The 49,429-nt window shown below is 45.2% G+C and carries 37 protein-coding genes (1 of these 37 running past the window's edge); 12 read left to right on the forward strand and 25 right to left on the reverse strand.

The features are described from left to right. Window positions 1-995, forward strand: the 3' portion of a protein-coding gene (locus ACFPIB_RS14715; protein ID WP_378018225.1) for a gliding motility-associated C-terminal domain-containing protein. It extends 502 nt beyond the left edge of the window; only the last 995 of its 1,497 coding nucleotides appear in the window; the start codon falls outside the window, past its left edge; the stop codon is at window positions 993-995. A gap of 132 nt (window positions 996-1,127) precedes the next feature. Further along, a complete protein-coding gene (locus ACFPIB_RS14720; protein ID WP_378018226.1) occupies window positions 1,128-3,344 on the forward strand; it encodes a gliding motility-associated C-terminal domain-containing protein in 2,217 nt (738 codons plus the stop codon). 541 nt (window positions 3,345-3,885) lie between these two features. Here the strand turns inward: ACFPIB_RS14720 and ACFPIB_RS14725 are convergent. Further along, a complete protein-coding gene (locus ACFPIB_RS14725; RefSeq protein ID WP_378018227.1) occupies window positions 3,886-4,761 on the reverse strand; it encodes a DMT family transporter in 876 nt (291 codons plus the stop codon). A 270-nt stretch (window positions 4,762-5,031) separates the two neighbouring features. Here ACFPIB_RS14725 and ACFPIB_RS14730 point away from each other — a divergent pair, with 270 nt between their 5' ends. The 3 genes from ACFPIB_RS14730 (at window position 5,032) to ACFPIB_RS14740 (ending at window position 9,371) form a co-directional block, all read left to right on the forward strand. Continuing rightward, a complete protein-coding gene (locus ACFPIB_RS14730) occupies window positions 5,032-6,300 on the forward strand; it encodes a replication-associated recombination protein A (protein WP_378018228.1) in 1,269 nt (422 codons plus the stop codon). Window positions 6,301-6,581: 281 nt separating this feature from the next. Continuing rightward, window positions 6,582-8,345 carry a signal peptide peptidase SppA gene (sppA, locus tag ACFPIB_RS14735; protein ID WP_378018229.1) on the forward strand — a complete coding sequence of 588 codons (1,764 nt, stop codon included), beginning with the start codon at window positions 6,582-6,584 and terminating at the stop codon, window positions 8,343-8,345. Window positions 8,346-8,540: 195 nt separating this feature from the next. Beyond that, on the forward strand, window positions 8,541-9,371 hold the full coding sequence (locus ACFPIB_RS14740; RefSeq protein WP_378018230.1) for a purine-nucleoside phosphorylase: 831 nt from the start codon (window positions 8,541-8,543) through the stop codon (window positions 9,369-9,371). Between the two features lie 522 nt (window positions 9,372-9,893). Here the strand turns inward: ACFPIB_RS14740 and ACFPIB_RS14745 are convergent. From ACFPIB_RS14745 to ACFPIB_RS14770, 6 genes are all read right to left on the reverse strand, one after another. Continuing rightward, window positions 9,894-10,712, reverse strand: coding sequence for a DUF4249 domain-containing protein (locus ACFPIB_RS14745; protein WP_378018231.1), 819 nt, complete (start codon window positions 10,710-10,712; stop codon window positions 9,894-9,896). Then, window positions 10,712-13,033, reverse strand: coding sequence for a TonB-dependent receptor (locus tag ACFPIB_RS14750; protein WP_378018232.1), 2,322 nt, complete (start codon window positions 13,031-13,033; stop codon window positions 10,712-10,714). Before ACFPIB_RS14750 ends, ACFPIB_RS14745 begins: the two co-directional genes overlap by 1 nt. An 883-nt stretch (window positions 13,034-13,916) precedes the next feature. Beyond that, window positions 13,917-15,785, reverse strand: a complete 1,869-nt coding sequence (locus tag ACFPIB_RS14755; protein WP_378018233.1) for a M61 family metallopeptidase — start codon at window positions 15,783-15,785, stop codon at window positions 13,917-13,919. Window positions 15,786-15,893: 108 nt separating this feature from the next. Beyond that, window positions 15,894-18,296 (reverse strand): ABC transporter permease, encoded by a 2,403-nt coding sequence (locus tag ACFPIB_RS14760; protein ID WP_378018234.1) that lies wholly within the window; start codon window positions 18,294-18,296, stop codon window positions 15,894-15,896. A gap of 198 nt (window positions 18,297-18,494) precedes the next feature. Next, the gene (locus ACFPIB_RS14765) at window positions 18,495-19,196 is read right to left on the reverse strand and encodes an ABC transporter ATP-binding protein (protein ID WP_378018235.1); all 702 of its coding nucleotides are present in this window, start codon (window positions 19,194-19,196) and stop codon (window positions 18,495-18,497) included. Between the two features lie 317 nt (window positions 19,197-19,513). Then, window positions 19,514-20,767: an efflux RND transporter periplasmic adaptor subunit gene (locus ACFPIB_RS14770; RefSeq protein WP_378018236.1), complete on the reverse strand. Its 1,254-nt coding sequence runs from the start codon at window positions 20,765-20,767 to the stop codon at window positions 19,514-19,516. 433 nt (window positions 20,768-21,200) lie between these two features. Here ACFPIB_RS14770 and ACFPIB_RS14775 point away from each other — a divergent pair, with 433 nt between their 5' ends. The 3 genes from ACFPIB_RS14775 (at window position 21,201) to ACFPIB_RS14785 (ending at window position 24,902) form a co-directional block, all read left to right on the forward strand. Further along, the gene (locus tag ACFPIB_RS14775; RefSeq protein WP_378018237.1) at window positions 21,201-22,580 is read left to right on the forward strand and encodes a sigma-54-dependent transcriptional regulator; all 1,380 of its coding nucleotides are present in this window, start codon (window positions 21,201-21,203) and stop codon (window positions 22,578-22,580) included. Further along, window positions 22,570-23,940, forward strand: coding sequence for a sensor histidine kinase (locus tag ACFPIB_RS14780; RefSeq protein ID WP_378018238.1), 1,371 nt, complete (start codon window positions 22,570-22,572; stop codon window positions 23,938-23,940). Before ACFPIB_RS14775 ends, ACFPIB_RS14780 begins: the two co-directional genes overlap by 11 nt. Before the next feature lie 242 nt (window positions 23,941-24,182). After that, window positions 24,183-24,902, forward strand: a complete 720-nt coding sequence (locus tag ACFPIB_RS14785; RefSeq protein ID WP_378018239.1) for a toxin-antitoxin system YwqK family antitoxin — start codon at window positions 24,183-24,185, stop codon at window positions 24,900-24,902. 121 nt (window positions 24,903-25,023) lie between these two features. Here ACFPIB_RS14785 and trxA read toward each other — a convergent pair whose 3' ends face one another. After that, window positions 25,024-25,332 carry a thioredoxin gene (gene trxA, locus ACFPIB_RS14790; RefSeq protein WP_378018240.1) on the reverse strand — a complete coding sequence of 103 codons (309 nt, stop codon included), beginning with the start codon at window positions 25,330-25,332 and terminating at the stop codon, window positions 25,024-25,026. Window positions 25,333-25,476: 144 nt separating this feature from the next. Here trxA and ACFPIB_RS14795 point away from each other — a divergent pair, with 144 nt between their 5' ends. Continuing rightward, window positions 25,477-26,703, forward strand: a complete 1,227-nt coding sequence (locus tag ACFPIB_RS14795; RefSeq protein ID WP_378018241.1) for an alpha/beta hydrolase family protein — start codon at window positions 25,477-25,479, stop codon at window positions 26,701-26,703. A gap of 106 nt (window positions 26,704-26,809) precedes the next feature. Here ACFPIB_RS14795 and ACFPIB_RS14800 read toward each other — a convergent pair whose 3' ends face one another. Continuing rightward, on the reverse strand, window positions 26,810-27,475 hold the full coding sequence (locus ACFPIB_RS14800; RefSeq protein WP_378018242.1) for a hypothetical protein: 666 nt from the start codon (window positions 27,473-27,475) through the stop codon (window positions 26,810-26,812). 834 nt (window positions 27,476-28,309) lie between these two features. After that, window positions 28,310-29,569, reverse strand: coding sequence for an MFS transporter (locus ACFPIB_RS14805; RefSeq protein WP_378018243.1), 1,260 nt, complete (start codon window positions 29,567-29,569; stop codon window positions 28,310-28,312). A 369-nt stretch (window positions 29,570-29,938) separates the two neighbouring features. On the opposite strand from ACFPIB_RS14805, the gene ACFPIB_RS14810 reads away from it, so the two are divergent. Next, a complete protein-coding gene (locus tag ACFPIB_RS14810) occupies window positions 29,939-30,787 on the forward strand; it encodes a universal stress protein (protein WP_378018244.1) in 849 nt (282 codons plus the stop codon). 131 nt (window positions 30,788-30,918) lie between these two features. Here the strand turns inward: ACFPIB_RS14810 and ACFPIB_RS14815 are convergent, their stop codons facing one another. From ACFPIB_RS14815 to ACFPIB_RS14855, 9 genes are read right to left on the reverse strand one after another with little or no spacing between them, the layout of a single operon-like run. After that, a complete protein-coding gene (locus ACFPIB_RS14815) occupies window positions 30,919-31,626 on the reverse strand; it encodes a thermonuclease family protein (protein ID WP_378018245.1) in 708 nt (235 codons plus the stop codon). A gap of 34 nt (window positions 31,627-31,660) precedes the next feature. Beyond that, entirely contained in the window at window positions 31,661-32,188 is a 528-nt protein-coding gene (locus tag ACFPIB_RS14820; protein ID WP_378018246.1) for a DUF4385 domain-containing protein, read from the reverse strand. A 4-nt stretch (window positions 32,189-32,192) separates the two neighbouring features. Further along, on the reverse strand, window positions 32,193-32,603 hold the full coding sequence (gene mnhG, locus ACFPIB_RS14825) for a monovalent cation/H(+) antiporter subunit G (RefSeq protein ID WP_378018247.1): 411 nt from the start codon (window positions 32,601-32,603) through the stop codon (window positions 32,193-32,195). 4 nt (window positions 32,604-32,607) lie between these two features. Next, the gene (locus tag ACFPIB_RS14830; RefSeq protein WP_378018248.1) at window positions 32,608-32,877 is read right to left on the reverse strand and encodes an MrpF/PhaF family protein; all 270 of its coding nucleotides are present in this window, start codon (window positions 32,875-32,877) and stop codon (window positions 32,608-32,610) included. Then, the gene (locus ACFPIB_RS14835; protein ID WP_378018249.1) at window positions 32,874-33,371 is read right to left on the reverse strand and encodes a Na+/H+ antiporter subunit E; all 498 of its coding nucleotides are present in this window, start codon (window positions 33,369-33,371) and stop codon (window positions 32,874-32,876) included. The genes ACFPIB_RS14830 and ACFPIB_RS14835 overlap by 4 nt, the downstream gene beginning before the upstream one ends. Before the next feature lies 1 nt (window position 33,372). Continuing rightward, on the reverse strand, window positions 33,373-34,890 hold the full coding sequence (locus tag ACFPIB_RS14840) for a proton-conducting transporter transmembrane domain-containing protein (protein WP_378018250.1): 1,518 nt from the start codon (window positions 34,888-34,890) through the stop codon (window positions 33,373-33,375). Window positions 34,891-34,911: 21 nt separating this feature from the next. Next, window positions 34,912-35,265, reverse strand: coding sequence for a Na+/H+ antiporter subunit C (locus ACFPIB_RS14845; protein WP_378018251.1), 354 nt, complete (start codon window positions 35,263-35,265; stop codon window positions 34,912-34,914). A gap of 56 nt (window positions 35,266-35,321) precedes the next feature. Continuing rightward, entirely contained in the window at window positions 35,322-35,867 is a 546-nt protein-coding gene (locus ACFPIB_RS14850) for an MnhB domain-containing protein (protein WP_378018252.1), read from the reverse strand. Next, window positions 35,864-38,179, reverse strand: a complete 2,316-nt coding sequence (locus tag ACFPIB_RS14855) for a putative monovalent cation/H+ antiporter subunit A (RefSeq protein ID WP_378018253.1) — start codon at window positions 38,177-38,179, stop codon at window positions 35,864-35,866. Before ACFPIB_RS14855 ends, ACFPIB_RS14850 begins: the two co-directional genes overlap by 4 nt. Before the next feature lie 142 nt (window positions 38,180-38,321). Between ACFPIB_RS14855 and ACFPIB_RS14860 the strand changes: the two genes are divergently transcribed. Further along, window positions 38,322-39,242 carry a universal stress protein gene (locus tag ACFPIB_RS14860; protein WP_378018254.1) on the forward strand — a complete coding sequence of 307 codons (921 nt, stop codon included), beginning with the start codon at window positions 38,322-38,324 and terminating at the stop codon, window positions 39,240-39,242. Window positions 39,243-39,533: 291 nt separating this feature from the next. On the opposite strand, the gene ACFPIB_RS14865 is transcribed toward ACFPIB_RS14860, so the two are convergent. The 6 genes from ACFPIB_RS14865 to ACFPIB_RS14890 all read right to left on the reverse strand — a co-directional run bounded on the left by ACFPIB_RS14865 (window position 39,534) and on the right by ACFPIB_RS14890 (window position 46,993). Then, entirely contained in the window at window positions 39,534-40,157 is a 624-nt protein-coding gene (locus ACFPIB_RS14865; RefSeq protein ID WP_378018255.1) for a class I SAM-dependent methyltransferase, read from the reverse strand. Between the two features lie 73 nt (window positions 40,158-40,230). After that, complete coding sequence (locus tag ACFPIB_RS14870) at window positions 40,231-40,677, reverse strand: hypothetical protein (protein WP_378018256.1); 447 nt, start codon at window positions 40,675-40,677, stop codon at window positions 40,231-40,233. Beyond that, entirely contained in the window at window positions 40,678-40,911 is a 234-nt protein-coding gene (locus ACFPIB_RS14875) for a hypothetical protein (protein ID WP_378018257.1), read from the reverse strand. A 3-nt stretch (window positions 40,912-40,914) separates the two neighbouring features. Further along, window positions 40,915-44,598 (reverse strand): AAA family ATPase, encoded by a 3,684-nt coding sequence (locus ACFPIB_RS14880; protein WP_378018258.1) that lies wholly within the window; start codon window positions 44,596-44,598, stop codon window positions 40,915-40,917. 10 nt (window positions 44,599-44,608) lie between these two features. Then, complete coding sequence (locus tag ACFPIB_RS14885; RefSeq protein WP_378018259.1) at window positions 44,609-45,832, reverse strand: exonuclease SbcCD subunit D C-terminal domain-containing protein; 1,224 nt, start codon at window positions 45,830-45,832, stop codon at window positions 44,609-44,611. Window positions 45,833-46,162: 330 nt separating this feature from the next. Next, the gene (locus ACFPIB_RS14890) at window positions 46,163-46,993 is read right to left on the reverse strand and encodes a sulfite exporter TauE/SafE family protein (protein WP_378018260.1); all 831 of its coding nucleotides are present in this window, start codon (window positions 46,991-46,993) and stop codon (window positions 46,163-46,165) included. 221 nt (window positions 46,994-47,214) lie between these two features. On the opposite strand from ACFPIB_RS14890, the gene ACFPIB_RS14895 reads away from it, so the two are divergent. Continuing rightward, window positions 47,215-48,684, forward strand: coding sequence for an amino acid permease (locus ACFPIB_RS14895; protein ID WP_378018261.1), 1,470 nt, complete (start codon window positions 47,215-47,217; stop codon window positions 48,682-48,684). Window positions 48,685-49,429: the final 745 nt, after the last annotated feature.

Raw genomic sequence — 49,429 nt, forward strand, 5'->3', positions numbered from 1 at the left:
ATAAGAAAACTGCTGTAAGAAATGCTGCAAAAGCAAACCATACAGCAACTGCCAATTGGGCCTGGCCAACAGTTGCCGCTAACCGGTCAGGCGCCAATATGGGCAACCAGGGTATGTCAGCTGGTCAACCGGTAGCAATTGCGCCACCTTGCAACCAGACTTTTAAACCTGAAATTGCTACCGTTTTAATCGGAAAAGATACTTTACAAGGTAACCGGTTCGTGCTTTCGAGCTGCCAGATGCTGGAAGCCCGGTTATTTACTAAAAGTAACGAAGCCGGTAAAATTAACCTGACCAGCAATGTAGCCAAAGCACTTCCGGGCGCGCAGCTTATTACAGAAGCCGGAACCAACGCCACATTATTACAATGGCAGCCAAGCCCGGACATGGCCCGTCAGGAACCTTATAATTTTACGGTTTGGGTTGCCGACGGAAGCTGCGCCAATGCTACTCCTCAGGCATATCATTTTGCGGTACAGGTTACCCCGGCTTTTACGGCTGCTTTCAATGGGCTTACCCGCATTAGCAAAGGGCAGGAAACTACCCTGGAAGTAAAAGGTGCACCGCTTGGCTCTACTTACCAATGGGTAACAGGCAATAAGATCGTTGCTGAAAATGAAACCGGCCGCCTGGTAACGGCTCCTGCTAAAACCACTACTTACCGGTTATTGGTTACTGCTCCAACCGGCTGCGTGTTTATCGATAGTCTGCGGGTAGAAGTAGCTCCTGGCGATATGCTCGCAACTGCTAAAGCTATTCCGAACATCTTTACTCCAAATAACGACGGCCTGAACGATTATTTTGAAGTGCAGTTGCCGGAAGAAGGACCATATGACCTCGAAGTTTTTGACCGCGACGGTAAAAAGGTTTTCTCTCAGAAGCAATACGATAATAGATGGAAAGCTGCAAAACTGGCATCCGGAACTTATTACTATATAATAACCACCCCGCGCGAAAATAAAACTTATAAAGGCTGGGTTGAAATTCTGCGCTGATTTTCTGAATAATGTTATAAGTTATTGATAATGAGTGTTTTGCCTTTATTAATTTATTTTAAATAAATTTTCGAAACTGTTTTATATAATTTAAAAAATTAATAATTTCACAACTTCAACAATTACTACACAATGAAAAAACTCCTACGATTAAGCAGTTTGCTGGTAACCGCGGTGTTACTTGCATTCTCCTCGCAAAAGAGCTACGCAACCCACATGCAAGGTGGAGATATGACGTATGCTTGTATCGCGCCAAACACTTTCGTTGTAACAATGAAGCTGTACAGCGACTGTTCTGGTGTTACCCCGCCTTCATCAGCTTCGCTGAACGCGAAATCTACGGGCTGTAACCCGGGCCGTAATATTCCGATGACCAAGATCGGTGCGACCAGAATTGGTGACCCATATTGCCCAAGCATTCCGAAGACCTGTGCTTCCAACCAGTTAGTAAACTATCAGGAAGTAGTTTTCAAAGCTACTGTTACTTTTTCTGCTGTTGAAGCACAATGCGCTGACTGGATCTTCAGCTGGAGCGAATGCTGCCGTCCGTCTACCGCTAACTTAAACGGTCAGGGTACCCTTTACCTGGAAGCTTACGTGAAATTATTCTCTCCGAACTTACCAAATGCAACTCCTGCTACTATTGTACACAACAACAGCTCTCCTGAATTCAACACCCTGAACATTCCAATTCCGTTCGTGTGCTACAACCAGGAAGTAAGATACAGTATGAACGCCCTTGAATTTGATGGTGACTCTTTATCTTATGAGTTAGATTCATCTATGGAAAGCGCGACCTTGCCAGCTACTTATAACCCGATCGGCGGCGGCGGCGGCGGCGGATTTATTATTAATCCGAACCCACAGGCTCCTTTCGATACAGTAAATAATCCGCAGGTTGCTATCTTCATGAATGGCACAACAAATTATTCACCAACTTATCCGCTTTCTTCCTTTAACGTAACCTGGACTCCAGGTCAGCAGGTTGTATTTGCCCAGCCATATTTCTTCCTCGATCCACAAACAGGTGAAATCGCTTTCCGTCCATCTGAGTATTATAAAAACACTGCTTCAAACTTGGGTAAAAACAAATACGCTGTAGTTGTTAAGATCAAAGAATGGCGCAAGGTGAACGACTCGATGGTAAACGTTGGTTACATCCGTCGCGATATCATGTTCATTATTGAAGACTGCGGTGGAAATACACCTCCAGGTACCAACCCACGTCCGGTTCCGCCAATTTTCGGTGCTAACTTAAACGATACTGTTTACCAGGTTCAGACTTGTACTTCTACTAAGATCACTGTTGATTTCCAGGACCAAAATCTTTCTGACAGTGTAACGGTATTCTTCAACCAGGGTGCTGGTTCTACAATTCCAAACGGCGGCTTCCAGGTATTCGATAACGGTACTTCTAAAGCAAGAGCGGTTATTACTATTACTCCGCTTCCATCTGATATTGGTAGAGTATTCCAGATCCCGGTTCGTTTAGAAGACAATTCTTGCCCGCTGAAAGGGGTTTCCAACGAAGTTATCAAGATCCAGGTTATTTCTAATAACCGCGTAGATATTCTCGATACTGTAAAAACTGTTTGTTTAGGCGAATCATTAGAGATTGAAGCTAACTTAATGCGTCCTGACTCAATTCTGGGTGGTTTAGCAGATTACAGATACCAGTGGGAATCAGCTCCAGGCTTAAATCCTGCCGAGCAGACCAATAAGAAAATTACTGTAACACCTACTCAGGATACCTGGTACAGAGTTACTGTTAGAAATGCTTCCCTGAACGGTTGCTTCGATTATGACTCGATCCTGGTTAGAGTAAATCCGATCCCGGTTATCAACGATATTAAAGTTGCTTACAGACCAAACAAGGAAAATAAACAACACATCGTTTACGGCCGTTCTGCACAGATCAACGTAAACCTTGCAAAAGTTGATACTGGCTTCACATATAGCTGGTCGCCTGGCAGAGACTTAAGCGATTCTACTATCCTGAACCCGATCGCTTCTCCGCTGAAAACTACTAAATACACCTTGACAGTTAAATCTGCAAATGGTGAGTGCGTTGCCAGCAAATCTGTAGATGTAATTGTTGGTCCGTTCTTCTTACCTAACGTAATTACTCCAAACGGCGATAAGCTGAACGATGTATTCGAATATGTAGGCATTCAGCCAAACACTTCCCTGAAGATCTTCAGCCGTTGGGGTGTGCTGATCAAAGAATACAGCAGCTACGATAACAGCTTCGGTGGCGAAGGCGTGAGCGATGGTACTTATTACTACATCATGCAAGAGCCAAATGGTGGTAAATCTTACAAAGGCTGGTTCGAAATTGTTCGCGACTAACTTTAAGAAATAACCCCCAATTAAAAAGCCCTCCGTATTTACGGAGGGCTTTTTTTGTTTTTAGCAGAAGTAAGAATGGTAGCTTTTCTAAGTTTAAAACAAACTTCAAGCGAAACTGCTCATGACTTTTTCAACCTTAAACCATAGCGTTTTTAGTTTAGATTTTTAAGCGTTAAGAAACATGGTGAGCATTGCTTAAAGGGAAAGTGTTCAGAAAAAGGTATTGCAAGCGCCTTTAAAGATTGATATTCAAGCTTTAGTTTTTAAGGGTAAAAGCATAGCGTTTTTTATTTCAGCGATAGGAATAGAAAGCTATGCAAACTGGAATTATGCTCATAGAAAGCAGCATTGGCTAGCCGAATAAGATTTGTGAATTTAATTTGAAGCTGTCTCATAAATACACCTGCCATCCTGTGCATAATTGAGCGCGGGAGAGCAAAAATTGCGAGCGTAGCTCTGAAGGACCTTGTCGGCGAATTGTTGAAAAGCCAGAAATAAGGTGACTACCTGCCTCTGTAAAGTTGTTTCGCAGTCGCGCAATTTACTTTCTGCTTACCAGGAAAACGCCGATGAAGATCAGGGAAGCATATAAACCTTTTTCAAGCGTGAAAATATCCTGACCCATAAAAACAGCAATAAGAATAGCGAGTACCGGTTGCAAGTAAATGTAAACGCCCAGCAAACTCGGATTTGCAAAACGCAACGCCCAGGCATTAAACAAATAGGTAAGAAACGTTACGGCCACCACCATAAAAATGATAGCCAGCCAGACCTGCCTCGGTAAATGTTGCCAGTCTGCGGCTAAAACCTGATCGTAACCAAAAGGTACTACAATTACGGCTCCAACTAAAAAAATGCGGCTTACTACCGTAATGGCTTTGTATTTTTGCATAAGCGGCGCTACCAGCACGAGGTAAATTCCGTAAGAAACTGCATTCAGTAAGATGTAAATATCACCGATCACGCTGCTGCCACTGGCTTCTTTTCCGCTGCCAGCAATAAGCAGCATAGCGCCGGCACCAGCAACAAAAATACCCAGAGAGCTCAGCCAGCGGATCGGAGTTTTTAAAAGCAGCGCCGACATCAGCAACACTATTACCGGCGTAATAACCATAATAAGCGAAGCATGAATAGGAGAGGTGAGGTTCAGTCCGCCGAAAAAGAAAAGCTGGTTTACTGCAATGCCCGCAATACCGCATAAAACAGAACGGATATTATCGGCGCGGCCGGTTATTTTTTCTTTCACCATAAACCGCGAAAGCAGGCCAAAAAATAAAGCTGCCGAAACTACTCTTATCACGATCAGGCCGAAGGGTTTTACAAATTCCGGCATTACGGTTTTGGCAATGCTGTAATTGGCAGCGTAAATTAGCGCTACGCTGAAAAGCGCCAGGTGTACTTTTATTTGCTGGTTCATGAGCTTCGGAAGAAAGGCCGCAAAGATAGGTTTTTAATGAGAGAATGATTGAATGAGAGAATTTGAGAATGTTTAATCAGGATTTGTGGAAATGGTAGAGACAAGGTATTGCCCTGTCTCTACGTTATTGTTTTTCATATTTCATGTTTCCGCATTCAAGCGTTCTCTAATTCAACCATTCACTCATTCATCATTATATTTATTCCGATATTTGTATTCCTGCAAAAAGGCTTAAAAACGGTATAGTTTTCAGGCCACAAACTCAAGCTTATGAATCAACCTAAAATACCATTAGCCGAACGCATGCGTCCGCACAACCTCGATCAGTTTGCCGGGCAGCAGCATTTGGTGGGCGAAAATGGCGTTTTGCGTCGCTATATCCAATCGGGCATGATTCCGAGTATAATTCTATGGGGACCACCGGGCGTGGGTAAAACTACCCTGGCCAACATCATTGCTTCCCAACTTAAACTGCCTTTTACCGCGCTCAGCGCTATAAATGCCGGCGTAAAAGATATCCGGGAAGTTATTGAAAAAGCCAAAAGCCGACCTGGAACCATTCTTTTCATCGACGAAATTCACCGTTTCAGCAAATCGCAGCAGGATGCGTTGCTGAACGCCGTGGAAAAAGGCATTGTAACCTTAATTGGCGCTACTACCGAGAATCCTTCGTTTGAAGTTATTTCCGCTTTGCTTTCGCGCAGCCAGGTATACGTGCTCAAGCATTTAACCAAAGAAGAACTGATCGCGCTGGTAGAGAATGCGCTGGCTACCGATGTATATCTGAAAAAGAAAAACGTGGTGGTGCAGGAATACGAAGCACTGCTCAATATTTCGGGAGGCGATGCGCGTAAATTGCTCAATCTGCTGGAAATTGTGGTAGAAGGTACCAATACGGAAGACGTAATTATTACAGATGAATGGGTGAAGCAGATCGCGCAGCAAAACGTGGTACTTTACGACAAAAGCGGCGAAATGCACTACGATATCATTTCGGCTTTTATAAAGTCCATTCGCGGCTCCGATCCCAATGCGGCCGTTTACTGGCTGGCCCGCATGATAGAAGGCGGCGAAGACGTAAAATTTATTGCCCGGCGTTTACTCATTTTAGCTTCCGAAGATATTGGCAACGCCAACCCAACCGCTATGGTCATGGCCAACGATTGTTTCCAGGCGGTTTCCGTAATTGGTTACCCCGAAAGCGATATTTTACTTTCGCAAACCACTATTTACCTCGCTTCATCGCCTAAAAGCAACGCCGCTTATATGGCAATCCGGAACGCCCAGCGCCTGGTGCGCGAACAAGGAAATTTACCGGTGCCCATGCATTTGCGCAACGCGCCATCCAAACTTATGAAAGAACAGGGTTACGGCCAGAACTACAAATATTCGCACGATTACGACGGCAATTTTGTGGTCCAGGAATTTCTGCCCGATGCCATAAAAAATACCGTTTTATTTGACCCCGGAAATAACCCGCGCGAAAACGAAATGCGTAAAAACCTGCGCAACATGTGGGGCGAAAAGTACGGGTATTAATGGTTAAGGATTAATGAATAATGATTAATATTGTTATTCGTTAATTTTTCAGGCCGAAATGTAACGTTTAGTACTAAAAGAAACCTTGGCGTAGCCCATAAACCAAAGCAATAAAGTTTTAAAAGCAAAATGCTATGGTTTCGGCCGCAAAAAGTCATGAACCTTGGTCTGTGGCGCACCGGCCAAAGCTGAAAACCAGAAACGCTATACTTTTAGCCCTGAAAAGTCATTAATTTCAGGTTATTAATCATTAAAAATTAATCATTAGTCATTAAATAAATATGTGGCAATTTTTTAAATACGTGCTTGCAACCATCGTCGGGCTGCTTTTATTCTTTTTCATCGGCTTCATTTTGCTTATTGGCATCGCTTCGGTAGCCAGTTCCGATAAAGAAGTTTCTATCGACGAAAATTCGGTGCTGGAACTGAAACTTGATAAACCGATCGCTGAACGCAATGCAAACGATCCTTTTACTGACCTGGGAATTCCGATGATCGGGGTGCGCAACGACCTGGGTTTGCAGGAAATTAAAGATGCGATCCGCAAGGCTAAAACCGACAAAAATATCAAAGGTATTTACCTGAACGTGAGTCGGGTGCAGGCGGGCATGGCCACACTCGAAGAGATCCGGAACGAGTTACTGAACTTCAAAAAGTCGGGCAAATTCATTGTTTCTTACAACGATCTGTGCTCCGAAAAATCGTATTACCTCAATTCCGTAGCCGATAAAATTTACCTAAACCCGGCCGGAACCCTGGAATTCAACGGATTAAGCTCGGAAGTAGTGTTTTTTAAAGGTATGCTCGAAAAACTTGATGTTCAGCCGTATATCTTTAAAGTAGGCGAATTTAAAAGTGCCGTAGAGCCGTTTTTCCTCGATAAAATGAGCGAACCAAGCCGTTTGCAAACCACCGCTTTCCTGAATTCCCTCAACAAGTTCTCGATCGAAAATATTGCAAAGTCCCGCAAACTTCCGGTAGAAAAAATAAAGGCCGTTTCCGATTCAATGCTGGTGCACAACGCTGACGATGCTTTAAAATACGGTCTGGTTACCAACCTGGGCTATTTTGATGAAGCGCTGGATTTCATGAAAAAGAAAACCGGCACAGAAGCTAAAAAAGAACTGAACCTGGTGAGCCTGAAAAAATACGAAAAAGTAAAAGGTGAAGATGAAGAATCCGGCCGCAACCGCATTGCCGTAATTTACGCTTCCGGCGACATTGTGGACGGCGACGGCGACGAAGACAACATTGGCGGCAATAAATACGCCGAAGCGATCCGGAAAGCCCGTTTAGACGATAAAGTGAAAGCTGTGGTGCTGCGCATTAATTCTGGTGGCGGCAGCGCCCTGGCCAGCGATGTAATGTGGCGCGAAGTGATGCTCACCAAAAAAGTGAAACCGATCATTGCTTCAATGGGCGATGTAGCAGCTTCCGGCGGTTATTACATGGCGATGGCCTGCGATACCATTGTGGCGCACCCAAACACCATTACCGGCAGCATCGGCGTTTTTGGGGTGTTGGCTAACTTCGAAGATTTCCTGAGAAATAAACTTGGCGTAACCGTAGACCGCGTTAAAACCGGCAAATTCTCCGATGTGCCAACCGTAACCCGCGACATGACCGATTACGAAAAACAAACCATTCAGCACGAAGTAGAACGCATTTATGCCGATTTTACCACCAAAGCAGCGCAAGGCCGGAACATGCCGGTTGCTGAGTTACAGAAAATAGCTTCCGGCCGCGTTTGGTCAGGCACAGAAGCAAAAGAATGCGGTTTAGTTGATGTTTTTGGTGGTCTGGACGATGCCGTAAGACTTGCTGCCACCGCTGCGAAACTGAAAGAAGGCGAGTACCGTGTACGCCGTTTGCCAGCTCAGAAAGGTTTTATGGAGCAGCTCATGAGCGGGTTCCAGGATCAGGCCCGCACGTCTATGCTTGAAACTGAACTAGGCGAAAACTACCGCTATCTGCAAATGATTCAGAAACTGAAAACCCTGAACGGGATCCAGGCGCGTATGCCGTTCGAAATGCAGATTCAGTAAACAAAACGGTAGCCTTTTCAGCATAAAAACCCGAAACCAATTTTAAAAACGGTAGGGAAAAAGCTTCCAAAACTCCTCCCAAAAATAAAAACCTCACAGGAAAAGAAACCTGTGAGGTTTGTTTGTTATAAAAGCGATAAAAAAACATTTAAATTTTGGAGCAAGGTTTTACCTTCGCATAAAAAGAGAGATACAATGCAGCAATATTTTGAAACAGTAGCTTATTTGCAGGACAGAGCCGGAAATTTTGTGCCGGAATTTGGTATTATTTTAGGAACCGGACTCGGCGCTTTGGTAAACGATCTGGTTATTTACGATGCCATTCCTTACGATGAAATTCCTTATTTCCCGGTTTCTACGGTAGAAAGTCATTCCGGAAAACTGATCTTAGGCGCACTTTCGGGTCGTAATGTAATTGTAATGCAGGGCCGTTTCCATTACTACGAAGGCTACACCATGGAACAGGTAGTTTACCCGGTGCGCATCATGAAAATGCTGGGCATTCAGAAATTATTCGTTTCTAACGCAGCCGGCGGCCTGAACCCGGAATATAATACTTCCGACCTGATGGTAATTACCGATCATATCAATCTGCAGCCCACCAACCCGCTCATTGGCAAAAATATGGACGACCTCGGCCCGCGTTTTCCGGACATGAGCGAACCATTTGATGAAGAAATGATCAATCTGGCAAAGGTTATTGGAAAGGAAGAAGAAATTGATCTGCAGTATGGCGTGTACGTAAGCGTGCCCGGCCCGATGCTCGAAACCAAAGCCGAATACCGTTATTTAAGCCTGATCGGCGCCGATGCCGTGGGCATGAGCACCGTGCCGGAAATTATTGCGGCCCGCCACATGGGCTTGCCTTGCTTTGCCGTTTCCGTAATTACCGATATGTGCGTGCCCGGAAAAATTAAAAAAGTAATTCTGCTCGATATTCTGGAAGCTGCTGCCAAAGCCGAGCCCCGCATGACATTGCTGATAAAATCCCTCATCGAACGCCAGCCAAAAACAATCAGCGAATAGGAATTTAAACATCGAAAAAACAGAAAGCCCGAAATAAAACTTGTTTCGGGCTTTCTGTTTTTTCGCAGCGTTAACACACTTTCCCTTTAAAGAAAGGATTTAACCACCCCTGCCCCTCCTTGAAAAGGAGGGGCAGGGGTGGTTAAATCCTTTGCACAATATCGCCAGCGCAGCGTCGCTTGAAAACCAAGTCATTTGAAAAACTAAACTAAAAGAAGCTGACTACGGAGGGAAATGATACCAGTTTCTGTGAGAGCGGCCTCCAAGCTTACCGGTGGCTTTAGCCAGCCTGGAAGGGCAGGTAAGATTGCAGCCGCGAACGCAGAAACGCTGCCCGCCCGGCAGAAGAGGGCGTAAGCTAACTATAGAAGCTAAAAGTTATGAGTTAAGGATTAAAAGTTGGCTATAAAAACGGTATCCTTTTCAAGTGAAAAACTCCATAGCAAACTTTACTACCAACTCGAAGAGATCTCTCCTATCGTCGAGATGACGAAAAAAAACGCTATGCTTTAACACAAAAACTCATTTCAAAACCACCCTCTTCCTATCAAAAGAAAGCGTTGTAAAAACCCCAATCCCGCCCTGAACCGTAGATTTCAAAGCAATAGGCTGCGCAAACGGGTTGCCGTTCGCATCCTGCGCATCATCCATCGTATTCAGAAATTCATAATACTGCGGCTCCAGGTGGTATAACGTTACAAAAACGGTGTCGTCTGGTGAGAAGCGGTAAGAAGTGCCAAAAGCATATTTCTGACCATTATAAAGCCGGTCGTTGCTATAAAAATCGTGCGTGCGTTTCTGGTCCGAAAGACTGTCCTGGTGCACGGTGAAGCGGTAAAAATCTGCCTCGCTGCCATTATCAGTAAATTTAGCCAGTAAAGAAATGGAGCGTTCTTCGTTACTGGTCCATTCTATAGAATCTAACGGAACAACCGGAAGAAATCTGGTAAAACCGGTAACCCGCCGCCCACGCGAATCAAAAACTTCCAGAGAATACGTTTCCCCTGGATTTCCCTGCACCACGGTTTCTGAAAAATGCGTGTAAATTTTGCGCACCTCGCGGTCGTAACCTGGTTTAAATTGCAGCGTGTCGGCTTTGCCGTTGTGCGTAATAATTACGGTAGCATCGGGCACTAAAATAGGTTCCGGCCGGCCGAAATAACTGGTACTTTCCGTAATGGTGGCGCGGTAAGGTTTTCCCGGTTCCAGGTAGCATTCCACGGTTATCTGGCTTTCAAATTCCGGCAGGTTCAGGTCAATTTCCTTATCCATATCACAGCCTGAAAACGCCACAGAAAACGCTATCAAAATGAAGGTAAAAAGTCGGTTCAGGCGCAGCATCAGAATTTAAAATTATAAGTTACAGACGGAATGATCGGGAACAGCGAAACCTGTTTCGCCCGGAAACCCAGAATTCTGGTTTCTTCGCCGTTTTCAATGGCTTCGATGTAAATAAAATACGGATTCTTGCGGTTATAAACGTTGTAAATGCTGAACGTAAGGTCCGATTCGCCGCGTTTTGGTTTCAGTTTATAAACCATGCCCAAGTCTAAGCGGTGGTAAGCCACCATGCGGTAATTATTCCGTTCCTGCGGATAAAGCGGCACGTATTGCGGATCGGCGTAAGCAATATCCTGGAAAACGGTTTTACCCAGCGGCACCGAATACGAACTACCCGTGCCATAAACCCAGCTGCTGGTCAGGTTTATGCGTTTGTTGAGCTGGTGCAGAACCACAAACGTAATGTCGTGGCGGCGATCGAAACGGGTAGGGAAAATTTTGCCCTGGTTAATATCGGGGAATTTGCGGTTGGTCCAGGAAAGTGTGTAGCCCAGCCAGCCGGTAGTTTTACCGGTTTTCTTCTCGAAATAAAATTCGCTGCCGTAGCTGTAGCCTTTACCAAAAATAAATTCCTGGTCCAGGTTCGGGTTCACAAAAAGCTGCGCGCCGTCGCGGAAATCGATCTGGCGGTTCATCCATTTGTAATAAATTTCGTTGCTGAATAAAAATCTGTCCTGCCCGAAAAGTTTGGTTACACCCACCGCTACCTGGTTGGAAAGCTGCGATTTCACAATATTGTTAGAGGGGTACCACACATCGGTTGGCAAGCTCGCGCCCGAATTGGTAACCAGATGCACATATTGCACCATGCGTGTATAACTGCCTTTCAGACTAAGCGATTCGGTAAGGTTATAGCGGGCTGAAAACCGTGGTTCCAGGCCAAAGAATACGCTGGTATCTTTTGCAAAACCCGAAAGCCGCACGCCATAATTCAACGCCAGACGGCTGTTAACATTAAAATCATCGGAAATATAAACCCCGAATTCTGTGCCCGTATGCGCCACTTCCGAATTGAAAGAAACCGTACCATCGGAAGTTCCGCCGCTCAAACGCCCAACGCCAAAATCATGATGGGTAACAGCCGCGCCAAATCTAAGGGTATGCGCACTGTCCAGCAAAATATCGGAATCGTTGCGCAGGTTATAATCGCGGATGCTGGAGCCTAAATTGAAACTGCGGTTGGCAACTTTATTGGTAATGGAGTACTGATAGTCGGAAACTGAAACGGTGGTATTGGTGAAGAATTTCGGCGAAAACTGGTGATTCCAGCGCAAGGCGCCAACTTTATTGCCCCACTTAAAATCGAAATTAAAACCCGAAGGGCTCTGAAACCCGAAAACATCGTTGCCGAAATAACCCGTAAAGAAGAGCTTGTCTTTTTCCCCGATCTCGAAATTAGCTTTGCCGTTAAAATCGTAGAAATAATAATCCGGGATCGGGTCGAAATCTTTTTTACCTTCGTTTATTGCGTTGTATTTACGCGTGAAAACATCGAAATAAGTGCGGCGCCCGGAAAGCAAAAATGATGATCGGTTTTTCTGGATCGGGCCTTCCACGGTAACCCGCGAAGCGATCAGGCCGATTCCGCCACTGGTAACGTAATGCTGCTGATTGCCTTCGCGCATTTTAATATCTACCACGCTCGAAAGCCGGCCGCCGTATTGCGCCGGAAATCCGCCTTTGTAAAGGTCCACGCTATGCACTGCATCGGGGTTAAAAATGCTGAAAAAGCCAAACAAATGCGAGGCATTGTAAACTGTTGCGCCATCCACTAAAAACAGGTTCTGATCGGCCCCGCCGCCGCGCACGTACAGGCCGCTGGTACCTTCGCCGCCACTTTGCACGCCGGGTTTTAATTGCAGCACTTTTATCAGGTCTACTTCGCCAAATAAAGCCGGTAAAAGTTTTGCTTCGCGGGTGGTAAGATTCTCAACACTCATTTGCGTGGTGCGCAGTTTTTCGTTCAGGCTACCAGCTTCAATTACCACTTCCTGCAACTGGCTTTCGGAGGTTGGCAACGCAATGTTCAGTTTCAGATCTTTATCAACCGTAATTTCGCGGGTAATAGTTTGGTAGCCTAAATATGAAAATTGAATGGTGTACGAGCCAGCCGGAACCGAAAAAGCATAATTGCCCTGAAGATCTGTGGTAGCGCCTTTGTTCAATGCTGCGATCATGGCAGTAGCTCCGATCAGTGGTTCTTTCGTAGATGCATCGCGCAACGTACCACTTAAAGTATATAATGTTTGTGCCGGCGCAGAAGACCAGAAAAGCAGCAAAATCAGGCCGCAGAAGTAAAATTGTAAGCGTTTAAAAGCCATGAAATAAAGGCATGTGCCTTTTTTATTTTTTGAAACCCGACCCCACATTGCGGCGCTTTCTTTGAGCAAACGAAGGAAAGCCCGGCTTATTTTAAACTCCGAATCTGGCTTTTAGGTTTAGGTTTTTCCGTTTTGCTTTTCAGATATAGCAGACTTTAAATATACAGTTTATGGTTCGGGTCTGCAAGCAGCGCCATGTTAATAAAGAACAGAAAAACGGTATGGTTGCAGACTGAAAAAGTAAAACCTCAAGGTTTAAACGCTAAAGTTTTATGACCCCACCTAAATCCTTCCCTAAAAACAGGGGAGAACTTTTGATCTGCAAATGTACCGTCAGCTAAAGCATACGACAATGAAATTAGTTTGAACTGTGATTTATTTGATTCTTTTGATTCCCTAAACTATTATTTCACGTATTCCGCCAGCGCAGCGTCGCCTGAAAATCAGGTTATCAAGAAAGCTAAACTAAAAAGAAGCTGACTACGAAGGTGAATAACACCAGTTTCTGCGTGCGCGGCCTCCGTACTTTCCGGGTTCGTCAGAAAAGCCGCAATGCGGCTAGGAAAGGGTGAGACGCGAACGCAGAAACGAAGCCACCCGGCTTGAGGGAGAAAATTGCCGATAAAAGTTAAAAGCCAGCTGTTTAGCAGAAAAGGTGTTTCAAAAACGCTAGCACTTTTAGTAGAAAAACTGCTGCCCGCCGACAAGGTCCTTCAGAGCTACGCTCGCAATCTTCGCGCTCCCGCGCTCAATTGTGCTCAGGATGACAGAAATGGTATGCTTTTAGGCCTAAAAAGTCAATAGCAAACGAAACTACCAACCCAAAGAGATCTCTCCTCACGTCGAGATGACGGATAAAACGGTATGCTTTAGAGTTAAAAAACTACAAACTACTAAACAACCAGGCATCCCGCAATTTCTTTTGTTGCGGCGTTGGGGTCGGGTTCAGGCTTAGTTGGTTTTCAGTTTTCTCCAAGGTCTTCATCAGTTTGCCTTTCAGCTTCACCTGTTGCATTTTGCCGGCGGCATTTTTCCGGTTTACCAATACTGTAATGCGGCTGCCTTCCGGCGCATTTTTTACGTTTTTCTCCAGCACTTCAGTAGCCGTTTCCGGACTCAGGTCCTGGCCGTTTATAGCTAAAAGCTGGTCGTCTTTTTTAAAGCCCATCTTTTTGCCGAACGCGTTCATGTTTTCAGTGTCAGCAACGATCAGGCGGCGCGCTTTCGGGTCGAAACCGATGGTGAAACGGCCCAAGGTCTGGCGGCGTTCGGTGCCTTCGGTAGCATAAATTACGCCCACTTTTTTAAACGTTTCTTCCAAAGGCAAAGGCTCCGTGCCTTCCACATATTTCCGGAAAAATTCACGGATCTCCGGGTATGTAAGCTGCGCGATTTTATCGAAGAGCTCTTCATCTTTAAAAGCTTTATTTTTGCCGTATTCCTTGGCCAGATCGTTCATCAGGTTCCGGATGCCGTATTTGCCATCCGATAATTCCCGCAAACGGATATCGAGCATCATCCCGATCAAAGCGCCTTTCTGATACACATTGCCGTATTCTTTTTTGTGCTTATCAAGCGCGCCTTTGCTCATTTCGGTAAAGGGGAGCGAATCGTTAAAAGCATTGGCGCCCGCCACATATTCCTTTATTTTATCAAGGTATTCTTCTTCGTCTATCAGTTTCTGATTGACCTGCACGTGCGTGGCAAAATATTCGGTTACGCCCTCATAAAGCCACAAATGCTGCGACATTTTCGGGTTCATGAAATCGAAATTCCCGATCTCTTCCGAATGAATATTGAGCGGCGTTACAATGTGAAAAAATTCGTGCGCCGCAATGTTCCTTACCTGTTCGGCCATCATTTGTTCGGGCATATCAGGGAAATAATAAACCGACGAATACGAATGTTCCAGCGCGCCATAAGCACCCGTGCGGTTCGGTTTTTCGGCCACATAGATCAGGAACGCATATTTTTCTACCGGCAGGTTGCCGCCCAGATAATTTTTCTGGGCTTCGAGCACTTTTTCGAGCTCTTCGGCTACCGTTTTGGAAGTTACTTTTTTAGAAGGCGAATAAACCGAAACCAGCACATCGGCATTGCCAACTTTCAGAACCGTAGTATCGGGTTTGTTATACATCAGCGGCGAATCTACCAGCTCTATGTATGACGGGATCACATAGGTATCGGAAGTAGCCGTAGCGGTAGAAGCTACCAAAGGTGTAGCGCCATAAAAAGTTTCGGGTTTGGTAATGGTAAGTTCGTAAGGCACCTGCTTCATTTCATCAAAGTATCCTACAAAACCGTGCGTGTTTATCAGGAAGTTTTCGTTGGCTTCTATGTTGGTGCCGCCTGGTTCAAAAACAATGTCTTCTTTATTTGGCGTGTCCCAGGTGTCGTTTACCCAATACGTAATTTTATCGAGTTTTTTGGCGTCCTCAATTTTCCAGCGGTTCAGGTCCAGGCGTTCGGTTTCCAGCTCGCGCCCTTTTTTATCGAAAGCCTTAAATTCGTTCAGAAACTTACCAAAATCGTAAACGGAATACGTTCCGGGCACAATTTTGGGCAGGTTATAAACAATTTCCTTTTCCTTTATTTCGGGCACTTTTATCGTAACAGGCACTTTATCGTCCTGCACTTTGGTGAGGTCTATGTTAACTTTATAGCGTTCGCCGGAAGGCAGATCGGTGGCAGAAGCTGCTATAAAAGTGCTGCTGAAAGCCAGCAATAGCATTGCTTTAGAAAGAATATGCATGCGTTTGGAGTTTAGAATTTGGAAGTAGAAAAGGAAACGCCGTGACGGAAAAATGCAATGCGCTACTTTTTATCTTTCAGAACATACTGATTTTGCAAAGGTTTGGTTTTATTCGGCGCGCAATGCTTTTATCGGGTTTAACCGGGCTGCTTTGGCCGCCTGAAAACTAACTGTAAGCATGGCAATAATTAAAGCCGCCAAACCCGATAAAACAAAGATCCACCAGTGTATTTCGGTGCGGTAGGCAAAATCCTGGAGCCAGCGGTTCATGCCGTACCAGGCAATGGGTGCCGCCAGCACAATGGAAATGAGTACCAGCCAGGCAAAATCTTTGCTCAGCAGCAGCATAATTTCTGAAACCGAACTGCCCAAAACCTTCCGGATACCGATTTCTTTGGTGCGCTGTTCGGCCGTAAAACTTGCTAAACCAAATAAGCCCAGGCAGGCAATTAAAATAGTAAGCGCGGCGAAATATCCAAAAACGGTCAGCATTTTTTCTTCGGCGCGGTACTGTTTGTTGAAATTCTCATACAGGAAAAAATATTCCATCGGGTGCTTTTTATCGAAGGTCTGCCATTTTTCTTCAATGAAGCTGAGTGTGGCCGGTAAATTTTGCGGCGCAACGCGAACCATTAAAAATCCCTGACTTTTCGGGGCCAGCATCAGCGCGAGCGGTTCAATTTTATTATGCAGCGAAGCAAAATGAAAATCTTTCACCACGCCTACCACTTTACCTTTCGCACCCAAACCATTTTCCAGGTTCTTGCCGATCGGGTCTTGCCAGCCGAGCCATTTTGCCGCAGTTTCGTTTATGATAAAAGCCATGGAATCGTCGGTTTTTATATCGCGCGAAAAGTTGCGGCCGGCCTTTAATTTTATTTCCATCATATCGAGGAAATCGTAATCTACGAAAAGTGTGCTCAGGGTTTTTTCTTCCATCTGGCCACCGTTTGCGCCTTCCGCCAGATACAATAAACGGCCGGTACGTTCGCCGGGAATTGAAGCCGCATTCGATACTTTTTTGATGTTCGGGTTGCTCAGGAATTCCTGCCGGATCACGGGCAAACGGTTTACCAGCGTAGTATCGCCGTTCGGAATATCAATTACCACCACCTGTTCTTTATTAAAACCCAGGTCGTTGTTTTTCAGGAATTGCATCTGGCTGAAAACCACGATGGTGCCAATGATGAGAATGAGTGAAATAGTGAATTGCGTAACGACCAGAATTCTGCGCAGAAAAGCATTCGAGCCGCGCGGATTTTTATCGCTTTTCAGAACATCTACGGGCTTAAATGCCGAAAGGAAAAATGCCGGATATGAACCCCCAACCAAACCCACAAAAGCCACGATCAGCGCCATTACCAGCAAAAAAGGTCCGTTAAAGAAATTGGCAAGCGAGAAGTTCTTTTCTGTGAGAGCATTGAAAAAAGGCAGCAATAATTCTACCAGCGCAAGCGCCACCAGAATTGCTAATATGGTAATGAAAACCGATTCGCCTACAAACTGCCGGATAAGTTGCGAACGATGCGCGCCGATCACTTTCCGCAAACCAACTTCCTTCGATCGTTTGGCAGAGCGCGCCGTGGAAAGATTCATGTAGTTAATGCAGGCAATGAGCAGAATAAATAAAGCTACAAATCCAAAAATATACACGTAAGCCTTATTGCCGGCCGGCGAAATATCGTAAGAAAACTCATTATTCAAATGAATATCAGGGAGGGGTTGCATATGGTATTGCATGCTGGCATTCAGCTTGTTCTCTCTCATCCAGGGCACAACCGTTTTGGCGTAAAAAGTTGCCAGGTTGGCTTCAAATTCAGCTTTTTTATCGGCATCGGGTAGCAAAACGTAAGTGTACAGGCTCATCCGGAACCAGTCGCCGCTAAACTGATTTTTCAGGGTTTCATCGAACGTATTAACCGAAAGCAGTGCGTTGAGTTTAAAATGCGAATGTCCCGGATCGTGAAAGACGCCGGTAATTTTATGCGGATTTTTGCTGAATTTCAGCGTTTGGCCCATCGCGTTTTCAACGCTTCCGAAGTATTTTTTCGCTAGTTCATCGGTAATTACCACAGTTTTAGGTGCATCTAAAGCTGTACTTGGATCTCCATACAGAAAAGGATAATTGAAAATGCGGAAAAACGTGCTGTCGGCAAAGTAGAAATTCTCTTCACTAAAGACCTTGTCTTCGAGCCAGACCGTTTGCTTGCCGATCGGCATTACGCGCGTTACAGCCTGCACCACCGGAAAATCCTTTTTTAAAGCATCGGCCAACGGAAACGGCGTGAGCGCAAATTTGTCGGTTTGGCCTTGCAAATTGATATCGTTTGTAACCCGGAAAATGCGGTCAGCTTTGTCGAAATGTTCCTCGTAAGTCATCTCGTCTCGCACAAACAAAAAGATCAGGATGCAAGCCGAAATCCCAATGGCCAGCCCCAGAATATTGATCGCCGAATAAACCTTGTTCCGAACCAGGTTCCGCCACGCAATTTTTATGTAGTTCTTTAACATTTAGTTGTTCGTTGCTGGTTGTTAGTTGTTGGTTTTTAGCTCGGATTTTAATTGGGGCTTGACTTTTTCACCTTAACAGGATATCGTTTTTGCGTTGTTAGTTGAAGGAAATATTGGTTGCAGACTTTTCATGCACAAAACGATATTGTTTTAGTAAGGAAAAGTCCAACAACTAATAACTAACAACCAACAACCAAACTAAAGCATTTCCTTTGCGAAGCTTCTGGCGTTGATGTTTTCGGTTACAATTTCGCCGTCGAACAAGCGGATGATGCGGTGCGCGTATTCGGCATCGGAAGGGGAGTGGGTTACCATTACAATGGTGGTGCCGGCTTCGTTTAGTTCGGTGAGCAGATTCATCACTTCCTGGCCGTGCGCAGAATCGAGGTTACCGGTTGGCTCATCGGCCAGAATCAGTTTCGGTTTGCTGATCACGGCGCGGGCAATGGCAACGCGCTGCTGCTGTCCGCCGGAAAGCTGCTGCGGAAAGTGGTTACGGCGGTGTGCGATCTGCATTTGTTCCATCACTTCATCCACGCGTTTTTTAATTTCCGCCGCCGGCATTTTCAGATAGATCAACGGCAATTCAATATTTTCCGCCACCGTCAACTCATCGATCAGATTAAAACTCTGGAACACGAAACCGATGTTTTCCTTTCTCAGATCCGCACGCTGCCGTTCCGAATATTTAGAAACTTCCTTATCCAGAAAGTAAAATTCACCGCCGGAAGGGTTATCCAAAAGGCCGATAATATTGAGCAACGTAGATTTTCCGCAGCCGGATGGACCCATAATAGCTACAAATTCGCCCTGCTTTATTTCGAAGCTCACGCGGTTCAAAGCGGTGGTTTCCACTTCGTCGGTAGTATATTTTTTCTCGAGGTTTACAGTTCTGAGCATGATATTTTTCGGTTAGATTTAAGTAAAAAACGGTAGGGTTTTAAGGCAAAAAAGTCAGGTTAAATTGCTTGATGGTTGAATTGTTAAATGGTTGTTATGGATACCTTAGTTTTCACGTTTTGTCATCCTGAACGTTAGTGAAGGACCTCATGAGCGGTTAGTAGAAACTTACATTCCTTGCAGTACTTTTTCAGTAAAAAATTATAGCGTTTTTCCTTTGTATTTTACTTCACAACTGTCTGCTAACAAGGTCCTTCGCTATCGCTCAGGATGACAGCTTTTAGTAAAATTTTATGCTAAAACCCAACAACCTACAACTATTCCAGATTCAGCTTTTCAATATCACCATAACCATCGTAGCTGGAAACAATTACTTTTTCGCCGGGTTTTAAACCAGCCAGTACTTCGTAGTATTGCGGATTCTGGCGGCCTAATTTTATGGTGCGTTTTTCGGCGAATTTTCCGGATTGATCTACTACAAAAGCCCACGCGCCGCCGGTGCTTTGGTAAAAACCGCCGCGCGGAATCAATACTGCTTTGTCGCCACCGGAAAGGTGTAAACGGATCTGCAACGTTTGTCCGCGACGAATACCTTCCGGCGTTTTGCCTTCCGGAAATTCCAGATCTACCTGAAACTGACCATTCTGCACTTCCGGGAAAACTTTGGCAACCGAAACGCTATGGGTTTGGCCGTTAAAATCGAACGCTGCTTGAAGGCCCGGATACACTTTGGAAATGTAGTGCTCGTCGATGTTCGCTTTCACTTTAAAACCATTTAGATCGTCTATCTGGCCAATATTTTCGCCCGCCGTTTTGCTTTCGCCCACTTCCGCTTTTAAGGTAGAAAGTTGTCCGCTAATCGGGGCGGTAATGTAAAGGTTGCTCAGCGTGCTGCGCGCAATGTTGATGTTTGCCTGCATGCGGTTTATACTCTGGTCGAGCTGACGGAGGCGTTTGGTCATCAATTCTGCATCTTGTTTCAGCGAGCGTTCGGCCAGTTCTTTGCGGCGTTTGAGGTACATAAATTCGTCTTCGGTTTGCTCATACTCGGCTAGCGGAATTACTTTTTCAGCGTACAGGTTTTTGCTGCGTTTGTATTTGTTTTCGGTTTGTTTCAGGTTGTATTCAATTTCGGCCAAAGCGTTTAAAGCTTTGATCTGGTCCTGCTTCATGGTAATTTCTGAATTCTGACGCTCGTTCATCAGGTCGAAAAGCTGCGTTTCGCGGTTCAGAAAATCGATTTGCAGGGTAGAATTCGAGATCTTCAGAATGGTATCGCCGGCGTTTATTTTGCGGCCATCGTCGGTGTAGAGTTTTTCTACGCGGCCGCCTTCCACCATGTCCAGATAAATGGTTTTGAGCGGTTCCACGTTGCCGTCAATCGCAATAAATTCCTGGAAATTGCCGGTAATAGTTTTTCCAATGGTAATGCGCTCGTTATTTACATTCAAAGAAGCTTTGTGGTCGGCAAAAACCAAGGTATAAAACAGGAAAACCGCTAAAATAACGCTCCCGGAGATCAGCGTGATCTTCTTAGGCGTCCAGGTTTTCTTTTCAATAATGCGGTCCATAATCGGAATATTTTTCAGAAATTCTAAATACGGCTTTTCAAGGAATATGCCACAAAGCAAAATCAAGGTTTTTGAAGCGTGAAAGCGGTTTTTCTTGGAAATGTAAGCAGAAATTCTGTGCGTTACTGAACAATGAAGTGTACGTTTCCGGACATTATTTTGTATCTTCGTGAAAGGCGCAGAAAAGCTAAAATTGTGAATTCAGGCTGCATTGCCCGTTTTCGGACATTGCGCCGGAAAATGGCATATATGTTGAAACGTTAAATTGTTAAATGGCTGAATTGTTTAGTGGTTGAAAAAGCACGCATTATTGAAAAAACAATTTAACCATTAAACAATTCAGCCATTAAACCATTTAACAATTCAGGCCCGACTTTTTCGGCCCGAAACCATACTGTTTTTCCGCATAGTTACCAAAATACCGTTTGAAAAGATGAGCAAGATAGACTGCAAGATCCTGATCGTGGACGATGAAGAAGATGTTTTAACGGCCGGCCGCATCTTTCTGAAACAACATTTTTCACTGGTCCGTACCGAGCCCAATCCTGAGAAAATTCCGGCTTTGCTGCAAGCCGATACCTACGATGTAATTTTGCTCGATCTGAATTATTCGGCCGGCGCTACTTCTAGCCAGGAAGGATTTTCTATGCTCAAACGCATTCTTCGTTTCGACCCGAACGCCATTGTGATTCTGATAACGGCTTACGGCGATATTGAACTGGCGGTGCGGGCTTTAAAAGAAGGCGCTACCGATTTTGTAACCAAGCCGTGGCAAAACGAAAAACTACTGGCAACGCTCATGAGTGCCTGCAAACTGCGCCGCTCAAACCAGGAAGTAAAAGAACTGCAAACCAAACAGCAGCACTTAAACCAGGTTATGGATCGCCATTACGGGGAATTCATCGGTACTTCGCCGGCTATGCAAAGGGTATATCAAACCATCGAAAAAGTGGGTGCTACCGATGCGAACGTTTTAATTTTGGGCGAAAATGGTACGGGAAAGGAACTTGCAGCCCGTGCCCTGCACCGGAAATCGCAACGCGCTTCGGAAGTTTTTATAAATGTAGATCTGGGCGCAGTAAGCGAAACCTTGTTCGAAAGTGAATTATTTGGAAGCATGAAAGGTGCTTTTACCGATGCCAAAGAAGACCGGGCCGGGCGGTTCGAAATTGCTTCCGGCGGTACGCTTTTCCTTGATGAAATCGGGAATTTAAGTCTGCCGCTGCAATCGAAATTACTGACGGCGCTGCAAAGCCGCATGATCACGCGTTTGGGTTCTAACAAACCGAAGCCGATCGACATCCGGCTGATCTGTGCGACGAACATGCCTTTGTACGACATGGTGGCCGAAGGAAAATTCCGGCAGGATCTTTTGTACCGCATCAATACCGTAGAAATTAACCTGCCGCCGTTGCGCGAACGTCGCGAAGACATCAGGCTTTTAGTGGAGCATTTTCTGCAGAATTTCCGGCGCAAGTACCAGAAACCGAACTTAGGCATTGCGGCCAAAACACTTCAGAAATTGACAGAATACAGCTGGCCGGGCAACATTCGGGAGTTGGAACATGCAGTGGAACGCGCGGTAATTCTCTGCGACCAAAGTGCCTTGCAGCCCGAAGACTTTTACTTCGGTTCGGCGGCGCCTGCTAAAACGGCGGTGTTGCCAGATTCGGAAGTTACGCTGGAAGCATTGGAAAAAATGATGGTGCAGAAAACGCTGAGTAAACATTCCGGTAATATTACGCACGCTGCCCGCGACCTGGGCATTACGCGCACTGCTTTGTACCGCAGAATTGAGAAACATGGCTTATAATCGTTTCCGGGCTGGTGTAGTATTGCGCGTGGCGCTGATCTCGGTGGCTGCCATGTTACTGGTGCTTGCCCTTGTTGTGAAGAGCTGGTTCGTTACCGGTATTTGTCTGGGTCTGGTTATTGTGGCGCTGATCTACGATCTTATTTTTTTCGTGGAACGCACCAACCGGGAGCTTTCCCGCTTTTTTACGGCTATCCGGCATTCCGATTTTACGCAACGTTTCACGGAGAACGCGCAAAGCAGTTCATTCCGTGAGCTGCACGGCCACCTGAACGAAATGATGAATGCGTTTCAGAAAATAAAGTCTGAAAAAGAAGCGCATTATCATTATTTGCAGGCTATTGTAGAGCATATTCGCATTGGTGTGCTGACTTTTGATGGGGAAGGCGAAGTGCAGCTTTTCAATAAAGTGGCCAAAGAAGTATTGCAGGTGCCGTTCGTGAAAAACGTGAAAGCGCTGGAACGGATCAGTCCGGAACTGGTGCAGGCAGCGCAGCATCTGGAGAACGGGCAAAACAAGCTCATAAAAATTGACCGTGAAAAAGACCAGTTGATGTTGCTGGTTTCGGTGGCCGGGTTTTATTCCCAAAACAAGCGCATTCGCATTGTTTCGTTGCAGAATATCCGGTCGGAAATGGAAGCGCAGGAACTGGCGGCCTGGCAAAAATTGATCAGTGTACTGACGCACGAGATCATGAATTCTGTTACGCCCATTATTTCCCTCACTTCTACCATTAAAGGTTTGGTAGATGAACGGGTGGCCACCTTGTATTCGGCGGAAGAAATTGCGGAAGACGAAAACCTGGACGATATCCGGACGGGTTTGCAGACCATAGAAAAACGCAGCACCGGCATGTTGCATTTCGTGCAGAATTACCGCCGCTTAACCCGTGTGCCGCCGCCGCACCTGGAAACCGTAATTGTAAACGACTTGCTTAAACAAGTGGCGCGCCTGCTGCAAAACGATCCGGCTTACCAACGGGCCGACCTGCGTTTATTTCTCCCGGAACCGCCTTTAAAAATTACTGCCGATCCGGAACTGATAGAACAAGTATTGCTGAATCTGGTGAAAAATGCGGTAGAAGCCTGCGAACACGTTGCCGAACCGGTAATTGAACTCGCTGCTTTTACCGATGAAAAACATCCGGAACTGGTGCGCATTGAAGTGAAAGACAATGGCCCGGGCGTGCCCGAAGAAATTCTGGATAAGATCTTTGTGCCGTTTTACACCACCAAAAAACAAGGTTCCGGCATTGGTTTAAGCCTTTCGCGGCAGATCATGAAACTGCACCACGGCAGCCTGCAAATGCGCCCCGCCGAGCCGAAGGGTACGGTTTTCAGTCTGCTGTTTTATAAGTGAGTTTTTAAGCGGAAAATGGTAACGTTTTGAAGGGAAAAAGTCTGTTCCGGAAAGGGGGCAGGCTTTTTTTGTTTTCAAGCTTTGGGAGAAGTTCTATTTCATTAAATTTAATTTTTGTGGCTAGTATTAATAAAATTCGACTGTATAGACTTACAATGAAACATATTGTCTTATTCTTCATGCCCCTTTTTAGTTATAAAGTGTTTTCATCTACTTGTTCCGGAACTGCTGAGCATTCTAATATGGAAAGAACTATTGAATGGTATAATAATTATGACATTGTTTTTCAAGCCACTTTAGATAGTGTGCATACTTATAGTCCCTTTTCTCAAACCGCATTTTTTTCAACAAAGACTGTTTACAAAGGTAGGGTACCTGCCACTTTAAATATTTCTCCGCCGAACTTTGGTACTTCTTGCAGCTTTAATCTTGCTGGTAAAGAAGGAAATACTTATATAATTTATGGGTACTTAACAGAAAAAGGTAAAATTCAGACTCATTTTTGTAATGGAACAATGAGATTGTTCACCAATGAGCAACTTGATACATTAAAAATTTCTGAATTTCAAAAGAATACATTTCGTCAGGAAGTTAAGTTTTTAAATGCTATTGCTGGTATTAGAGAAGGAGAAGTTAAGGTAAACTACTCAAATGGTATTCGTCAGAGTAAAGGGAAATTTGTGAATGGAATTCCTGATCATTACTGGATTTATTTCAATTTTTATGGCAAGAAGATATCAGAAGGAAATTATGTAAATGGGAGAAAGGAAGGTAAATGGAGAGAATATGAATACGAAGTTTCGTTAAATAAGATTACACGGAAGAGGAAAGTTAAGCTACACAGTTATTCTGAAGGAAAATATGTGGATGGGAAGAAAGAAGGTGATTGGAGAATTTTTAGACCTTCAAAAGAATTTTGGTTTTCTGAAAGCTATAAAAATGGAGAGTACGTTACGGACTGAAATTTCTTGCCCTTGTTGGTGTTTTCACCAACGACCAAAAAGCAGCAAATATAAGTTGTTGGTGAAAACACCAACAACGGCAGTTTTCTTCTCAAAAACGCTATCCTTTCCGCCCCAAAAACTATTGAATATGCTGCTTCAGCACCTGGCTTAACTGTTGTGCCGGCATCGCCCCGGATTGTCGCCAGACGGTTTTGCCTTGGTGGAACAGAATTAACGTAGGCACGCCCTGCACCCGGAATTGCTGCGCCGCGGCCGGGTTTTTATCTACATCCACTTTTATCACTTTCACCTTGCCGGCATGTTCGGCGGCTATTTGTTGCAGCACCGGCGCCATGGCTTTGCAGGGGCCGCACCACTCGGCAAAAAAGTCTACTAAAACCGGCATGCCCGGCGCGTTGATCAGTTCGTTAAAAGATTTCTTAGCCATGTTTCAGATTACGTTTAGGAGCTTGTTTTCATACGGTTGCAGGTGCGGCAGGTTCTGAAGGCAAAATTGTAGCATTGGTTTCCGGAACTTAAAAACCGGATTTTACCTTTATTATTTGCATCCTTTATTATCAGAATTATGCAAATGAAAAGAAATTTCCGATCAGTTTTATATACCGGGGTTTTACTGCTTTCCCTGTTCGCGGGAGGTGCCTGCAAGAAAGAAGCCGAAGCCGTTACACCCGGCACCGAGGCTATTCAGAACGAAAAAAGCAACCTCGTTTCGTTCAAATTTGTGGGTATTATTCCAGTAGATGCTATCCGGACGCTGGCTTCCAAAAACGGTTATCCGCAATTCAACAATGAGTTCAAATACGATATTACGGTTTTCAGTGTAGTTTATAATACCACCTATCAGGGCAAAGAAACGCAGGCTTCCGGCTTAATGGTTTTCCCGCGCAACATGGAAACGCCGCCGACAATTTTAAGCGCGCAGCACGGTACGTTGTTTGCCCATAAAGATGCGCCAAGCAATTTCCCGGCTTCTTTCAACGGTCCTGAACTTTTTGCCTCTGCCGGTTACGCTACTTTTATTCCCGATTATTTAGGTTACGGCGCTTCGAAGCAGATTTTGCACCCGTATTACAACGAGCAATATTCGGCTGCTACCGTGCGCGACATTATCCGGGCTGGTCGTTTTTTCTGTAAAGATCAGGATATTCCGCTGGGCAATAAATTGTTCCTGGCCGGTTATTCCGAAGGTGGTTACGTAACGCTGGCCGCACAAAAAAGCCTCGAAGCAAACCCGTTGCCCGGCCTGACTTTAGCTGGCGTTGCAGCCGGCGCCGGCGGTTACGATCTCACTGCCATGATCAGCAATATTGCTTCCGGACAGGAATACAACCATCCGTCTTACCTCGCTTTATTAACGCAGGGCTACAATACGGCCAACGGCTGGAATCGTCCGCTTAATCAGATCTTTAAAGAGCCTTATGCTTCCAGAATTCCGGGTTTGCTCGATGGCTCTAAAACCGGCGGACAGGTAAATTCTGAATTACCAAAATTGCCAAGCCAGTTGTTTACCGATGCTTTCTATAACGGCTTGAAAACCGGAACCGAAAAGCAATTTGTAACTGCCCTGGCCGAAAACAGTCTCACCGATTGGGCCCCACAAGCGCCAACCCGCCTATACCACGGCACCGCCGACGATGTAGTTCCTTACCAGAATTCGGAAATAACCTACACCAAACTCAAAAAGAACGGTGCCAAACAATTAGACCTTTACCCGATCCCGGGCGGTACGCACGGCACCACGTTCCAGCCCATGATCATGGAGCTTATTCCGTGGTTTGCTTCGCTGGATAAAAATTAAGAAACGCTATCGATTTTGCATAAAAAAGTCCCGTCAGATCATTCCGGCGGGACTTTTTGTTATGGTTTGAAATATATTCTAGCAGAATTCGTGCTGGTGCTTTAACTTAATCTAATTGTATTGGCGCATTTCTTACCGGTGCAATTTCCGGCGATTTTACGTTGAGTTGCGGGGTAGGAATTTCCGGATGTTTCTTTGAATACTGAATAATGTATTCGGTAAGGTGCTTTTTCTTGAAGCTTTGTTTTTTAAAGGCAGCAGCCAGCTCGGCATCATCGGCAATTAGTTTGGCCACTTTTTCCTGAGTAAGCGCAATGAATTGGCCCATGCCCATATCTAAGGCATATTTTGCTTTATCTGTAGCAGTAAAAGTGCCGCCGTTCAGGCCTGGCCTTACGTAAGTATATTGGCTTTTGCTTTTATAAGTAGCATAGCGGCCTAAATAACTGATCTTGTTGAATGTAACAGGCTTTTTACTTACATCGGCTAACCGGGGATTTACATAAATATTTTTGCCATCGCAAAAACCAAAGACCTCCGTTTTTTCAAGCGGGCGTCTTCTAAAAACTGCTTTGCTGCTTACGTATTTCGGACCTGATTTGCTGATCTTATGATTAGCCGGCAGAGCAAGGGATGGTTTATTGTATTTGAATTCAGAGAAATTTTTGTAAATGCCGGGCTTTAATACCACGTTTGCATCTGTAATTAGCTGGGCGTGAGCCGCAGTGAAGAAAAATAGAGCAATGAAAAATGCGTAAAATGTTTTGTTCATAAAAAGTAAGCAGGGAATTGAAAGGAAATTAATGTTGAAAGTTTATAGCCAGGAAAATTGAAGGTGCAAAAGTACCGAAAAAAGCACGGTAACCATCATGCAGTTGGTATTCCATTTTATTTGAAAGCATCTTTTTTATATATAGTAGAAATGGTTTCTGAACAGGATTTATAGCATTTTTGGGATGGGGAGGATTGTGAAAAGACCCCACCTAAACCCTGTCCTAAAAACCGGGGAGGACTTTTTACGCAGAATTTATTATTGTCTGAATTGGGATTCGCCAGATTTAGGGATTAATGGATTTAACCACCCCCAACCCCTTTTTGAAAAGGAGGGGAGCTTTGCTTTACTACGATTTCACGCCTATCGCCAGCGCAGCGTCTGTTGAAAATCACGTTAGCTAGAAAACTAAACTAAAAAGAAGCTGACTACGAAGGTGAATGATACCAGTTTCTGTGAGAGCGGCCTCCAAGCTTACCGGTGGCTTTAGCCAGCCCGGAAGGGCAGGTAAGGTTGCAGCCGCGAACGCAGAAACGAAGCCTCCCGGCTTGAGGGAATAAATTGCCGATGAAAGTGAGAAGTCAGATGTTTAGCAGAAAAGGTATTTCAAAAAAGCTGGCACTTTTAGTTGAAAAACTGCTGCCCGCCGACAAGGTCCTTCAGAGCTACGCTCGCAATCTTCGCGCTCCCGCGCTCAATTGTGCTCAGGATGACAGAAATGGTAGGCTATTGGGCTAAAAAACTCAATAGTAAACATCAAATACCAACCCGATGAGATCTCTCTTCACGTCGAGATGACAAAAAAGACTTTTTCAATCTAAAACGATACCATTTCTAACTCACCTGCTTCAACTTTAGAATTGCAAAAATAGAAACCACCGTAGCTACCGAAGCCAGAATCCCGACGGTACCAAAATGCAACAACTCCCCATTAGAAGCTTTCTGCACAATTAAACCGGAAAGGAACGCCGCCATACCCGAAGCTGCCTGTTGCACCGACGAATTAATGCTCATGAAACTGCCGCGTTGTTTAGGCTCTACACTGGAAGTAATTAAAGACATGGCCGGTACAAATCGCGCCCCGAAAACGATGAAGAAAATGGTAGTAACGATGAAAACCAGGTAGTGCTCCATGCGTGGCAGGTGCGTAATGGCCAGAATTGGGATAATAGAGAACAACGCCGAAATAATATAAACGCGTTTCTTTCCGTATTTATCGGCCAGCCGGCCCGCCAATTGTGAGGTAACCACCGTAGCCAAACCGCCAAATAAATAAATGTAGCTTAGTTCAGCTTCTTCAAAACCAATGTTGGCCACCATATACGGACTCACAAAAGGCACTACTGTAAAACCAGCAAGTTGCAGAATTACCACCATCAGTAAGGCCCAGAGCAGGTTTTTATTCCGGAGAATGTTCAGCAGCACTTTGTGTGGTTTTTCGTGCGGCGCATTGGTTAAATGGCCTTTCAGTTCCGGAAGAAATTTCATGGCTAAACCTAAAACCAACAAACTCATGCCGGCCAGCAGATAAAATGGCGCGTGCCAGCTGGTTTTACTGGCCAGGTACAGACCCACCGGAATACCCGCAATAGAAGCAATAGAAAACGATGCCATCACTTTGCCGGTAGCCGCGCCGCGTCGTTCTTCGGGTATGGCATCGCCGATAATGGCTAAAACCAACGCGCCTAAAACGCCGCCAAACAAACCGGCCACTACGCGTGCCGCCACCAGTAACTCAAACGTTGGAGCCAGGGCGCATAGCGCGGTGCCAATTGCAAAACCTAAATATAAACCCAGTAATGCTTTTTTACGATCCAGCCGGTCTATGTAAAAAGCCGAACAGAAACCCGAAACCGCCGCGCTGAACGTATAAGCCGAAACCACCAAACCAAACTGGCTCGGATTAATGTCGAAAACACGCATGAGCTGCGGGCCAAGTGGCATCATGATCACAAAGTCCATGACGTTGGTAAACTGAATGGCGGCCAGAATAAATAAGAGCAAACCTTCGCGGATCACTACTTTAGGTACCAGTTGCTCGGCGCCAAGGCTGGTGACAGAAGTAAGCGGCGAACGTTCCTGAAAATCGGACATAAATAGAAATGATTGAATTAGTAAACGGCAACTGTTTACGTAAAACCAGCAAACCGGGCGACAAAAGTACACAAATAATTACTGGTATCGTGGTTTTAGGAAATGGCTGAATTTCGGATTTCTGAAACCAATCAGTTTGAAATGGCGGGAATTAAGCAACAGGAAATTCATTTATTAGGCACTTATTTTACCGCAAACCCGGTTCAAATTTCTGCTGAAAGATTCAGGCGCGAAAACGGTATGTTTTTATAGCTGAAAAGTAAGGTGTTGCCGTAAACTCTAATATTAAAAAATTGTTATCTTTAAGCAGACAAACGCAGGAGAATAGCATAACCGTTATTTTCGGGCGTTTTTACCAGCAATAAAACTATGAAAAAAATACTTTGCCCTACCGATTTTTCGAAGACCGCAACCCGCGCCATGGAGTATGCCGCTTTTCTGGCCAGCCAGGCGCATGGTCAGCTTACCTTACTTCACGTTACCCATTTACCATTAGCCGAAACCGCCGAAACCGCTTTGGTTGCTACTGAAGTGGTTGGTGAAATGAACCGAGATGCTACCGATAAACTGGCTTCGGCCTGCAAATACCTGCAGGAGCAATATGGTTCGGGTTGGGAATGCGACTACGAAGTAAAAACAGCTTTCCTGGCCGATGCCGTGCGTAATTACGTGGTGCACGAAGGCTACGACCTGGTTGTAGTCGGTTCAACGGGCGGAGGTAATACGCTGGAAGAAATTCTGATCGGCAGCAATACGCTGGCTATTATTGAAGATGTTTCTTGCCCGGTACTTTCCATTCCGACGAATGCCCACAAACCACGCATTCAGAAGATCGCTTACGCTTCGGATCTGCAAGATGTCGATACCCAGGCTTTGAAGCAGGTAATGGGACTTGCCGCACTTACCGGGGCGCATGTAGAAGTAGTGCACATCGAAAAGAAAAACGATACCGAAGGACAGCAGAAAGCGGCAGAATTTGGTCGGAAAATAGAGGAAATGTTTGCGGCGCAGAACGTGCATTTTTCTGAAATTATTCACCCGGACGAAGAGGTTGGCCTGAAAGACTATCTGACCAAAACCAATACAGATTTGCTCGTGATCCTGAAAAGGCACCGCAGTTTTTTCAGTAACCTGTTCCACAGCAGCCTCACCGAAAAACTGACTTACCACTCTAAATTCCCGATGCTGGTACTCGACGAAAAAGCCCAGCTGGCTTAGTTTATTGAAAATTTCAGCAAAGTAAAAACAAAAAAGCAGCGCAACCTTTAACGGTGCGCTGCTTTTTGTTTTAATGTTCTAAACGCTACCGGTCTTATTCTGACTTTTGCACCCTGAAAGGATACCGTTTTTTAGCGTTTTTTGCTGCAAACTTTGCAGGCGGTTCTTCTTAAATTCATTACGGCGTGGCCGCGCGTTACGGCTTCTATCTGGCCTTTGCAACGGTTCAAAACATAGCAATCAGGTTTCACGTGGTAAGTTCCGGCGCTGCCGGTAGGGCAGATAAATACTTCGCGGTCCGCATCGGCGGGTTTGGCAATAGGTTTCTTGCTGGCAGCTTTGCTTTTTTCCCGTTTGTTTTTCCGGAAATCCCAAGGGGCTTGCGGGTTGGGCTGGCTCCATAAACCGCGTTCCAGTCTTCGGGCATCATTCTCCAAATAACCTAATTGCGGATCGTTGGCATAAGCTTTATAATACCAGGCAAAACCGTTGGCCACCAGTTCTTTATTCAGCGATTTTCCGTCGGGGAGCATAATTTCGCCAATGGTTCTGCCGTAGCGGTCTTTGCCTTTATCATGCAGTTTTACATATTTCCCGAAAGCCAATTCAGAAGCAAAATTCTTGGCCTGCGTACCGTATGGCTGCTTTTTCTCGGGAGCATCCACGCCGTAAAGCCGTACCGTAACTGGTTTATTGTCTACCAGAATTTCAATAGTATCGCCGTCTTTCACCCCGATCACTTTATAGCCTTCCTGGGTTTTTCCCTGGCAGGCATTTAAAAGGAGCAGCAGGAAAAACCAGCAGAGTAAATTGCGTAAATAGGTCGGTTTCCGTTGCATGCGTTTAGTTTTTAATGCTGAAAAGCTAGTGTTTTTATTCGTAATATTTTTCCCGGAAAGCCGCTTTTTGTTGCAGGTATTCGGGGTGGTCTTTGGCTTTGAACCAATATTCCTTAAAAACAGCAGCTGCTTTGGCTTTTTCGTTGGTCAATGCATCGTTTTCCTGTTTTAAAACCGCATTGCCTTTGTTTTTGCTGCCCGCTGAATATGGATATTCCAGCCCTTCGGTTTTGTCTTCTTCGCCAGGTTTATACTTCCTTCCGGATTTATGATTGGCATATCTGCGGGCGCGGGTAAAGCCCATTTGCAGGAATTTCCGGGCCATGTCGGCGCCTGGAAAATCTTTTTCCTTCAGGTAATTCTCAAATAATTCGTAGATCTTTTCAGCGGAAGCTTGCGCAATTTCTTCGGTCTTAAATTTCCAGTACGGTAGAATTTCGGCTTTGTAAGGTTGCACCAGCAGTACGCCTTGTTCGCCAACGCCAATGCGGTATAATTCAGGGTGTTTCCGGAAATCAGTTTTGTCGAAATCTAAGTGATATGGGAATTTATTTTTTGCCATAAGTTCAGTTGCCGGTTTCCGATTTTTTTTCTTCGTCGGTCAGGTTTTCGCATGGTTCGCAGTTTGCCTGGTATTCGCGGAATTCCCGGAGGTCGGTTTTTTTCCAGAACGGAATTTTAAGATGCACAGCGGTGCGGGTAATAACGTGGCCGGCCACAGGAGCAGTAATAAACGAGAAACAGATAATTACAACAACTTTCAGCAGCATATCGGGTTGGTTAAAATAAACGGCCATGCCGGTTAGAATCAGGCCCAGGCCCAGCGTACCGCCTTTAGTAATGGCTGACATCCGGATGTAAAAATCGGGTAGGCGAAGCAACCCAATGCTGGCAATAAGCATAAAACCCGAACCGGCCAGAATAAAAAATGAACTGATAAGCTCGCGCCAGAGGATGGCATTCCAGATGTTTTCCATGGCTTTACCGGATAGATTTCATAAGATAATACGCAAACGAAATGGAGCCCAGGAAACCGAAAAGCGATAGAATGATGGCTACATCTATAAAATCTTCGTTGCCGGTAAGCTCCGTAAAAACGGTAATTATCCCGATCATGTTCGCCACAAAAAGGTCGAAGGAGGTGATGCGGTCGGGCAGGCTGGGACCCATGGCAAAGCGGATGGCCACCATAATGAGGCAGGCGCTTAGCGTAAAAATGGCTATATAAAGGCTTAAGGCAAAAATACTCATGCGGTAAGTTCCATCAGGCGGCGTTCGAAGCCGTGTTTTAAAACGTGTTTAATTTGCTCCAGGTCGTTGTTTTTTATATACAGTGCGTGCACATAAAGTACTTTCCGGTCTTCGCGCACATCTACGCTTAGCGTGCCGGGTGTAAGCGTTATCAGAATGGCAAGCAGCGTAATTTCTCCGTCAGTTTTTATGTCTAAGGGCAGGGCAATTATAGCGGGGCTTAAAATATAGCGCGGCGTGAGAATGTCGTAGGCAATTTTGAGGTTCGCTTTTATTAATTCTTTCAGGAAAAAAAGGGCCAACGTTATGGCTTTGGGAAGTTTGCGGAAATAAGCACGCCGGTAAAAAAAACTACTTGCCCAAAGCACCGCAAAAAGCGCCAGAAAAACTACCACCGCCCAAAATGCATTATAAGGCAACGCCAGTACATCGTTTTTCATGATCAGGAAATCGGCCACAAAAGCCAATAAAAAATGGAGCGCGAAGGTTTTCATCTTATGGGTTTAATACGGCGTTTATGTACGTTTCGGTGTGCAGCAATTGTCCGGCGGCCCGCATAGCCAGCGAAACCAAAGCTTCGGCATACAAGCCCATGAATAAAATAACGCACGTAAGCAACACTACCGGCACATACAACCATTTATCGGGTTTCTGCGCAGCTATTACCGTCTCGGTTTTTTCTGCCGGATAAATAACTACCGGCGGTTTGTCTTTCCAGAAAACCTCGTTCCAGATCTTGGTCATAGAAAACGTGGTAAGCAAACTTACAATTAGCGAGGTAATTACAATTCCGGTATTTCCGGCTTCAAAACCAGCTTTAGCCAGCATAAATTTTCCCCAGAAGCCCGATAAAGGCGGAATACCGGCCAGTGAAAATGCCGCGATCACAAAAAGCAAAGCCAGCAACGGCCGTTGTAAATAAACCCCGCCGAGTTTTTTAAGGGAAAAGCTACCGTTTTGCTGTTCCACAATGCCGCTTATCAAAAACAGGTTGGTTTTAACGAAGATGTTATGCAAAATAAAAAATACGCTGCCCGCTATAGCCAAAGGCGTAAAAATGGCCAGACCCATGAGCATATACCCGATCTGGCTCACTATATGAAAAGACAATATCTTCCGGAAATCGGTTTGAGAGGCGGCCCCCAAAACCCCGATAACCATGGTGAAACCGGCCATTACCAGCAAAATGGTGTGAATGTAATCGGCGTTCATAATAAAAACCAGCGTGAATAACCGGATGAGTGCATACATACCAACCTTGGTAAGCATACCGGCAATAAAAGCTGAAATGGCAATAGGAGGGGTATGGTAAGAAGCCGGCAACCAGAAAAATAAGGGGAACAAACCGGCTTTTATGCCCAGCGCCACCAGGAAAAACATAGAAGCCATGGTAATCAGGCCGGCATTAACATTTTCGGTCTGAACCAGTTTTCCTAATTCGGCCAGGTTTAGCGTGCCGGTAATGCCGTAAATGATGCCAATGCCCATCAGTAGAAATCCGGAAGCCAGGAAATTGATGGTAACGTATTTAATGGAACCTTCGAGCTGGGCTTTGGTACTACCGAAAGAAATGAGCACAAAGCAGCAGATCAGCAGCACTTCGAACCAAACGAACAGGTTAAAAAGATCGCCGGTAAGGCAGGCGCCGTTTATGCCAAACTGCAGCAGCAACAGCAACGGATAATAGCCATAACCCTGGCGTTTGCGGTTCAGGCCGGTAAAAGAATAAAGCAAAATAGCCAAACCCGTTACAGAACCGGCAACCAGCATCAGTCCACTGAAAAGATCTGCCACTAGGCTTATGCCAAACGGCGCCGGCCAGTTGCCAAGTTGTGTAACCTGGATGCCCTCAGAATCTACGGTGCTTAAAAGCCGGAAGGCGGCAAAAACTAACCCCAACTGCGCTGTCAGCCCGATCACTTTTTGCACCGTTACCATTCGTAAGCAGAAATAGCAGAAAATGGCCCCGAAAAGTGGTATGAGTAAAGGCAGTAAAAGTAACAGATGGTTCATGAAGCTGTTTTGGGTAGCGGTTTATTTTATCTGGTCTGTCTTTTTCATATCATCCAGATCGGTGGTGCCGAATGCCTGGTAAACCCGCCTGATGAGTACAATGGCAAAGGCCTGAATTCCGAAACCGATTACGATGGCCGTTAAAAGCAAAGCCTGCGGCACCGGATCGGCAAATGGTTCCTGGGCTTTTTCGGCTTGCTGCGAAATAATGGCCGAGCCGCCGCGCGTTAACCTCCCGATCACAAAAATAAAAAGGTTCGTAGCCATGCTGAAAAGCATCAGGCCCAGAATGAGTTTAAAAAAATGCCGGTGCAGGATCAGGAAAAGCCCCGCCGCAAATAAAATTCCGATTATAAAAGGTAAGATCAGTTCCATAACCTGTCAGGTAATATGTATGTAATTCAAGCCGGAAAATTCAAAATAGCCAATGGTTAATCTGCTTCGGCCAGGGCAATGGTTATTTTAAGTACAATGCCCAGCACCAGCAAATAAACGCCGGCATCGAATAAGATCGGGGTGCCCGGTTTGCCTAATACGGGAATTTCGAAATCTGACCAGAGCGCCGCCATGTAAGGTTGATTCAGAAGTAAACCCGCAACGCCGCTTATAGCCGCCAGCAACAAACCGGTAGCAATAAAATAAACTGGCTCAATACTTATCACATATTCCAGCCATTCATATTCTTCGTCAGCTTCGCGTTTCCTTTTTACCTGAATAATGAGCAGGCGGAGAAAATGCCGGGTGCGGCTGTGTTCGGGGCGGCGCGGAAAATGGTATAGGATCAGGGTGAAAAAGTCGGAAGTGGTTTTTTGCGGGCCATGCACCATCAGGTGAAAAATAAACGCAATGGAACAGATAAGCCCGCCAATAAAACCGCCGCCCGGATGGTTATGCCCCCGGAATAAAATGTAAAGCGAAAAAATAATGAACACCGGAATAAGCCAGCGGATAGCAACTGCCAGAATAATGGTTTTCATGTTTTCTTTCCTTTCTCCGGCTTCATTTTCAGCATGGCGTAAATTCCCATTGCCGCTACAGCCAGCACTACAATTTCGCCCAGCGTATCGAGTGCCCTGAAATCTACCAGAATTACATTTACAATATTCCGGCCTTTGCCCAATACGTAACTATTCTCGCCAAAATAGGTTTTCAGGTCTGAGTTGAGCGGAAACTGTTTTACCAGCAAAAGCACATACGTAATTACCGAACCGAATAAGATAGAAACCACCAGGTATTTTAACTGATATGGTCGGGGAGTGGTTTGTTTAAAAGCCGGCAGCTTGTGCAAAATGAGTACAAATAAAACTACCGTAAGCGTTTCGATGAGTAATTGCGTGGCCGCCACATCCGGAGCCCCGAAAAGAATGTAAATAAGGGCAATTGCGTAACCTACCATTCCCAGAATAGCTATGGAAGTAAGCCGCGACCGGGTTATAAAAAGGAAAACCAGTGCCGGCAATACCAGCATAACCAAGGCCAGTTCATGCATGCGCACATCCAGCAACAAGGGTAGTCGTTCGTAGAGTTGCAAATCCGGACCATGGACCGTTAATGTAAGTACCGTAAGGAAAACCAGCGTGAGGATGATCGTGGCAATGTAACTCCGCAGGTAGCCATTCTGAATAAAGGCAGTAACTGCTGTGGCTGCGGGTAAAAAGTTAGATAGCAGGAATTGGTAAATTCCGGCCGGGCCAATTTTATAAACCGGGCTGAAAAATATTGCCAGTTGCCTGCCCCACCCCGAAAAACGATATAGAAAATAGCCCAAAAAGAGCGTAAGTAAACTAAGGCCCAGCACCGGTGTAAAGCCATGCCAGAGTTTTAGCTCGAAAAAAGGTACCGTTTTTTGCATAGCTCCAGCTGCCTGAATCAATAAAGGCGTTGCCAAAAAACCAGGAAGCAGCCCGAAAGCCAACCCGGCCAGCGAAAGTATTAAAGGCGGTAAATAAAGTGCCAGGGAATCCCGATGATGGATTGCTGTTTGCTGCGGGTGTTTTTTCAAGAACAACCCAAAACCGAAAGCAAGGGCCACGGCCACAAAAACCATCCCGGAAAAGAAAGCGATCCCGAATAAAATGGTTTTATAATTTACAGATGCTAAAGTTGTTTCGTAAAGCAATTCTTTGCCGATAAATCCAAAAAACGGTAGTATTCCGGCCATGGAAAGTGCAGCCAGCAAAGCAGCAATTCCGGTAAAACGCATTGGTTTTCCTAAGCCGCCCAAAGCAGTAATATCGCGGGTTCCGGTGGCATGGTCTACATTTCCGGCTACCAAGAACAAGGTTCCTTTATAAAGCGCGTGCGCCAGCAGAAATACCAGCATGGCCTGCAAAGCAAGCGAAGTGCCGATGCCGGTAAGCATAACTAAAATTCCCAGCGCGCTGATTGTTGTATAAGCCAGAATTGCTTTCAGATCGGTTTGCTGAATAGCCAGAAATGCCCCAATTGTTGCCGTAATTCCCCCTATCAGCATCAGCGTATTTTGCCATTCCGGTGTTCCGCCTAAGGCTGGTGTAAGTCTGGCCAGTAAATAAATTCCGGCTTTAACCATAGTAGCAGAATGCAAATAAGCACTTACCGGGGTAGGCGCAGCCATGGCATTGGGTAACCAGAAATGAAATGGAAACTGCGCCGATTTGGTAAATGCTCCAATAAAAATTAAAACCAGGGCCGGTAAATAATAGGCGCTCGAAGTAATTGCGTTGGGTTGGTTCAGGATTTCGGGAATTGAAAAACTGTTACCAGCCAGGCCAAGCAAGATCAAGCCGGCCATTAACGCCAGCCCGCCGCCGCCCGTAACCAGCAAACCCTGCAAAGCCGAAGTTCGCGTAGTTTCTTCCTGGTGCTGAAACCCAATTAGTAGGTAAGAACTCAGGCTGGTAAGTTCCCAGAAAACGAAAAGACAGAAAATATTGCCGGCCAGCACCACGCCCAGCATCGCCGTCATAAAAAGCATCAGGTAAAGGTAAAAACGGCCCAGTTGTGGGTTTCCTTTTAAATAGCCGCCGGCATAAAACATAATAAGCGTGCCGAAACCGGTTATGAGCAACGCAAAAAAAAAGCTGAGCCCATCGAGGTAAAAATGCAGTTCTATATTTAAAGTCGGCGCCCATTTTACGATACTTTCAATTACTTTTCCGTTCAGTATTTGGGGTAAAAAACTGCATAAGTAACTGAAAATCAATAACGGAATTAGTGACATGGGAATAAAGATCCACTTGCCCAGAAACCGGTATAGCAAGGGTGAAGCAAAAGCAGCAAGAAGTCCGGCTAGGATCAGAAAAACCATGAATTCATCTTTTTGTATATTTTAGAAGCGCAATTCCGTACAGAAATTTATTGCTACTTACCCGGCTGCTTCATTTAAGTTTCAACGCTTGGTTATTGCTGGCGCGTAAAGCCATTTTAAAATTGTATCAACCTTCAGAACTATGAATATAATTAAACGCGTAATGGTAGGGCTCGACTTTACCCCGATGGACGATTCGGAAATTGCTTATGCCGCTTTTTTAAGCAGTTTATCGGCGGTAGAGAAAGTTTGTTTTGTGCACGTAGAAAAACACCTGGAGTTGCCCGAAGAGCTGAAGCTGCCGCAGGAAGATCTATCGGTAAAAGAAACCCTTACGCGGGAACTTCAGCAGAAAGTGGATATTGCCTTTAAAAGCCAGCCGCAGGTAGTTACCGAAATCAGGATAAAGGAAGGCTCCGAAGTAAAGGAAATGCTGAAAGTAGCCAAGGAGGAAGATATTGATCTGATAATTGTAGGCCGCAAAATGCAGCTGAAAGGCTCGGGCGTGCTGCCGAAAAAATTATTGCGGGCCAGCCGGAGGAGCGTGCTTTTTGTACCTGAAAATACTGAAGTAAAACTAAAGAAGATCGTAGTAAGTATCGATTTCAACGAATATTCTATGATGGCGCTGGACCGGATGCTGCATTCGGCGCTGGCACTTTCCGAATTCGAGATCGAATGTTTGCACGTTTATCAGGTTCCGCCGGGCTACGTTACGCTGGGCCAGACTTACGAGGCATTCGACCAGCGGATGCAGGAAAATGCCCGGGCAAAATTCAGCCGCGTGCTGCAGCAGTTTCCTGAACTTGAAGATCGGGCTAGCCTGAAACTAGTTAAAAAACACCATGATGAAGATATTGGGGAAGTAATTGTGCTGGAAGCAAAACGCTCACGTGCCGACCTGCTGGTAATTGGCGCAGCCGGAAAATCGGCAGCCGCTTTGTTTATGTTGGGTAGCGTTACCGAAAAGATACTGCATTACGACAACGATATTCCGCTGCTCGTATTTAAAAGGGAAAATGAAGCAGTCGGGTTTATAGATGCCTTGCTGCGCGACGAGTAACCGTTCCTGAAAAACCTCACGGTCCGTTTAGAACTGTGAGGTTTTTTTATGCTTTAACTAATCTCCGGCAAATAAAACGGTCCAAAAACGGTATCTAAAAGGGCATAAAAACTCGTGGTTCCAGAATTAATCTAAAAAAAGAGCTGTCATGTTGAGCGATAGCGAAAGAACTCGTCGGCTTTTTGCAGAAACATATCCATTGGCACGGAAAAAGACTTAGGAGCTTCTCTCACAAGCTTTGTATTTTTTCGCTCACATTAGTAGGCAGACTACAGTTTTTTTAGATAGCAGTTAATTATTCTTCCGCACTTTAATGATCCGGAAATTACCGTTAAAATTAGCCGGGATATCTTGCTGAATTACGAGGCTCGTTCGCGCCAGCAGATTTTCAATAACCCGCGTAATATCCGAAAAAAGGGAGGAAGTAAATTTGTTGAAAAAAGCCCTGAACTTAGAAAGCTGCTGGTCTTTCGGCCGGAATTTATCGAAGATCACCGCTTCGCCGCCCGGTTTTAAAACGCGTTCTGTTTCCTGCAAACATTTTACCGGATCGGGAATTACGGCTACAATTAAATGCAGAATTACTTTATCGAAAGTAGCATCCGGAAATTGCAGGTTTTGCCCGTCCATTACATTTAACATTGCGTTCAGCTTTAATGCCTTTGCCCGATACTCCATTTTCGTAACCATGGAAGGCGTAATGTCACCAGCCCAGATCTGTGCGTTTTTTGGCAGAAATTGAAAATCCAAACCGGTTCCGGCTCCCACCAAAAGCACTTTTTCATCCGGTTGAATATTTAAAAGTTCAACAGATTTCCGGCGGGAGGCAGTAAAAATTTTACCCACCAAAAGGTCGTAGATCGGCGTGTAAAGTGTGTACCGCATGCGGTTCCAGCGGTTCGTATTCAGGCTCATTTAATATCGAAAAAACGGTATATTTTAGAGCCGTAAAAGTGTGGGGAATTTCAGGGATTTGCAAGGAGAAATATTAGAGCTTATTAAGATGTTCTAAGTCATCCAAATCCTTATAACGAGCAGAGGCTGCTTTATTTTTGCGAAGGTCGCTTAAATGAATCAGATTAAATGAAGTTCCTTCCATCTCGGCCATCTTTTTTTGAGCGAAGGCAGTTTGAAAATCTACACCAGAAATATAATTCATTATTTCAATATGTGCTGGTGGTGTTCCTACATCAAATACGAGCATCTGTGTAAAGTCCATATCAAGTAAGGCAGAGGCGTCAAAACCATATTCATCAACCGCTTTTACCAATTTTGAAGCATTTTTATTAGTAGGAGAAACCCAAATATCCATGTCACCTGTTGAACGAGGATAACCATGCAAAATTACCGCATGTCCGCCTACCAATAAGTATTCGACTTCATGTTTATTCAGTAAATCCAGAAACTGGAGAAAATGCGCATCTAATAAATTCATCTACTTGCTGCGGTTTTTACGGGCAAAGAATTCTTCCAGACTCTCATCCGGCCTTTTTACAAATAACCTTGAGCGGCGCTCCATTTTTGGTTCGTTCTGCGAATAATATTCCCAATATGCTTTTTGAGTTAACCGGAAACCTTCGGCCAGCCGTTCAGCATAACTTTTATTTTTCCAGTAAGCACTTTGGTCTGATTGAGCTTTCAGGGTAGTGAATTTAATTTTCGGTTTCATCCTTCAGGGTTTGATTACACAAAAAACACCATCGTAATTATACGCCGAAACCACAATTTTACTCACCCCGCCGCTCATTTTCTTCACCTTTATCTGCGTACTGATCCGTTCTTTCAAAGCTTCCACGTGCGAAATTATCCCGATCATTTTGCCGCTGGCCTGCATATTTTCCAGCGCCGTAATGGCAATGTCCAGCGTTTCCGCATCCAGCGTACCAAAACCTTCATCAATAAACAGCGAATCGATCTGCGTTTTGTGGCTGGCCAGATCCGATAAACCCAGCGCCAGCGCCAGACTTACCAGGAAACTTTCGCCGCCCGACAAAGTATTGACCGACCGCACCGCATCGGCCTGGTACGTATCGATCATTTGTAGTTCCAGGTCGGCGTTTGGTGCTTTCAGTAATTGGTAACGGTCGTTCAGTTTCTGCAAATGGCGGTTGGCTAACGTTACCAGTTTGGCCAGCGTTAACCCTTGGGCAAACTTGCTGAATTTCTTGCCGCTTTCCGAGCCGATCAGTTCCGATAATTTTTCCCAACGCTCCGCTTCTTTCTGCTGATTGGAAATGCGTACGGCCAACGCCAGATGCTTTTCCTGCAGTTCTTTTTCCCGTTTCAACGTCTGCGCAATGCTGCCAATCTGCTGGTTCGCTTCACTAATTTCCCGGTCGGTTTGCAGTAGTTTTTGGGTTAAAATGGCTACCGTTTCTAAGGTCAGGTTTTTAGCTTCTTCAGTCTTTAATTCAGCGCTCGTATCAGCTAAAGTCTGGCGGGTTTCGGTAAGCAGCTTTTCGAGTTGCGCCTGCAGATTCGTGAATTGAGTCGCTTCTTCATCCGTGAGGAATAACACCTTTAAAGCCGCTATCGAAATAATGTTTTGCGTAGCCAGTTTTGATTCGAGTGCTGTTTGCAATTGCTGTATTTTTTCAAATGCAATGGTTGCATCGCTTTGTAATTGTTCGCGGCGCGATTCTGCTAAATTCAGCTTTTCGGTTTGCTGCTGCAAGGCGGTTTGGGCTGCTTCTGCATCGCTCTTTTTCTGTTCGCAATCAGCCGTTAAACGCAACCGTTCATCAGCCGGATTTTTCTGTCCGAAAAGTTTTTCCCGTTCGGTTTTTAGTGCCGTTAATTCCTGGTGTTCCCGCGTTAAAGTTGCCTGCAAAGCATCAAGTTGCGTTTGCTTCTGAAGTTGCGTGGCTTCCACTTTTTGCAGGTTTCCGGCCGCTTCGGCTGCGCGTAACTGGGTTTGCTGTAGCGCCTCTGTTTGTGACGAAAATTGCTGCGCCCGCTGTCGTAATTCCTGCAGTAAAACGTTACCTTTTTCCACCGAAAAAGTCATACCAAATCGGTTCGTAAAAGAAGCTGCTTCCGCTGCAATATTGGTGTATTGTTCCTGCAGATCGCGAAGTTCTTTTTCGGCATTTTGTAACGTTTCTTCCGCAGTTTTTTGCCTTTCCGAAGCCTGTTCTTTTACCGATGTGGCACTTAAAGTTTCGGTCTGCAAACGGTATTGCTTTTCAGTTAAAAATTGCGCCTGCTGGTTTGCTTTTTTTACGCTTTCCAGCTGAATTTTCTTTTTACCAAGCTGCGCCTGGCATTCAGAAATAGCTTCCGAAATTGTCTCTGTTCCTGTAATCGCAAAAGCATTTTTCAACGCCGCATTTACTTCCAAAAATTCCTTTTCGATCGTTGCTTTCAGCTGGGCGTTTTCTGCCAACGCAATTTCTGTAGTTCTCAGATCTGCCTGTAAAACTGCCAGTTCCGCAAGCGTTTCCGCCGACTTTTTTTCCAGTTCTGCTACCGTTTTTTGCTGTGCATTTCGCTTTTCGGTAGCATCGGTAAGTTTCGGGGTTTGGCCGTCTGCAAACGGGTGTTCCAGAGCGCCGCACAACGGACATTCACAATTTGGTTGCAAGTTTTTGCGTGCTTCTTCGTAATGCTGCACCTGCAACTGGAACTCCACAATTTCCTGGTACTGCGTTAAAATTCCGCGGGCTTCTTCCAGTTTTTGGCTTACCTCTGTTTCTGTTTTTTTCAGCGTTTCCAGTTTAGCAACCGCACTGTTTTTTTGTGCCACCAAAGTCTGTTCTTTGGAAACCGTTGCCGCAAATTGCAAACCCGATTGGCGCAGCTTTTCCAGGTTATTTAACCGGACCGGCAATTCCTGCAGCGCCAGTTCAAGTGCCATTTCAGAAATGCCGGCCAATGCAGTTTGCAACGCTGCTGCATTTTGGGAAATTTCGCTTTGCAGGTTCGCTTTTTCAGCAGCCAGTTCCGCCAGTTTTTTCGCGGTAGTTTCCGCTAAAGTTTTGGCCGATTGAATAGCTTCGGTTGCAGTAAGTTTTTCTTTTTTCCACTTTTGCCCATCCTGAATAATCGCCTGCAGATCTTTCAGGTAGCGTTCAAAAATATTCAGTTCGCTACCCAGTTCTTTTTCGGCACTATGCTCCTGCAACCAGCTTTTCAGGTCCGTGAGTTTTGCGGCCAGATCGACGACCGTTTTGCGGTAATTTTCCACTTCCGAAGCATCTTTATCGAAAGCCTTTTTTGCCTGTTGGTATGCTTCTTTGTTTTTCAGAAATTGTTTGCGCAGGCTTTCTATGCCGGCATCTTTCTGCAAAACTTCGTCCAGCAACGGTGCAATTTCCTGCAGCACTTTTTCGGCCGTTTGCTGTACCGTTTTGGCTTCTTCCGTTTTTTGCCGCGAAGTTTCTACTGCATTTTTTAACTCCGGAAGTTGTGCCTGTATTTGGGTTTGCTGGTTTTGGAGGTCGGTTAAAAATTGCTGCTCGCGTTCAAGTTTAACCAGTTCCGGCCGAAAATGCAGCGCCGTTTTATGTTGTTCCAGGCGCGCAAAATCAGTTTCATATTTCGCCGCATTTTCCTGCAGTTCAAATAAAGCTTTCTGGGTTTGTTCCTTCTTCTCTGAAAGTTTCTCCAGGTTTTTCAACCACGCAATTTGTGTTTCAGATTCCTGGCGATTTTGCTTCAGTTCTATTTCCTGCTGCCGCAATTCCTCCAGTGTATTTTCGTATTCTGCCAGTAATTCAGGCGCCAGTAAGGTTTGCCCGGAAAGTTCGCTGCGCAACTGGTTCAGCGCATTTTTTTCGGCAGCCGCGCGCCGGTAAGCTTGCCGCGAAATATTGGTATAAATGCCGGTATCGGTAATGCGTTCCAGCAATTCGCTGCGTTCATTTTCGTTGGCTTTCAGGAAACGCGTAAACTCGCCCTGGCTCAACATTACCGAGCGCAGAAACTGGTTATAATCCAGCCCGCACAATTCCGAAATTTTCCCCGGAACTTCGTGCGATTTCAAATCGAAAATTTCCTCGTCTACAACGCGGCACAATTCCATTTTAATGGGCTGCAGGTTGCCGTCGGCCTTTTTGCGGCTGCGGTACACGCTCCATTTGGCCCGGTAAACCACGTTGCGCGCTTCAAACGTTACTTCCGAAAATGCTTCGGCCGTGTGGCGCGTCATAATTTCGGAAGGCAGATCGCGGTCGTGGCGGTTTACGCGGCCGTACAAACCCAGCGTAATGGCATCGAGAATCGTGGTTTTCCCTGCGCCGGTCGGTCCGGTAATGGCAAAAAGGCCGGAATCGCTTAACGGCGCGGCATCGAAGCAAATTTCGTGTTCGCCGCGCAGCGAGTTCAGGTTCAGAAAACGAATGGATTTTATCTTCACAGCCAGCTCCTTAATTTTTAGCCATTTGTTCGCTCATATTTTCCAGCAATTCATCAAAAGTCTGCAGCAGATCGTCGTGGCTCAGTTCCGGAAATTCGGCTTCGCAGCGTTTGCGGAAAACTTCTTTGGGTTGCAGGTCGTGCAAATGCAGATCTTCCTGCACCTGCGCATCTAAAGTAACTTTGGCGCGCACTAAATTCTGGCGGCAGGTAACCAGTTCCAGATCCGTTTTGCCGCCTAATAATTCGCGCAGATTTTCTTCCAGGTTCGGAATAAAGCTTTCGGTATCTACCTGAATTTCGGCCCAGGCCGGTAACGGATTGTCGTTTTCGAAGCTCACCATCTGGATGTGTACTTTTTCCAGCGAACCTTTAAAACGCACTAACCGGCGCTGGCGCGGAACTGGCAGTTCGGTTAAATTACTCAGTTTACCGTCTTCAAAATCGAGCAGCAAAATACTTTTCCGGTCGTCGTTCTCGCTGAAGCTTAAAGGAATAGGAGAGCCGGAATAACGCACGTGGTTAAAACCACCCACAATTTGCGGCCGGTGCAAATGTCCCAAAGCTACATAATCGAATTCCTCCGGAAACTGATCGCCGCATATCTGGCCTAGGTTTCCGACGTGAATTTCTTTTTCTGAATCGGAAGTGCTGCTGCCGGCGGCAAACAAATGCCCCGTAGCAAGCACCGGAACTCCGGCAGCTTTATAAGGTTCTATATATTGTACCAGCGTTTTGTAATGGTTACAGATGCCGTCTTTAATGCGCTGTTCCCGTTCTTCGGCCGTTTCGCCGGCTACTGAAAGGCGTACATCTTTATCGCGCAGAAAAGGCACGGCGCAAACTACAAGCTTCACTTCGCCGGTTTCATCTTTTAGCGGAATAATTTCTTCCTGTAGATCGGCCGGCACGCCGCCAATTACGTGAATGTTGAAATATTTGAGTAATTCTTTCGGGGCGTTTAAAGTAGAAATGGAATCGTGGTTGCCGCCGGTAATAATTACGTGTTTACAGCCGGTTATATAAAGCGCCCTGAGAAAATCGTAATACTGTTTTAAAGCTGTGTTGGAAGGCGCGCCGGTATCAAAAACATCGCCGGCCACAATAAGCGCATCTACTTTTTCGGCTTGAATGGTTTCGAGCAGCCAGTTTAAAAAATGCTGGTGCTCTTCGGTACGTTCGTGGTGCAGCAGGCGTTTGCCCAAATGCCAGTCGGAGGTATGTAAAACTTTCATCACAGTATCGGCCTTTCTTTACAGAAAGTAAAGATACACTTTTTTGCTTGGTGGTTAAATTTGTTCGTTGTTTTAAAACGGTAGGGTTTCGGCCGGAAAAAGTCTGTGTTTACTCTTTTATAGTATACCAGAGAAAAAACGCTATGGATTTCAGCCTGAAAAGTCAGTAATGTCGATGTTTGTTTTTCAGAAAAGAAGGAAGTAAAACGCTATGGATTCGGACTTTAAAACTAATCACTGATCATTAATCATTATTAATTAGTCATTATTCATTAAATAAAAAACGCTATGCTTTTGGGCTTAAAAAGTGGCAGTTTGCAGAAATTCAGGTTAGAACTGTAGCATTTCTTTGGCAATAATGCCGCAGCCCATTAAAAGCACAAACCAACCGAAAGCCGGTTTCAATGTTTGGCCAGGCACGAAAGTAGAAACGTAGGTTCCGGTTAGAATACCGCCAATGGCCAGCGAAGAAAAACCACCCAAAAAGATCCAGTCGATATGATGCGTACTGATATCGCCGGTAAAACCGATCAGAGAATTGATCGCAATAATTAAAAGGGAAGTACCAATGGCCGTTTTCATTTCCAGCCCCGCAAATAAGATCAGCGCCGGAATGATCAGGAAGCCGCCGCCGGCACCAACTGTTCCGGTTAGTACGCCTAAAATTGCGCCCAGTGCCCAGATAAAACGGTAAGAAATAATTTTAGGGTTTGGCAGCGCATGGCCATGCAGGGGTTTTTGGCGGATCATAGCGTAAGAAGCCAGCGTCATAAGCACGGCAAACAATACCATAATAAAATGCTCTTTATAAATAATAAAGTCAGCATTCTCATAAATAATATCCGGAATAGCTGGCACCAGGAATTTTCGCGTCAGGAAAACCGAAATGAACGAAGGAATGGAAAAAAGTATCGCCGTTCGGTAATTAATGAGTTTTCGTTTCATGTAAGTGGCCGCGCCAACCAGCGACGTTAAACCAACCACAAAAAGCGAATACGAAGTAGAAACAATCGGATTGATGCCGATAAGATAAACCAGTACCGGAACCGTAAGAATAGAGCCCCCGCCACCAACCAGACCCAGCGAAACCCCGATCAGGATGGCGGCAATATAACCAACCAGGTGAAAGGTGTTGAATTCGGTGAGTAATAGTGTTTGCATAGCTTCGTAAATATCAGAGGTACTTTATTTCTTTACGAGTCTGCAAATTTTATCATCATAATTTATGCCGTTTTAATATAAAAATTACAGTAAAATCTTTCTAATAGTACAAATAAGGGAGCAAATACAAACTTTCCGGCCTGCTTTATAGTGCAATTGCATAGTAATTTCCTATATTGGCTTTTCAAATACTTAAATCTGTTACTACTTTAACACTTTTTATGGCTAACAATTTATTCGCAACCAAGTCTATTGCGAAACTTATGGCAGAGTCGGAGAGTGGTGAGCACGGGCTTCGGCGCACGCTTTCTGCTACAAACCTTACCATGCTCGGGATCGGCGCAATTATCGGAGCCGGTATTTTCGTTTTAACCGGTACCGCTGCTGCTAACGCCGCCGGCCCAGCAATTGTAATTTCGTTTATAATTGCCGGTTTAGGCTGTTTGTTCGCAGGTTTATGCTACGCCGAATTTGCTTCCATGATCCCGATTGCCGGTTCGGCTTATACCTACGGCTACGCAACTTTAGGTGAATTTATAGCCTGGATCATTGGCTGGGACTTAATTCTTGAATATTTGTTTGGCGCTGCCACTGTGGCCGTTGGCTGGTCCGGAAATGTGGTCAGCTTATTAAAATCGTCGGGCATAACCATTCCGGAATCCATTGCCAGTGCGCCTTTAGCCTACGAAGGTGGCGTATTTTCCAGCACCGGTGCCATGATCAACCTGCCGGCCATGCTGCTTATTCTGGCCATGACGGCTTTATTAGTTGTCGGTATTCAGGAATCAGCCCGTTTCAATAACTTTATTGTATTCATAAAGGTAGCCATCGTATTACTGGTTATCGGTTTCGGCTTTCAATATGTAAATTCTGCTAACTGGGAACCGTTTATTCCAGCCCGTGAATTATTACCTGATGGCAGCTCCCGCTATGGTTGGGAAGGTATTGTACGCGGCGCAGCCGTAGTATTTTTCTCTTACATCGGTTTCGATGCTGTAAGTACCGCCGCCCAGGAAGCCAAAAACCCGCAACGCGACATGCCGATCGGAATGTTAGCTTCTTTAGGAATCTGTACCTTATTATATGTTGCCATGTCTTTAGTAATGACGGGGCTTACCTCATATAAAAACCTGAACGTTCCGGATCCGGTTCTGGTAGCATTATCTGCTGCAGGCCCGGCCCTGAAATGGTTATTCTTCTTCACCGGAATTGGCGCGGTAGCAGGTTTAGCTTCTGTAGTTTTAGTAATGCTTATGGGCCAGCCCCGCATTTTCTACGCCATGTCCCGCGACGGATTATTGCCACCTGTATTTGGTAAAGTTCACCCTCGTTTCCATACCCCGCACATTACTACAATTGTAACCGGTGTAGTTGCAGCAGTAGTTGCCGGTATTTTCCCGATCGGCCTTTTAGGTGAATTAGTAAGCATTGGTACTTTATTAGCGTTCGTAATTGTGTGCGGTGGTATTTTAATGCTTCGGAAAACCAACCCGGATATTCCACGTCCGTTCAAAACCCCATTCGTACCACTTGTTCCGATCCTCGGAATTCTGATCTGCGGCTACATGATGGTTAATTTGCCTTTCGATACCTGGCTGCGACTAATCATTTGGATGGCAATCGGAATCGCGATCTACTTCTTATATGGCAGAAAGCATAGTAAACTCAGAAAACAAAATGAAGTATTGTAAGAATGCTATCGTTTAGAAGATAAAAACTAAAAGCCGCTTCCTGGTTAGGGAAGCGGCTTTTTATTTCTATGAGTAAAACTTAAAAACGCTATCCTTTTGAATGGAAAAAGTAAGGAAAGACAAATATATAAATGAGTCGGATTGATTAATAGAAAGCATAATCGGAGCTTTTATAAAGAACACAAGTAAAGCGCTACGGTTTTTGCTCTAAAAACTGCCTTAAACGGGGAGGTCATAAAAAAGTTTAAAAATATTTTCGGAGCTTAAAGCGTTGCAGGCAATATTGTTACCGGGAAAGCCGGGAGGGTAGGGAAGCAGAAAGGGGAATAGCGGTTTGGAAAGCTAGATAAGACTGGCGTATCTTTGCAGCACCAAAACGGAAAAGGGGCAGCCTGATCCGGGAATTGAAAAGCTTACCGAGCTGGCTTAGAGCAACTTGTAAAAGAAGCTTCAGGCTGAAAAAAAACTTCAGATTTTTCAGTTTAAAATTTGGAGGTTTTAGAAAAAGTTCTCACCTTTGCACTCCCAAACCGAACGAGGTTTTGGGGAGGCAAAAAAGGCTTCAGTTGTATTGAAAGCAGGTTTTTACTCTGGAATAATTTTAAAATAAATTCATTTTAAAATTTGGAAGAAAGAAAAAATGCCTGCATCTTTGCACTCCCAATCTGAACGAAGAAAGGGAAAAGAATTGAAATGCTGAAAAGGTCATCTGGTAACGAAAAGCTGCTAATAATAAAGCGGGATT

The organism is Adhaeribacter terreus (assembly GCF_042657365.1).
GTDB lineage: Bacteria > Bacteroidota > Bacteroidia > Cytophagales > Hymenobacteraceae > Adhaeribacter_A > Adhaeribacter_A terreus.

Bases quoted from the DNA above. Each gene is read 5' to 3' on its own strand.
- ACFPIB_RS14720 (WP_378018226.1), top strand. From the start codon at position 1,128: ATGAAAAAACTCCTACGATTAAGCAGTTTGCTGGTAACCGCGGTGTTA.
- ACFPIB_RS14725 (WP_378018227.1), bottom strand. From the start codon at position 4,761: ATGAACCAGCAAATAAAAGTACACCTGGCGCTTTTCAGCGTAGCGCTA.
- ACFPIB_RS14730 (WP_378018228.1), top strand. From the start codon at position 5,032: ATGAATCAACCTAAAATACCATTAGCCGAACGCATGCGTCCGCACAAC.
- sppA (WP_378018229.1), top strand. From the start codon at position 6,582: ATGTGGCAATTTTTTAAATACGTGCTTGCAACCATCGTCGGGCTGCTT.
- ACFPIB_RS14740 (WP_378018230.1), top strand. From the start codon at position 8,541: ATGCAGCAATATTTTGAAACAGTAGCTTATTTGCAGGACAGAGCCGGA.
- ACFPIB_RS14745 (WP_378018231.1), bottom strand. From the start codon at position 10,712: ATGCTGCGCCTGAACCGACTTTTTACCTTCATTTTGATAGCGTTTTCT.
- ACFPIB_RS14750 (WP_378018232.1), bottom strand. From the start codon at position 13,033: ATGGCTTTTAAACGCTTACAATTTTACTTCTGCGGCCTGATTTTGCTG.
- ACFPIB_RS14755 (WP_378018233.1), bottom strand. From the start codon at position 15,785: ATGCATATTCTTTCTAAAGCAATGCTATTGCTGGCTTTCAGCAGCACT.
- ACFPIB_RS14760 (WP_378018234.1), bottom strand. From the start codon at position 18,296: ATGTTAAAGAACTACATAAAAATTGCGTGGCGGAACCTGGTTCGGAAC.
- ACFPIB_RS14765 (WP_378018235.1), bottom strand. From the start codon at position 19,196: ATGCTCAGAACTGTAAACCTCGAGAAAAAATATACTACCGACGAAGTG.
- ACFPIB_RS14770 (WP_378018236.1), bottom strand. From the start codon at position 20,767: ATGGACCGCATTATTGAAAAGAAAACCTGGACGCCTAAGAAGATCACG.
- ACFPIB_RS14775 (WP_378018237.1), top strand. From the start codon at position 21,201: ATGAGCAAGATAGACTGCAAGATCCTGATCGTGGACGATGAAGAAGAT.
- ACFPIB_RS14780 (WP_378018238.1), top strand. From the start codon at position 22,570: ATGGCTTATAATCGTTTCCGGGCTGGTGTAGTATTGCGCGTGGCGCTG.
- ACFPIB_RS14785 (WP_378018239.1), top strand. From the start codon at position 24,183: ATGGAAAGAACTATTGAATGGTATAATAATTATGACATTGTTTTTCAA.
- trxA (WP_378018240.1), bottom strand. From the start codon at position 25,332: ATGGCTAAGAAATCTTTTAACGAACTGATCAACGCGCCGGGCATGCCG.
- ACFPIB_RS14795 (WP_378018241.1), top strand. From the start codon at position 25,477: ATGAAAAGAAATTTCCGATCAGTTTTATATACCGGGGTTTTACTGCTT.
- ACFPIB_RS14800 (WP_378018242.1), bottom strand. From the start codon at position 27,475: ATGAACAAAACATTTTACGCATTTTTCATTGCTCTATTTTTCTTCACT.
- ACFPIB_RS14805 (WP_378018243.1), bottom strand. From the start codon at position 29,569: ATGTCCGATTTTCAGGAACGTTCGCCGCTTACTTCTGTCACCAGCCTT.
- ACFPIB_RS14810 (WP_378018244.1), top strand. From the start codon at position 29,939: ATGAAAAAAATACTTTGCCCTACCGATTTTTCGAAGACCGCAACCCGC.
- ACFPIB_RS14815 (WP_378018245.1), bottom strand. From the start codon at position 31,626: ATGCAACGGAAACCGACCTATTTACGCAATTTACTCTGCTGGTTTTTC.
- ACFPIB_RS14820 (WP_378018246.1), bottom strand. From the start codon at position 32,188: ATGGCAAAAAATAAATTCCCATATCACTTAGATTTCGACAAAACTGAT.
- mnhG (WP_378018247.1), bottom strand. From the start codon at position 32,603: ATGGAAAACATCTGGAATGCCATCCTCTGGCGCGAGCTTATCAGTTCA.
- ACFPIB_RS14830 (WP_378018248.1), bottom strand. From the start codon at position 32,877: ATGAGTATTTTTGCCTTAAGCCTTTATATAGCCATTTTTACGCTAAGC.
- ACFPIB_RS14835 (WP_378018249.1), bottom strand. From the start codon at position 33,371: ATGAAAACCTTCGCGCTCCATTTTTTATTGGCTTTTGTGGCCGATTTC.
- ACFPIB_RS14840 (WP_378018250.1), bottom strand. From the start codon at position 34,890: ATGAACCATCTGTTACTTTTACTGCCTTTACTCATACCACTTTTCGGG.
- ACFPIB_RS14845 (WP_378018251.1), bottom strand. From the start codon at position 35,265: ATGGAACTGATCTTACCTTTTATAATCGGAATTTTATTTGCGGCGGGG.
- ACFPIB_RS14850 (WP_378018252.1), bottom strand. From the start codon at position 35,867: ATGAAAACCATTATTCTGGCAGTTGCTATCCGCTGGCTTATTCCGGTG.
- ACFPIB_RS14855 (WP_378018253.1), bottom strand. From the start codon at position 38,179: ATGGTTTTTCTGATCCTAGCCGGACTTCTTGCTGCTTTTGCTTCACCC.
- ACFPIB_RS14860 (WP_378018254.1), top strand. From the start codon at position 38,322: ATGAATATAATTAAACGCGTAATGGTAGGGCTCGACTTTACCCCGATG.
- ACFPIB_RS14865 (WP_378018255.1), bottom strand. From the start codon at position 40,157: ATGAGCCTGAATACGAACCGCTGGAACCGCATGCGGTACACACTTTAC.
- ACFPIB_RS14870 (WP_378018256.1), bottom strand. From the start codon at position 40,677: ATGAATTTATTAGATGCGCATTTTCTCCAGTTTCTGGATTTACTGAAT.
- ACFPIB_RS14875 (WP_378018257.1), bottom strand. From the start codon at position 40,911: ATGAAACCGAAAATTAAATTCACTACCCTGAAAGCTCAATCAGACCAA.
- ACFPIB_RS14885 (WP_378018259.1), bottom strand. From the start codon at position 45,832: ATGAAAGTTTTACATACCTCCGACTGGCATTTGGGCAAACGCCTGCTG.
- ACFPIB_RS14890 (WP_378018260.1), bottom strand. From the start codon at position 46,993: ATGCAAACACTATTACTCACCGAATTCAACACCTTTCACCTGGTTGGT.
- ACFPIB_RS14895 (WP_378018261.1), top strand. From the start codon at position 47,215: ATGGCTAACAATTTATTCGCAACCAAGTCTATTGCGAAACTTATGGCA.